The following is a 56,537-nucleotide window of genomic DNA, read 5'->3' on the forward strand; positions in this document are numbered from 1 at the left end:
AGCGCCTGGGTCGGATGCTCGCCCGTACCGTCGCCGGCATTGATCACCGGGCAATCCATCAGCCGGGCGATGTTCGCCGGGGCGCCGGTCAACGCGTGGCGGATGACGATGGCGTCGGGCCTCATCGCGTTGAGCGTCCGGGCGGTATCGTCGAGGGTCTCGCCCTTCTTGATCGAGCTCATTTCGACCTGCATCGTCACGACCTGCGCGCCGAGGCGGTTGGCGGCGATCTCGAACGACAGCAGGGTCCGCGTCGAATTTTCGAAGAAGGCGTTGATAACCGTCAGGCCGTCGAGACGATGATCGTTGCGTCGCCGCTGGCGGTTATAGTCGAACCAGCGCTCGCCCTCGTCGAGGATCGTCGCGATGGTCGCGTCATCCAGGTCGTCGATCGAAATCAGGTCCATCGACCGCATCGCCTAGCGGGCGTCCGGCAAATGCGCCAGCGCATCGATCGCGCCTTGCAGGATGTGGGCGGCGGCGTGGGCGTCGACCTTTTCGGCGCGCTTGGCGCGGCTCATGTCCGCTTCCAGCATCGCGCGTTCGACCGCGACCGTCGACCAGCGCTCGTCCCACAGCAGGATGGGGAGGGCGAGTGGCGCCAGGTTGCGGGCAAAGGCGCGTACCGATTGAGTCCGCGGGGAATCACTGCCGTCCATGTTGAGCGGCAGGCCGACCACCAGGCCCTTCAGGTCATGATCGGCGACAAAGCGGCGCAGCGCTTCGAGGTCGGCGGTGAACTTTGTGCGCTTCAGCACGCCAGATGGCGTGGCGAATGCCCAGCCCGCATCGCACGTCGCCAGCCCCACCGTCTTGGTCCCGATGTCGAGGCCACCCAGCCGCCCGCCATCCGGACCGAGGGCTTCGGCGAAGGTGATCGCCGAGGCGTGGATCACTTCGCGGCCTCGAAGGCGTTCGTGCGTCGGGCCACGTCGGCCCGCAGCGCGCCCCAATAGAGCGCGTAATCATAGGGATGGAGGTTGTTGCCGGGCAGGGCGAAATTGCCGAGCGACGGAATGTTGCCGTCGGCCGTCAGGAAGCCGTGATCGCACGCCGCGCCGACCTGGCCGCGCTCGAGCGTCGCGGTGGTGAAGGCGGCATCTGGGGCCAATGTCCCGGGATTGGCGCTGGCCGCGCTCCTCCCGTTGATCGAACCACTCACCGGGTCGACGCACAATATATCCGCGCGAGTGCGGGGCCTGCCGGCGAGCCCTTCAGTGCCGACCCAGCTGTTGAGCACGAGCGCCGGGTTGGCCGGCGCCTTGAAGGTCTGCCAGCTCAGCACGCATCCAGTGCTGTTGGCGAGTTGGCACGGGGCGAGGCCGGTGGCCGGCAGGTCGGCGGTGATTCCGACCGGCCAGCCGATCACGTAGGCAGCGATCAACCGCCCTTTCAGTATGTCTTTCTTGTCTTTCAGCAGGCGCAGGAGGTGGAGCGCACCTTGGCTGTGCCCGGCCAGAATGATGGGCCGTCCACCATTCGCGGCAAGGAAGGTCTCGAACGCCCTGGCCACGTCCCCGTAGGCGAGGTCGAGCGCCTTCTTCGCATCGGCGGTCCTGAGCAGGAACGCACCAAAGGCGGCCTGCCGATATCGCGGTGCCCAGACCTGGCTTTCCCCAGTGAATGCGCTCGCCTGGTGGCGGACAAATAGCTGGGTCCGCGCCTCGGTTTCGCCGTCGGGCAGGAGTGGCGCGTTCCAGCGGTCCGTTTCAAGGTATGTCGTCGGGTGGATGTAGAAGGTCGCGGCGGGTGCCGGACCGACACGCTTGTCGATGGGCGCGCCGTCGGGTTCCCAGCTTGCCGCCGAGTCCAGCCAGTTCGCGGTCTGTGCATAATCCGGGCCACTGCCGGGCGGCTGCGGTTCGAAGTGGCCGTGCGGGGTACTCATCCTGACAAGCGCCCGGCCGCCGAACTGATACACCGCAAACCCGCCGGCCACGGCCAGCAGGGCAAGGACGAAGACGCAACCAAGGAAGCGGCGAGCAAGCATCGGCGCCGCCTAGCGGGGCGCCTCGGCATCGGCAACCCGAGCGATCAGCGGCGATTTCACCGAATCCTCACCCCGGGCTCATGTTTCCCTGCCACCTCTGCCGCATTGCGAACCGAAATTTCGGACGGCACATTCCGCACGAACAGGGGGACAGGCATGACTGCACAGAACGGGACGGAACGGGAAGATTGGCCACAGCGCCCGTGGATCATGGCCGCGATAGGCGCGGCCTCAGCCTTCATCTTCTACCTTCTGGTCGACGACCTCAATTACGAACAGCCGATTTCGGCGACCGTCCTCCTGCGTCAGGCCGCCGCGGCGGGGTTCGGCGTGGCAGCCCTCTCGTTCCTGATCACCGCCGAAAAGACCCGCTGGACCTGGGCGGCGGCGTTCGCGCTTTGCTGGGGAATGGTCATCGCCCTCGTCGGCTATTCGACCGGGGCTTATTCCCGCGCGGGCGACGTCGTTGAATTCCCCTTCCTGTCGGGATTGCTCGCCGTCGGAATTGCCGCGCCGCTGTTCCAGACCATGCGTGACGAAGGCGGGCGTTCGCTTCCGTACGAAAAGGTCCATCGTTACGCCTGGACGGACGGCATCATCGGCGGGGCCAGCCTGGCGTTTACCGGCCTTACGTTCTCGGTCGCCTTCCTGCTGGGCTCGCTCTTCGACGCCATCGGCATTTCCCTATTGAAGGACCTGCTTGAAGAAGGCCTGTTCGCATTCTCGATGGCAGGGGCGGCGTTCGGCGCCGCCAGCGCGGTCCTTCGCGAACGCGACCCGCTGCTTGGCACTCTCCAACGGCTGGTGATGCTGGTCTTTTCGGTCCTGGCGCCGGTCCTGGCATGCGCCCTTGCCGTTTACCTAGTGGCCTTGCCCGTGACCGGGTTCGGTGGCCTGTGGAAATCGGGGCTTCCCGAGACGCCTCTGCTGCTATCGGCCGCCGGTTTCGCCTTTGTCTTCCTCAACGCGGTGATCGGCGATTCGCGCGACGACCGTGGCCAAGGAAAGTTATGGCGCTTCACCGAAGTCGTCTTGCTGGTCGCGGTATTGCCGCTTGGCACCCTGGCGCTGGTGTCGATGGGTATGCGTGTCGGCCAATATGGCTGGACGCCCGAGCGGCTGTGGGGGGTCACTGCTTGCCTGATTGCCATCGCCTTCGGCGTTTCCAACTGGTGGGCGCTGTGGCGCGGCCGTGGCCAATTCGATGGGGTGGTTCGGGCGAACCAGAAACGCCTAGCGGTGGGCCTCTGCGGCCTCGCGCTGTTTCTAGCCCTGCCGATTGTCGATTTCGGCGCGATCAGCACCAGGTCGCAGGTCGCGCGACTGCAAGGCGGAAAGGTGCCGCCGGCCGAGTTCGATTGGACCGCGTTGGCGTTCGATTTCGGACCTGCTGGCCGCGAAGCGTTGCAGCGGATCGCGACAAATCCCGCCACCGAACTGGGCCGGATGGCCAGTGCGGCATTGACAGCCACCAACCGGTACAAGCTTTATGAAACGACCGAGAAAGTCCGCCATCAGGCCACTATCGACCGCCGGGTACGGCTGCTTTCGCCTGACATCGAACTGACCCCGAACGTCCGGCAGCATCTGGCCGACTTCGGGGGGTGCATCGAGCAGTCGCCATGTTCGGTGATGCGTATCGACGCAACCAGGCTGTTGGTGGTGTGGCAGGGAGGCGGAAAGGTCGCGATGGCGAATGTCGTCGATCTTTCCCGCAATCCGGGCGACATCGAGACTGCCGCCGCCGACCGGAACCTGTTCCCGAAGGTCGACAATCTGGAAAAGGCGCGGATCGAGGTGCGGACGGTTAAACGGCGGCAGGCCTTTGTCGACGGGAAGCCCGTCGGCGATCCGTTCGAATAGGCGGTTGATGGGGTGGGGGCGTCCTGCTAGCCGCGCCCCATGTCTGTCACCGAAAAAGATGTGCTCCACGTCGCCAAGCTCGCCCGGCTCGCGCTGGGCGATGCGGAGATCGAACGAATGGTGCCGGAGCTGAACAACATCCTCGGCTGGGTCGAACAGCTGGGCGAGGTCAACACCGACGGCGTCGAGCCGCTGACCGCGGTCATCGACAACCAGCTTCGCCTTCGCGACGACGTCGTCAACGACGGCGATTGCCGCGACGCGGTGCTCAGCAACGCGCCGGACGCGCAACACGGCTTCTTCGCCGTGCCGAAGGTGATCGAATAGTGGGCGACCTCAACCTCAAGACGCTGACCGAGCTTCGCGACGGCTTCCGCGCCGGCGAATTCAGCGCGCGCGAAATCGCGACCAGCTTCAACGATGCCATCGTCGCGGCCCGCTCGCTCAACGCCTACACTATTGAGACGCCGGACGCGGCGCTGGTCGCGGCTGACGCTGCCGATGCGGCGCGCGCTTCGGGCGACCTCAAGCCGCTGTCGGGCATTCCGCTGGGCATCAAGGACCTGTTCGCGACCGAGGGCGTGGACAGCACGTCGGGGTCGAACATCTTGCGTGGCTTCAAGCCGCCCTATGAATCCACCGTGTCGGGCAAGCTCAAGGCCGCCGGCGCCGGCATGCTCGGCAAGCTCAACATGGACGAGTTCGCGATGGGCTCGTCGAACGAAACCAGCGCCTACGGCCCGGTGATCAGCCCGTGGAAGCGCAACGACGGCGGCAATGCCGCGCTGACCCCAGGCGGAAGCTCGGGCGGATCGGCGGCGGCGGTGTCGGCGGGCCTCGCGCCGGGCGTGACCGGCACCGACACCGGCGGCTCGATCCGCCAGCCGGCGGCTTTCACCGGGATTTCGGGTATCAAGCCGACCTACGGACGTTGCAGCCGTTGGGGCATCGTCGCCTTCGCCTCGTCGCTCGACCAGGCCGGGCCGATGGCACGGACGGTACGCGATTGCGCGATCTTGCTGGAAAATATGACCGGCTTCGATCCGAAGGACGCGACCTCGCTCGACCTGCCGGTGCCGCAGTGGGAAGCGGGATTGTCGAGCGACCTCAAGGGCAAGAAGGTCGGAATTCCCAAGGAATATCGCATCGACGGCGTTCCCGACGAGATCAACGCGATCTGGGACCGCGGCATCGAATGGCTGAAGGATGCCGGCGCGGAAGTCGTGCCGATCAGCCTGCCGCACACCAAATATGCGCTGCCGACCTATTACATCATCGCCCCCGCCGAGGCGTCGTCGAACCTCGCGCGGTACGACGGGGTTCGCTACGGTCTGCGGGAGACGCCGGAGGGCGGGAACCTCGACGCGATGTATTCCGCTACGCGCGAGGCCGGTTTCGGCGCAGAGGTGAAGCGCCGCATCATGATCGGCACTTACGTTCTGTCGGCCGGTTTCTACGACGCTTATTTCAACAAGGCGCAGAAGGTCCGCACCCTGATCAAGCGGGATTTCCGCGACGCCTTCCGCCAGTGCGACCTGATCCTGACCCCGACCGCGCCGTCGGCGGCATTCGGATTGAACGAGAAGATGAGCGATCCGCTGGCGATGTACCTCAATGATGTGTTCGCGGTCCCGGCGAGCCTTGCGGGTCTTCCGGCGATGAGCGTTCCGGGCGGGCTGGACGGGCAGGGGCTGCCGCTCGGCCTGCACCTCATCGGCAATGAACTGGACGAACAGGGCGTGCTCAATGCCGGCCTGGCGATCGAGGAACGCGCCGGCTTCACGGCGCGCGCGGAGAAGTGGTGGTGAGCGACTATCGGATCAAAGGCGAAACCGGCGAATGGGAGGTCGTGATCGGCCTCGAAGTCCACGCGCAGGTCGTCAGCAACGCCAAGTTGTTCAGCGGCGCGGCGACCGCCTTCGGTGCGGAGCCGAACACGCAGGTGTCGCTGGTGGACGCGGCGATGCCGGGGATGTTGCCGGTGCCGAACCGCGAGTGCATCCGGCAGGCGGTGCGCACCGGCATGGCGATCGACGCCAAGATCAACAAATGGTCGCGCTTCGACCGGAAGAACTATTTCTACGCCGACCTTCCGCAGGGCTACCAGATTTCGCAGCTCTACCATCCGCTGGTGGGCGAGGGCGAAGTGACCGTCCTCCTCGATGAGAAGGACGAGAGCAGCGCGCGGACGATCGGCGTCGAGCGGATCCACGTCGAGCAGGATGCGGGCAAGCTGATGCACGACCAGCATCCGACGATGAGCTACGTCGATCTCAACCGCTCGGGCGTCGCGCTGATGGAAATCGTGTCGAAGCCCGACATGCGCTCGCCGGCCGAGGCGGGGGCTTACCTGCGCAAGCTGCGCGCCATTCTGCGTTACGTCGGCTCGTGCGACGGGAACATGGAAGAAGGCTCGATGCGCGCCGACGTCAACGTCAGCGTGCGCAAGCCGGGTGACGAATTCGGTACCCGGACCGAGACCAAGAACGTCAACTCGGTCCGCTTCGTCATGGCGGTGATCGAGCATGAGGCGCGGCGTCAGGTCGACTTGATCGAAGAGGGCGGCACCGTCGCCCAGGAAACGCGACTCTACGATCCGGACAAGAACGTCACGCGCACGCTTCGGTCGAAGGAAGACGCGCATGACTATCGCTACTTCCCCGATCCTGACTTGTTGCCGCTCGAGCTGGACGACGCATTCCTCGATGAGTGCCGCAAGTCGCTGCCGGAGCTGCCGGACGCGAAGCGCAAGCGCTACGAGTTGATGGGCATTTCCGCCTACAATGCCTCGGTGCTGACCGCCGAGGTGGAGACCGCGGGCTGGTTCGACGCCTTGCTGTCCAACGACGTCGATCCGAAACAGGCGTCGAACTGGGTAGTCGCCGAGCTATTCGGCGCGCTCAACCGGCTTGGCGTATCGATCGCCGAGTGCCCGGTGTCGCCGGCGCACGCGGCGGACCTCCTCAAGCTGGTAGCCGACGGGACGATCAGCGGATCGATCGCCAAGACGGTCTTCGAAAAGATGCTGGAGAGCGGCGACCCCGCTGGCGCCATCGTCGAACGCGAGGGTCTGAAGCAGACGAGCGACACCGGCGCGATTGATGCCGAGATCGACAGAATCCTCGCCGCCAATGCCGACAAGGTGGAGCAATATAAGGCGGGCAAGGAGCAGTTGTTCGGCTTCTTCGTGGGCCAGACGATGAAGGCGATGGCGGGCAAGGCCAATCCCCAGATCGTCAACGAGCGATTGCGGGCCAAGCTAAGCTAGGGCCTTGTTTTACTTCAAAGGTTCGCGCAGTTTCGCGGCGTTCCGGGGCGGCTGTCGCTTCGGTCCATGCGGGGCGACTGTCTTGGCGCGCTCCAGAGGAGGCCCGTATGCGTAAGGTGGGCGTGGTCCTGATGTTGAGCGTTTCGCTTTCCGCGTGCGTGTCGACCCGGCAATTCGCTGACGTTCACTTCTCTCCGCCATCGGGTGACTACAAGTTGCTCGTCATGAGGCCCGACGTGTCGGTCGGATCCGTGACGACCGGAGGAATGGTTGAGCCGCGGGCCGACTGGACGGAACAGTCGCGCCGCAATCTCCTCGCCGCGTTGCGGGCGCAGCAGGCGACGCGCGGGGGAACGCCATGATTCTCGAAAAGCGCGATGCGATCGCCGGCGTCAGCGCAAGCGAAATCGCGGAGTTGGAGCGTCTCCACAACGCAGTCGGCAATTCGATCGCCCTTCACAAATACATGGGATACGGACTTCCGACCAAGCGGGGGCGGGGCCTCGACTGGACGCTGGGCGAGGACGCCGTGAAGCTCGGCCAGCGGTCCGGCTATGATTATGCGTTGTTCATGTACGCCGAGGACAACTTCGCCTCGACGGGTCGCGTTGCCCTCCAGGTGCTCGGGATCGCCGGTTGCTTCGTCGGCTTCTGCGCGCCCAACGTCGGTGGCGGCGGTCAATTCGCCTACGCGTCACTGGTCGACCTCAGGACCGGCAAGGTCGTCTGGTTCAACATCGTCCAGGCCGGCAGCCAGATCGCCGGGATCAAGATGGGCGACATCCGGACCGAAGCGGGCGCGGCGCAACTCGTCGATCGGCTGCTCGACCGCATGAAGCCGGGCAAGGCCGTTCGCGCAGCGCAGAAGAACAAGTCATGATCGAGATCAGCCGCCGTGCGGTGCTTGGCGCGGGCGGGGCGGCCGTGGCGGCCCTGGCCGCGGGTCAGGGGAACGCCCGTATCCCACCGTCGACGATGGTGCCTTTGATCGGTCCCGGCTACCGGCCGGTGGACGCCGATGAAAAAGGCATGTGGCAGCAGATGGAGCGCGTCGAGGAGGAAATCGCCGCCTCGAACATTCTCATCACCGATGAGCGGACAACGGGCTACCTGCGCGAACTGATCGCCCGGGTCGGCGGGCCGGCCGCGAAGGATTTCCGGATCTACCTGGCGCGCGTCCCTGATTTCAACGCGATGATGTTCCCGACCGGCTTCTCGGTCGTCTTTTCCGGTTTGCTGCTGCGCATGCGCAACGAGGCGCAACTTGCCGGGGTGATTGCGCACGAGGCGGCGCACTTCCTGCGCAAGCACCAGATCCGGCAGTGGCGCGACATGCGTACGAAGACCGACATCTTCGCTCTGCTATCGATGGCCGGGGGAATGGCGGGCGGCGCGGCTGGAATCTATACCGGTGACCTGCAGCAGTTGGCGCAGCTTGGCACGATCCTCTCGCTCCTCCGCTACAATCGCACGCTGGAGGCGGAAGCCGATGCGATGGGGATCAAGCTGATGTCGGAAGCGGGCTACAATCCGATGGCGATGCCGCAAACGTGGGAGCAGCTGATCGCCGAGGAGACCGAGGCCGCCCGCTACCGGCGCAAGCGGAGAGAGCGTCGCTTTTCGCTGTTCGAAACCCACCCGGTGCCGGAAACGCGGATGGCCGACCTGAAGCTGTCGGCACGCGAGGTGACCGTGCCTGGCAAGAACTACAGCGATTTCCGCGCCCGCTACCTGGCGAGCATCGGCAATATCCGCCAGACGTTGCTCGATGATCAGATCAAGCTGAACGATCCGGGGCCAGCCAGTACATCATCTACACCTTGGCGCAGGACGGCTGGAACGGGCAGCTTCGCTACTATGAGGGCGAGATCTGGCGCTTGCGGAACCGCGACGGGGACGATCTTCGCGCAGCGCAGGGCTATGCGGCGGCGGTGACCTATCCCGATGCACCCGCCGATGCATGGCGGTGGCACGGAATCATGCTCGACAAACGAGGTCGTAAACCCGAGTCCCGCGCTGCCCTGACGCGTTACCTGATGTTGGCGCCGAATGCGCCTGACGCCGCCTTCGTTCGCCAGATGCTGGTCAGTTGAGGAGACAATCCATGGTGCGCCGGTCTTCTCTTCTCGTATTTGGTCTTGCCGCCCTTTCGGTCAGCGCCTGCGCGCCCGGATTGTCGGGCATCGACAACGGGACGTACAGGCTGGTTCGAGCGCGGCCAATCGCGGTCGGAAACAACCGTCTGGAGGTGACCCCGCCGCGCGAATGGAATCGAGTGTCGTCGCGCCTGTTCTTCGACATTTCGGAGGTCGAGGACTGGACCCAGAATGGCCCGCTGCTTGACGGCATGACCTTCGTGACGGGCCTCAAGGGCGGATCCTTCGTCGTCCGCCAGGACAAGCGCGAATATCGCCAGATCCCCAAGTATCGGTCGAACATGACTGCCCCGGAAATCGCGTCGATGCTGGAAAGCATCTATAGAGTGAAGGGCGGCGCGGTCGACTTCAAAACGACCAACCTCTCGCCAAGGGCTTTCCTCGGCTACCCCGGCTTCCAGCTGGACTTCGAGCATCTGGACGGTGACGAAGTCTGGCGGAAAGGGCGGGCAGTCGGCGCGAACATCGACGGGCGCCTCTACCTGATCATGTTGGATGCGGCTCGGGCGCACTACTATGCTGCGTCGCTGCCCGATTTCGAGGCCATCGTCGCCTCGGCGCGCCGTCGCTAGCCGGCGACGGGATCAGGAGGAGGCGGCTCGACCGGCTCGCCCGGTAGCGGCGGGATTTCGCCGGGCGGGGAGGCGGGCGGCGCTTCGCCGGGGCGGGGTGGCCGGCTGGCCATGCTTAACGTTCCGGTGCCGGCGAGGCAGGCGAGGGGATATCGACGTCACCGGGCAATGATGGCGCTTCGGCCGGAGGCGTGGTCGGCTGCGGGCGGGGTTGGGGTCGGGTTCGGGCTGGGTGGCCATCGGTCATTCTCCTCGCCGCCTAGAACCCCCGTCGCGGCCAATCGGTTGCTCGTCCCGCCGCGCTGCCATCCGCACTTGCCCCACGCCTGATCCTTGCTATAGGCCGCGCACCTCAAAGGAGCGTCCGCGCGGGCGTGGCGGAATTGGTAGACGCAGCAGGTTTAGGTCCTGCCATCGCAAGATGTGGGGGTTCGAGTCCCTTCGCCCGCACCACCCGCTTCGGCGCAGCCGCTCCTGGCACTAATATTCACGGGTAGACGCAAGATCATGAAGACCGTCGAGACGGAGAACGCAGGCCTGAAGCGGGCCTACACCCTGACCATTCCGGCCAAGGACATCGACGCGCGGGTCGATCGCGAAGTGAAGCGCATCGCGCCGCAGGTCCGCATGCCGGGCTTCCGTCCGGGCAAGGTCCCGAGCAACCTCATCCGCAAGATGCACGGTGAGAGCCTGCACGCCGACGCGCTGAACGCGACCGTCCAGGACAGCGTGCAGCAGCTGATCGCCGAGCAGAAGCTTCGTCCGGCGCTGCAGCCGGAAGTCGAACTCAGCGAGGGCTACGCGGCCGGCAAGGATGCGGAGGTCAAGGTTCGCCTCGAAACGCTGCCGGAAATGCCGGCGCCGAAGATCGAAGGCCTGAAGCTAGAGCGCCTCACCGCCGAAGTCGATGACAGCGCACTCGACGAGCAGCTCAGCCTGCTGGCGCAGAGCCAGACCCGCTACGAAGACGCCAAGAAGGGCCATAAGGCGGCCAACGGCGACCAGGTCGTGATCGATTTCGTCGGCAAGGTCGATGGCGTTGCCTTTGACGGCGGCACCGGCCAGGACATGGCCGTCGTGCTCGGCTCGGGCAACCTGATCCCTGGTTTCGAAGAGCAGATGGTCGGCCTGAAGCAGGGTGACGAAAAGACGCTCAACCTGACCTTCCCGGCCGACTATCCGGCCGAGAACCTCAAGGGCAAGGACGCCACGTTCGACATCAAGGTGACCGCGGTGAAGACCGCCGCCGAGACCAAGATCGACGACGATTTCGCCAAGGCGATGGGTCTCAAGGACCTGGAGCAGCTCAAGGGCCTGCTGCGCGACCAGCACCAGCAGGAACTCAATGGCCTCACCCGCACGCACATGAAGCGCCGCCTGCTCGACCAGCTGGCCGACACCCATGATTTTCCGGTGCCGGAATCGATGGTCGAAGCGGAATTCGAGCAGATCATGGGCCAGCTTCGTCACGAAGCCAGCCACGAGGACGACAAGGACGCGGCACTCGCTGAAATCGAAAAGGACGCTGCCGAATATCGCGGCATCGCGGAACGTCGCGTCCGCCTCGGCCTCCTGCTCAGCGAAATCGGTGCCGCCAACGGTATCGACATTAGCCAGCAGGAAATGAACCGCCTGATCGGCCAGGCTGCTGCACAGTACCAGCCGTCGGACCGCGACCGGTTCATCCAGTACGTCCAGGAAAACCCGATGGCGGCCGCGCAGCTCCGCGCTCCGCTGTACGAGGACAAGGTCGTCGACTTCCTCTTCTCAAAAGCGGAAGTGACTGAGCGCGCATCGACCCGCGCTGAGATCGAAGCCGAATTGGAGAGCGAAGAAGGCCACGTTCACGGACCGGGATGTGGCCACGACCATGCGGACGCCAAGCCGTCGAAGGCCAAGAAGGCGCCGGCAAAGAAAGCCGAAGCCAAGGGCGAGGCACCCGCGAAGGGCATGGTCGACGCGAAGGCCGATGCCAAGCCCAAGCCCGCCAAGCCGGTCAAGGACGCGGCTCCGGCCAAGGCTGCCGACACCAAGCCTGCGGCGGCAAAGAAGGCCCCGGCCAAGAAGGCCAAGTAAGGTATGACGCCGGGGGCGAGGCGCCAAGGGTCGCGGTCCTGCTGCCCTGCTACAACGAGGAAGCGGCGATCGCGCAGACGGTCGCCGGTTTCCGCGCAGCGCTCCCCGACGCCACCATCTACGTCTACGACAACAACAGCCGGGACCGCACGGTTGAGGTCGCGCGTGGCGCCGGCGCGGTGGTCCGCTCCGAGCGCCAGCAGGGCAAAGGCAACGTCGTGCGGCGGATGTTCGCGGACATCGACGCCGACGTCTACGTCATGGCCGATGGAGACCTGACCTATGACCCGAAGTCCGCGCCGGAGATGGTCCGGATGCTGGTCCAGGACGAACTCGACATGGTCGTCGGCACTCGCCAGCACGTCGCCGCCGAGGCGTATCGGGGCGGGCACGTGCTCGGCAACAAGCTGTTCACCGGCCTGCTGTCGAAACTTTTCGGCCGCAGCTTCACCGATATCTTCTCGGGCTATCGGGTCTTTTCCCGGCGATTCGTGAAAAGCTTTCCGGTCCTTTCGGCCGGCTTCGAGATCGAGACCGAGATCAGCGTCCACGCACTCGAACTGCGAATGCCGGTCGGCGAGATCGTCACCGCCTACGGCGCACGCCTTGAAGGGTCGGAATCGAAACTGTCGACCTACGCAGATGGCTGGCGGATCCTGAAAACCATCGTGACGCTTTACCGGATCGAGCGGCCGGTGCTGTTTTACGGCAGCTGCGCCGCACTGCTCATCCTGCTGGCGCTCGCGCTCTCGGTGCCCCTCGTGGTTACCTACATCGACACCGGCCTGGTCCCCCGATTTCCGACGGCAATCCTCGTGACGGGCATGGTCATCGTTGCCGTGCTAAGCTTTTTCGCGGGCCTGATCCTCGATACCGTCACGCGGGGACGGCGCGAACTTCGGCGATTGTTTTATCTTCAGTATCCCTCGCCCTCCGCGAAACGATAATCATCGCCGCTACAAAAAAGCAGAGGCAGGCCACGGTTGGTAACGTCCCGGGCAGCAGGCTCGGTAGGCCAAGTTTTTGCAGAATGGTCGCCAGGTTTTCGGGCCGGAACAGCAGAAACGCACCGATCGTCACCAAGACGGTAGGGATGCGTCCCCCGAAAGCCGCCAGTGCGACCAGCGGCAACAGAATGCCCAGGTCGTAGGCATGCAATCGCACAAAAAGGGTCGTTGTCGCGAGGGAGGCGAATAGCGTCGCGATGGACAAGTGCAGATCATCCGGGGCCGGTCTCTTCCATCGTGCGATCAAAACTAGCACTGCGGAAGTAATGGCCGCAGCCACGATGAGGAAACTTCCGGGAATCGTGACGCCGCCGAATAGGTAAGCGAGGTGGGCGACCCCGGTCTGGCTTGGCGGGCTGTTGACGGCGTAACTCTCATAGAGACTCGCGGTCTCCGAAAGGCCCCGCAAAATGCCCATCGGACTGGTGGTCAGCAGGGCGGGAAGCGCAAGAACTCCGGAAATCAAGCCACTGACGACCGCCGTCACGAAGTGTGGTCTCAGCAGCGCGATCGCGCAGTAAATTGGCACACCAATATTGGGTTTGAGCGCCAGGAGCACGAGGGCCGCGCCGAGGGTTAGTCGATGGTTCGTCACCAAGCCGAGCGCGAGGAGGCAGGAGGCCGCTGTCATCAATAGCGCGACATTCCCCCACATCATGGATGTCGAGGCGACGGAGGAGAGGCCGGCATAAGCGAAGAGAATTAGGAGGTGATCCGGAGTTCCCCCAGCCCCAGCCGCTGACGCGACCGGCGAAGCATTTCGCAGCCTGCCAAGAGGCCCGCCCCGGACAGGACTGCCCAGAACTGCATGCCGACTTTCAACGGCAGAAAGCTCAGCAAGTTCGAGATCGTCCACCAATTCGGTGGATAGGCAAAGAAAACCGGGGATAATTCTCGATGCCTAGAGTGGCGCCGGCGGCCGCGAATGCGGGACCGTAGGGGTCGACCCCGTCGCGCCAAAGGTTCCCGGCCAGCCAGTAGTAAGCAAAGTCGGCGTGCGGCGAACTCGCACGTACGCTCACCCATACCAAGTATCCAACCGTCAAAAGAGCCGCTGCGACCAACGCGCTGGTGCGAAGCGGATAGTGGCGTTCGAATTCGAAGATCGAGGGCGGCGTCACCGCTCCGTTCTGTCGCAAATTAGGCACGATCAAGAATCCCCTTTGTCGGAGATGGTACAAAGCCTGACGACCATTGGAATGTAATTTGTGCCTACCGATGCATTCTGGGACGCAACCGCAAGCCATAGCGACACGTGGTTGCCGGACACCCCAATGCCCTAGCGCCGCAAACGTGCCCTTGAACCTTGTTGCGAACCGCCCGATGTAGGCGCCACCCAATTCGAAGGACTTCGCCATTCTCATGGATCATCAGGACATCGCCTCCGCCCTCGTTCCAATCGTTATCGAACAGTCGAATCGCGGCGAGCGGTCGTTCGACATCTATTCGCGCCTGCTGCGGGAGCGGATCATCTTCATCACCGGGCCGATCGAGGATCACATGGCCTCGCTGATCACCGCCCAGCTGCTTTTCCTCGAGTCCGAGAACCCGAAGAAGGACATCTTCATGTACATCAACTCGCCGGGCGGCGTGGTGACGGCCGGCCTCGCGATCCACGACACGATGCAGTACATTCGGCCGCGCGTCGGCACGGTCTGCATCGGCCAGGCCGCATCAATGGGCAGCTTCCTGCTAGCCGCGGGCGAACCGGGCATGCGCGTCGCGCTGACGAACAGCCGCATCATGGTCCACCAGCCGTCGGGCGGTGCCCAGGGCATGGCGGCGGATATCGAGATCCAGGCCCGTGAGATCCTGCGCATGCGCAGCCGCCTCAACGCGCTCTATGCCAAGTACACCGGCCAGCCGATCGAGGAGATCGAGAAGGCGATGGACCGCGACAAGTTCCTCGAGGCGGACGAGGCCAAGGCCTTCGGCCTGATCGACGAAGTGTTCGAGAAGCGCCCCGACCAGGGCGAGGATTCGGGCACGTCCGCCGGCGATGTGACCCCGGCGTAACAAAACTGTCATTTTTCTTGCCGCGGAAAGAGCGGAGGATTAGGCCCCGTCGCATCGTCGGCGGGGCCTTTTTCTTGCCGCGGCAGGGGAGTGTTCGTCATCCGCCAGATTGCTGCCTTGCCGTATCGGAGTACGGGCCCGGGTCTCGATGCGCCGGTGTCGGTGTTGCTCGTCACCAGCCGGGAATCGAAGCGGTGGGTCATCCCCAAGGGAAATCCGCAGGCCGGGACCCCGCCGCATATCGCCGCCGCCGTCGAAGCCGAGGACGAGGCCGGAGTGGTCGGCGTCGTTTGTCCGACCCCGCTTGGCAGCTATCGCTATCGCAAACGGCGCGGCAGCGGCGCCTCGCTGATGGCCGATGTCGATGTCTTCCCGCTCGCGGTCAGCGACGAACTCGCCGAATGGAAAGAGCAGTCTGAACGCGAGCGGCGCTGGTTCAGCCTCGCCGAGGCCGCCGAGTGCGTCGAAGAGCCTGACCTGCGCGACCTCATCCGGTCCTTCGGCGCGTCAGAATTCAACAAGGCGGCGCAGCGCGACATGCTGTCAATCGTCGCCGAAAAGTCGAAAGTAGGTCCGATGTTCGCCTGGTTCCAACGACTGCTGCCCAAGACCGGCGGCTTTTTCGAGTTGTTCGAAGCCCATGCGGTCGCGTTGGTCGCGGCCGCCGATGCGACCGGGCGCCTGTTCCAGGGCACTGGAAAGTCGGCGGACCATATCCGCGAGATTTACGAGCGCGAGCATGACGCCGACGAGATCATCCGACAGACGTTGAAAGAGGTCCGGCAAACCTTCCTGACGCCGTTCGATCGCGGGGCGATCACCTCGCTGATCGGGGCCATGGACAATGCCGTCGACGAGATGCAGGCATCGGCGTCGGCGGTCGACCTCTATCAGATCAGGACATTCTCGCCGGAAATGCGCGATATGGCGGCGATCATCGTCGACGCCGCGCGCCTGGTTGCCGAGGCCATGCCGCTACTGCGCGACGTCGCCCGCAATGGCGGCCGGTTGCACGAACTGACCGAGCGACTGGTACGCATGGAAGGCCATGCCGACGAAATTCATTCTGCCGGCCTGAAGTCGGCGTTCGAACGGCACCGCGACGGAAAGCCGATCGAATTCATCGTCGAGCGGGAAATCTTCAAGCATCTGGAACGGATCGCCGACGCCTTCGAGGATGTCGCCAACCAGATCGACTCCATCGTCATCGACCACGCCTGATCCGCCCGGATGCACGAACTCGCCTTTCCGCTGCTCGTCGGGCTGATTATCCTGGCGCTCGCGTTCGATTATCTGAACGGGCTTCATGACGCGGCCAATTCGATCGCGACCGTCGTCGCGACCAAATTGCTTGGCCCGGTGCAAGCGGTGGCCTTTGCTGCCTTCTTCAATTTCTCGGCCTACTTCCTGACGCTGGCCTATCCTGAGCTTCACAAGGTTGCGGATACGATCGGCAAGGGGCTTATCGACAAGGACCTGGTGACGCCTGCCGTAGTGTTCGGCGCGCTGGTGGGGGCCATGTTCTGGAACGTCGTCACCTGGCTCAAGGGCATCCCGTCCTCCTCCAGCCATGCGTTGGTCGGCGGCCTGATCGGGGCAGGGGTCGCCCACGCCGGGCTCACTGGCGTCCAATGGACCGGCCTCAACAAGACGCTCATCGCGATCGTCCTGTCGCCGCTGCTGGGCATGATGCTGGCGATGCTGATCATGCTCGTCACCAGCTGGCTGGCCGCCGGGGCACGGTCGCGAGGGGCTGAGCGAAGCTTTAAACTGCTCCACCTGATTTCGTCCGCCGGCTATTCGCTCGGCCACGGTCTTAACGACGCGCAGAAGACGATGGGGATCATCACCGTCCTGCTCTATTCGACCGGCTATCTCCATGGCGACTTCGAAGTGCCGCACTGGGTCGCGATCAGCTGTTACATCGCCATCGGCCTCGGCACGTTGACCGGCGGCTGGCGAATCATCGAGACGATGGGGAGCCGCATCACCAAACTGTCGCAGCACCAGGGATTCAGCGCTTCTGCCGCCGGTTCGGTCATGCTGTTCACCGCCAGCGCGCTCGGCATCCCGGTGTCGACCACACACACCATTACCGGCTCGATCATCGGCGCGGGCGTGGCGCGCCGCGAGTCTGCCGTGCGGTGGGGCGTGGCGCAGAATGTCGTGACCGCCTGGGTCATCACCATCCCCGCATCGGCGGCCGTCGGCGCTTTGTTCTATTGGTTGACGACCCTGTTCTAGGTCGCGAGCGGCGGGCCTTGTGCCGCGTTAACACCTTGCCCATATTCGGGACGCACCGAATTCCTCGGGAGCGCGTTAACGTTCCTAACAGTTTGAATGTGCGAAAAACCGAGCTAGCATGGCTCGACGACGAGGGCGCTTGCCGCCCTCAAGGACAAGGACCAATATGACCAAGCTTTCCGGCGGCGATAGCAAGAGCACGCTATACTGCAGCTTCTGCGGCAAGTCGCAGCACGAGGTGAGGAAGCTCATCGCCGGCCCGACCGTCTTCATCTGCGATGAATGCGTCGAACTGTGCAACGACATCATCCGCGAAGAGACCAAGTCGGCGCTGGTGAAGACCCGCGACGGCGTCCCGACGCCGGCGGAAATCTGCAAGGTGCTGGACGATTATGTGATCGGCCAGGCCCGCGCCAAGCGCGTCCTGTCGGTCGCGGTCCATAATCATTACAAGCGCTTGAACCACGGAACGAAGAACGGGTCCGAGGTCGAGCTCGCCAAGTCGAACATCCTGCTGATCGGCCCGACTGGCTGCGGCAAGACGCTGCTCGCCCAGACGCTGGCGCGCATCCTCGACGTGCCGTTCACGATGGCCGATGCGACGACGCTGACCGAGGCCGGCTACGTCGGTGAGGATGTCGAGAACATCATTCTCAAGCTGCTTCAGGCGTCCGATTACAACGTCGAGAAGGCGCAGCGCGGCATCGTCTACATCGACGAAATCGACAAGATCAGCCGCAAGTCGGACAATCCGTCGATCACTCGCGACGTATCGGGCGAGGGCGTCCAGCAGGCGCTGCTCAAGCTGATGGAAGGCACCACCGCCTCCGTTCCGCCGCAGGGTGGCCGCAAGCATCCGCAGCAGGAATTCCTGCAGGTCGACACCACCAACATCCTGTTCATCTGCGGCGGCGCGTTTGCGGGTCTCGAAAAGATCATCGGCGACCGCTTGCAGGGCAAGTCGATTGGCTTCGGCGCTTATGTCGCCGCGCCGGAAGAACGCCGCACGGGCGAGACGCTGAAGTCGACCGAGCCCGAAGACTTGCTGAAGTTCGGCCTTATCCCGAATTCATCGGGCGGCTGCCGGTCATCGCGACGCTCGAGGATCTCGATGAGGACGCGCTGGTCAAGATCTTGGTCGAGCCGAAGAACGCGCTGGTGAAACAGTATCAGAAGTTGTTCGACATGGAGGACGTGGAACTCGCCTTCTCCGACGAGGCTCTTCACACCGTCGCCAAGAAAGCGATCGAGCGGAAGACCGGCGCCCGCGGCCTCCGGTCGATCCTCGAATCGATCCTGCTCGACACCATGTTCGACCTCCCGTCGATGGAGGGCGTCGACGAGGTCCATGTCGACAAGGATGTGGTCGATCTTCGCAAGGAACCGGTGCGCGTCTATTCCAAGAAGGAAAAGGCTGCCGCTGGAACGACGGGCGACGCCGCATAATTCGAGCTGACGTCGGATGGCGTCGTCAAATTCCCTTACCGAGGAATGGCGGTCGCGGCCGCCTTTCTCCTGGCTTCCGCAATCCGTTCGCGAACCTCAAGAGCCGCTCAGGGCCATCCTGACCGGCTATTTATTGACGTTCGTCGGCAGCATCCTGCTGTCTGCCACAGTCCAAGGCATTCTGGCGCTTGTGGGCAGTTCCGCGCCGCGCGAGGTCCCCGACTTCGGATCCGGCTGGATGATGCTGTTCGGTGTCGTCGTCTTCGCGCCGGTCGTCGAGACGCTGATCATGGCGTCGGTCTTATCAGCGCTCTTGACGCTTGTGTCGCCATCCGTGGCGATCGTGGTGAGCGCGGTCGGGTGGGGCATCGCCCACTCCCTGTTGGTGCCGACCTGGGGTCTGGTCATCTGGTGGCCATTCCTGATCTTCTCGACATTATTCGTCGTTTGGCGAGAGCGAGGGTGGGGCGCGGCTTTGGCTGTCCCGGCTGGCGCGCACGCCCTGCATAACCTCGTCCCAGCTCTCACCCTGCAACTCTGGTAGACATTTCTTCACGCACATTAACCATCCCGATTATTTTCTGGTTGAAAATTCGGGTGATAACGAAGAAATTGTTGCGGATTGCCGGGGGTATGAGTCGTGGCAGAGTTTCAACCGCGTCTGGAACTGCAGACCGTGCGGGGCGTGGCTTGCGTCCTTCTCGTCGCCTACCACGTTATCGGCGCTGATCCGACAGTTGGCCTCCGTTTGCCGGAAGATTCATTCTGGCATCAAGGCATGGCTACCTTCGAATTCCTTCGAATGCCACTGTTCACCATCTTGTCAGGTTACCTGTACGCCGTGTGGCGGCCTGGGCGCGGCGACCTAGCGTTGTTCTGGCAAAAGAAGTTCCGTCGCATCGTACTCCCGCTGCTCTTCGCGACGTTGGTGACCCTCGTCCTGCGTGAGCTCGTGTACGGAGATCGAACGGCGGTGCTGACCGCTATCTTCTTTCATTACCAGCACTTCTGGTTCCTTCAGTCGTTGCTGGTGATATTTGCGGTCATTTCGTTGTGGGACGCGTTTAGGCCTGCAAGATGGGAGGCGCTGTGCATCGCCGCCTTCATTTGCCTGATGTTCTCGAGGTCCTTTTCGCTGCCCTCGTTCCTAAGCCTCAATGGCGCGGCCTATCTAGCGCCATTCTTCCTATTCGGCATGATTCTGCGACTGGAAGAGGGGCTGCTCCGCAATCACTCGGTCATAGTGATCGCGTCGTGGCTGTTGATTGTCGTCACCACGTTGCAGCAGGTAGGGTTGGCCGAGATGGGGCAGCCCATCGAGCGCACATCCTTGTCGGCGGCACTATGCGGTGCGTCTGCAGGCGTGGTGCTCTTGGCCAAGCTTCCGTATAGCTTGATTTTGGCCAAGATCGGCGAAGCGAGCTATGCAATATATCTATGGCACTCGATCGCGGGAGCAGCCGTCCGGGAGTCGCTGGAAGGCTTGGGCGTACCGGTCGCGGTATTGTTCGTCGTGCTCCTGTTGGCGGGCATCGCAATCCCGATGGGAATGCGAATTCTACTGAGATCGCATGCGCCGGCATCCATTCTTCTGTTCGGGGAAATGCCTCGGGAACGTCTGCCAAACACGGCGACGGCGATGACGGGCCCCAAATGACAAGCGCGTGATTGTGAAATCCCAGCGCCGTTGCGCTTGCAGGGGCCCCTGCCCATATAGGACGCATGAGTAATCTGACCCTCCCGATCCTTCCGCTTCGCGACATCGTCGTCTTCCCGCATCGAATCGTTCCGCTTTTTGTGGGCCGCGAGAAGTCCGTCGCTGCGCTGGAGGCGGCGATGGGCGCCGACAAGCAGCTATTCCTCGTCGCGCAGCTCGATCCGGGTGAGGATGACCCTGATCGCGACGCCATGTACGACCTTGGCGTCGTCGCAACGGCGATGCAGTTGCTCAAGCTGCCCGACGGTACCGTCCGCGTGCTGGTCGAGGGCGTCCAGCGCGCGCGCCTCGTCAACCTCAAGGAGGCCGACGGCTACACGACGGCCGAGGTCGAACTTGTCGACGAAGACGAGACAGAAGGGCCCGAGGCTGGCGCCCTGATGCGCTCGGTGATTGACCAGTTCGAGAATTACGCCAAGCTCAACAAGCGGCTTCCAGCCGAAACGTCGGTGCAGCTGAGCGAGATTGAAGACGCCTCGATCCTCGCCGACGCGGTGGCGTCGAACCTGTCGATCAAGGTGTCCGACAAGCAGGCGTTGCTGGCGGAGCTTCACCCCGCCCGGCGGCTGGAGATGGTGTTCGCCTTCATGGAGGGGGAACTCGGTGTCCTCCAGGTCGAGAAGAAAATCCGCAGCCGCGTGAAGCGGCAGATGGAGAAGACCCAGCGGGAATATTACCTCAACGAGCAGCTGAAGGCGATCCAGCGCGAGCTCGGCAACGAGAGCGAAGACGGCGGCGACGAGCTCAACGAACTCGCCGCCAAGATCCGGAAAACGCGGCTCAGCAAGGAAGCGCGCAATCGCGCGAATGCCGAGCTCAAGAAGCTGCGCGCGATGGCGCCGATGTCGGCCGAGGCCACCGTCGCTCGAAATTATCTCGACGTGTTGCTTGGCCTGCCGTGGGGCAAGAAGAGCCGCCTGAAGCGCGACATCGCCGAAGCCCAGGCGGTGCTCGACGAGGACCATTATGGCCTGGAAAAGGTCAAGGACCGGATTGTCGAATATCTCGCGGTCCAGGCGCGAACCAACCGCCTAAAGGGGCCGATTCTCTGCCTCGTGGGCCCTCCGGGCGTCGGCAAGACTTCCCTGGGTCGCTCGATCGCCCGTGCCACCGGGCGCGAGTTCGTACGCCAGTCGCTGGGCGGCGTCCGAGACGAGGCCGAAATCCGCGGTCACCGCCGGACCTACATCGGTTCGCTTCCCGGCAAGATCATCTCCAACCTGAAAAAGGCCGGCACCAGCAACCCGCTGTTCCTGCTCGACGAGATCGACAAGCTGGGCCAGGATTTCCGTGGCGATCCGGCATCGGCGCTGCTGGAAGTTCTCGACCCCGAGCAGAATTCGAAATTCCAGGATCACTACCTGGAGCTCGACTACGACCTTAGCGACGTGATGTTTGTCACCACGGCGAACTCGCTCGACATGCCTCAGCCGTTGCTCGACCGGATGGAGATCATCCGGCTCGAAGGCTACACCGAGGATGAAAAGGTCGAAATCGCGCGCCGTCACCTCATCCCCAAACAGATGGAAGCGCACGGACTGAAGGCTGAGGAAATGACCTTCACGGACGAAGGCCTCCGCTCGGTCATTCGCCACTACACCCGCGAAGCCGGCGTCCGGACCCTTGAGCGCGAATTGGCCAAGGTGGCGCGCAAGTCTCTGCGCCAGATCCTCGAGAACAAGGTCGAGAAGGTCGAACTGACCCCCAGCAATGTCGCCGAGTTCCTCGGCGTCAGCCGTTTCCGCCATGGTGTGGGGGAGGAAGAAGACCAGATCGGTGCCGTCACCGGCCTTGCCTGGACGGAAGTCGGCGGCGAATTGCTCACCATTGAGGCGGTCACCGTGCCCGGCAAGGGCCAGATCAAGACGACCGGCAAGCTTGGCGACGTCATGCAGGAATCGATTGCGACGGCGATGAGCTTCGTGAAGGCGCGCTCGCCGAGCTATGGAGTGAAGCCGTCGATATTCGCCCGCAAGGACATCCACGTCCATTTGCCCGAAGGCGCCGTTCCCAAGGATGGTCCCTCGGCCGGTATCGGCATGGTCACGGCGATGATTTCGACCCTGACCGGGATTCCAGTCCGCCGCGACGTCGCCATGACCGGGGAGGTCACGCTTCGCGGGCGGGTGCTCCCGATCGGTGGGCTGAAGGAAAAGCTGCTTGCGGCGCTCCGCGGCGGGATCAAGACAGTGTTGATCCCCGCCGAGAACGAAAAGGACCTCGCGGAAATTCCGGAGTCAGTGAAATCCGCTCTGGAGATCGTCCCGGTCGCCCATGTCGACGAGGTGCTGTCGCGGGCAATGACCCAGGCGATCGAGGCGATCGAATGGTCTGACCCGGACGAACACGCCACCGAGCCCCTGTCACATCCGACTGGCGGTGCCGAAGGGGCGGCGGTTCGCCACTGAAGCCTTTGACTCACGACCTAAGTCTTGCCTTAAATCAACCTGATCGCCGCGCGAGTCTCGCGGTCCCGATGGGAGCCAATTGAATGAATAAGCAGGAACTCATCGGCCATGTTGCCGATCGCGCCGGCCTTTCCCGCAACGACGCCAGCCGGGCGATCGAGACGATGCTCGAGATTGTCACGGCAACCTTGAAGCGTGGCGATGAGGTCCGGCTCGTCGGCTTTGGCAATTTTTCCGTCACGCGCCGCAAGGCATCGACGGGCCGCAATCCGCGCACTGGCGAGCCGATGCAGATCAAGGCCAGCTCGCAGCCGAAGTTTCGTCCGGGCAAGATCCTCAAGGACGCCGTTCAATAGTCTGGACAGGGGCGGGCGGCTCGCCTAACAGCCGCGCCGTCCGTTGTTCGCAACAGACAATCCCTGGCATGGGCGCGTAGCTCAGCGGTAGAGCACACCCTTCACACGGGTGGGGTCACAGGTTCAATCCCTGTCGCGCCCACCATGCCCCGGGCACAAAAAAAGGCCGCAATCCCATCGGGAATGCGGCCCTTTCTTTATGCAGGAAGCAGCGCGCCGACTATTGAAGGTAGCCCGGCTGAAAGCTGCCGACCCGACGCAGCTCGTTCCAGTCTTCGAAGAAAATATGCTTTCCTTCGCGGCGGATCAGGCCTTGACGCTCCAGGTCCGCGAACACGCGATTGACGTTGACCGACGTCTGGCCCGTGATGTCGGCAATCTGCTGCTGGGTAAACGGATTGGCGAGCCCGTCTGCGAGCACGTCGGCGCCGGAGCGCTCGGCGGTTTCACACAGGAGGTGAGCGACACGCGCGACCGAATCGCGGCGTCCGCAATTGACCAGCCATTCGTAGCCGATGGAATTATGGCGCTGCGTCAGCTTCCAGAAAAACTTGGCCATTTCCGGATTCTGCTCGACGATTGGGTCGAAGTCCTCGGCGCGGCCGACCAGCACTTCGCTGCGAACGATCGCCTGGATGCCATAATCCGCCTCGCCCTCGCGCGGGAGGATGCCATCACCCGGGAAGCGGAGTGCGACAATCTGCCGCCGGCCAGCGCCGTCTGTCTTGAACTTGCTGAGGAGCCCGGACCGGACGAACATCACTTCGTCACGGGCGACGCCAGGTTCGCGGAACGCACGGCGCGGTTCAACCGTCACCAGACGGTGGGGCATGTCTACCAGGACTTTCGCGAGCTTGGGATCGAGGCCAGCCTTGATCAGCGTATCCCGAGCGTCACGCCCTCACCCGATCCCTGCCGAGCGGTCCGACTCATCATTCAATCACCTCAATCCGCGACCTGAGAATGCTCGCAGAGCTTCCGTTTCGCAAGTATAATAACATGGATAAAGTTTTGGGATTTCCAACGTTTCGACTTGGCCGTCTCAACGTCAGCCAGGCGACGCGTTGCAATATTTTCGCAGCGGTCGCAACCACTTCGGCGGGTCGAAATTTGCGTCCCGATATGGGCCTGACGAGGGGGAGGACGCGCACCATCGCAGGAGCCTGACAGACCGTTCGGACAATGCGCAATTGCTGCGCGGGAAAGCGTTGCGATTGTGCGATGAATGTCGAGAGGCGGGGCATTGCTTGCCAAGCGGGGCCGGTCGACATAATAGGCCCGCGCGCCTTTCCACGGCGCTCAATGGCGATCGTAGCTCAGCTGGTTAGAGCATCGGTTTGTGGTACCGAGGGTCGCGGGTTCAAGTCCCGTCGATCGCCCCATTTCCTTCCGCGGACGCGAGCTTGGCCATCCAATGAATATTCCCTGGGGTTACCCCGACTTCGACGCGCATGAAGCGCTCTACTTCGTTACCGACGAAAAGAGCGGCCTGCGTGCCATCATCGCCATGCATTCGACCCATCTCGGGCCGGCGGCGGGCGGCACGCGTTTCTGGCACTATGCTGACGACGCCGACGCCCTGACCGACGCGCTGCGCCTGTCGCGCGGCATGAGCTACAAGAACGCAATGGCGGGCCTGCCGCTGGGCGGGGGCAAGGCGGTAATCCTGGCTGACGCCAATCGCTCCAAGACCCCCGAGATGATCGCCGCGTTCGGGCGCGCCGTGAACGATCTCGGCGGCAAGTATGTCACCGCCGAAGATGTCGGCATGAGCGTCGCCGACATGATCGGGATCAGCAAGCAGACCCGATTTGTCGCCGGCTTGCCGGTCGACGGCGGCGCGGTCGGGGGCGATCCCGGTCCGCACACGTCGCTCGGCGTGTTCCTTGGAATCAAGGCTGCGGTGAAGCGTGCGCTGGGCAAGGACAGCCTGCAAGGCCTCCACATCGCGCTGCAGGGCGCCGGAAGCGTTGCCGGTGGCGTCGCGCGTCACGCGGCCGCCGAAGGGGCGCGACTGACCATTGCCGACGTTGACGCCGGGCGCGTCGAGCGACTGGCGGCGGAGACGGGCGCCGCGATCGCAGCGCCCGATGAGCTCCTGTCCATCGAGGCCGATGTCATCAGCCCCTGCGCGCTTGGAGCGATCCTCACCGAGGAGAGCATCGCGGCTCTTAAGGCACCGATCGTCGCCGGTGGGGCCAACAACCAACTCGCCACTCCACAAGACGGGGAGCGCATCCACGCGCGCGGGATCCTGTATGCGCCGGACTATGTCATCAACGGTGGCGGCATCATCAACGTGTCGACCGAGTATCTGGGCGACGGCGATTATTCGTTAGTGCGCGAACGGATCGAGGCAATTCCGGTCAAGCTCGAAACGATTTGGGCGGAAAGCGCAAAGTCCGGCCGCAATCCGGCCGCGGTCGCTGACGCGATGGCCCAGCGGCTGATCGGCCGAGACTAAGTGCGGGCGAGCCGGGCGTCGATTTGGTCGCGGACGCTACTCCCGGCCTCGAATTTTCTCGCGAAGTAGGCGCCCGAAGCGAACATCGCGTCGAGGTCGGCTTCGGTCAGAGATTGCGGATGGGCGCCGCCACCGTTCCATTCGGCGAAGCGGCGGTTGTCGAGGCTGAGCGTCATGTCCTCGCGAGCGGCTAGGACCGTGCAGTAATAGCTCTCGTCAGGTTGGGTGCGCATCCGCAAATGGCGCCGCAATCGTGCCGCGAATCCGCCTGGGTCGAGCACGGCTTCGACTGCCCGGCGATTTCCGGCCCACCAATGATCGCCATAGAAAGCGGGGCGCTCTTCTGTAAACGGGTGGCGTCCCGCGAAGGGCGGGCGATAGGTTAGCCGGCCGACCCGCCAGCGCGGTTTCCTCCGGACAATCGGGAACCATAGTTGCGGCGACATCGTGAAGCGCGTCTTCAACGCGTGATTGCCCGGCGTATCCATGAACGACATGACCGGATTCGTTTTGCCGATGGTCTGTGCACGCGGTCGCTTGCCCGGAAGGCAAGGCCGCATGTCGATGAGCGCGTCGCACCGCTCCCTCGCCAACTCGTCGCGGACATCCGATCCCCTGCGTATCGGATAATCGGCGGCGCTGAGAAGGAAGACCCACTCAGCGTTCGAGCGGGCAAGTATCGACCGGTATGCTCGCAACGCGCCGTCAACCACCGACCAGTTCGCCCAACTCGTTCGAGTCCAATCCTCAACGAAGCGACAATTGGAGGGAAAGGGCGTGCGGTCGACCGGCGCCTGGGAAAAGTCGTGGTGGACGACAACTGGCGGCGAATCATATTCGCGGTTCAGGGACGCAACCAGCCGCAACAACCTGTCGTCATCCTGGTGCGACAGAATAACGAAACCGACGACTGGCCTATCGCTCATCGTGCGACCTGACGCCGGAAATAGCAGTCGAGTTCCAACACCTCCGGCTCGTCGGGGTTCACCGCGTAGAGCCCCGCCAAGGCGAAGCCTGCGTCCTGATACGTCCTGATCTGGTCCGTCCAAGGACCGACGCCCTCGTAAAGCCGCTTAATCCCGATCTCGCTTTGCATTCCGGCCAATTCCCGTGAACGCCGCTCGCGCCTGCAAACACCTCGCTGTCGAAGCCCTGCGTATCCATCTTGAGAAAGACGTTGCGAAACGAGTGCTCGCTGCGGAGGCGAGGCAGGGCGTCGGAGAGCCTTTCGACGTCAACCTCGACCGTCTCCTTGATCTCGTTGGCGCCCGCGAAGCGATCGGTCTCGCTGGTGCTCGGCGCGCGGAAACTATTGAACAGCGATACTTCCATAATGTTGAATTTGGCCCGGCCCGCCTCCCTTCCAAGCGCCACGTTCAACGCTTCCCATTTGCGATCGTCGGCGGCGCGCTCCCGAAGGCGCTGGAACGCCGTGGGGTCGGGTTCGAATGAGATGACGAGGCCGCGATAGCCGATGCGCCGAAGCTCGGAACCGTATTGCCCGCCGTTGGCACCGACATCCAGGACGCAATCGATTTCAAGTTCGCTCAGAAAACGCTTCAGAAAGGCCCGCTGAGGCCAATTCGCACGAAGCGTGGACGGGACCACTGCCAGCCTTTCGCCATAGACGAGGCGCGCGGCCTGCTTTTTCACCCAGTCAACCATCATGGACGCGTCGATTCCTTGAAAAGCTCGCTTGGCGACTGGCTATGCTAACGCTCCCACGAAGTCGAATGGGCGTTGATGACGGGTTCCTTTGCGGGACAGAGGTGAGTAGAGGGGCGTACGTTCCGATGCACGCGCTTGCCAATCCTGCCAGATTCCTGAAATTCGCCCGGCCCGTGACCGTGTGGGCGCTGTGGCCTGGCCTGATTCTGGTCGTCGCTGGAATTGGCGGCGGACTTTTCGTGACGCCGCCCGATTACCTGCAGGGCGAGAGCGCGCGAATCCTTTATATTCACGTGCCCACGGCCTGGTTGGGCATGGCAGGTTGGGGCGCCATCGCGACCGCTTCGCTTTCGCAATTGGTCTGGCGCCATCCGCTGGCCGCGGTCGCCGGACGAGCGGTGGCAGTGCCCGGCGCGGTTTATGCGGCGCTGTGCCTGGCGACGGGCTCGATCTGGGGCCGGCCGACGTGGGGCACCTGGTGGGAATGGGATGGACGTCTGACGTCGATGCTGATCCTGTTCTTCCTGTATCTCGGCTACATCGCGCTTGCTGGCGCTGAGCGCGAGCGGGGCGGCGAGGGACGCATGGCGGCGCTGTTCGGGCTGGTCGGGGCCGTCAACCTGCCGGTCATTCACTACTCGGTGCTGTGGTGGCAGACCCTGCACCAGGGCCAATCCCTGTCGATCCTGGGCGGCTCTAAGATTGCGCCCGAATTGTTGTGGCCGCTGTTCCTGACCTTGCTTGGTTTTACCCTCTTGTTCGCGGCGGTAACGCTGATGCGCATGCGGACCGAGCTTGCGCGAACCCGGCTCGAGGCGCGCCTGCGCCGTGCGGCGAGCGAATGAACGCCTGGCCGTTCGTCATCGCCGCCTATGCCGTCGTGGTCGTCGCGACGGCGGCGATGCTAGTCGCGTCCTGGACCTCGATGCGCCGTGCGGAGGCCGATGCCGACGCGGTCAAGCGGCGCTGATATGCTTCGGCCCAAGCATCAGCGGCTGATCCTGATCAGCCTGGCCCTGGCCGCGCTGATCGGCGCGGTCCTGCTTGCGATGTGGGGATTGAAGGATCGCGCGGCCTATTTCGCGACCCCTTCCGATATTGCGGCGGGCCGGTTCGCGCCGGGCAAGGCCATGAGACTGGGCGGGATGGTCGAGAAGGGGTCGTTGCAGCGTCTCCCCGACGGGGTCACCATTCGCTTCCTCGTCAGCGACATGAAGCAGCAGACGCCGGTCGAATTCCGCGGGATCGCGCCGTCGTTGTTTCGTGAAGGCAGCGGCGTCGTGGCGGAGGGCCAACTGGCCGACAACGGCACGTTCGTCGCCGACAACATCCTGGCCAAGCATGACGAACGCTACATGCCGCCGCAGATCGACAATGGAATGACGGGGCGATGATTGCGGAGGTCGGCCACGCCGCGCTGTGGCTTGCGGCGCTCCTGGCCGCGCTTCAGCTGGGACTGTCGCTAGGGATTGGCAGCGACCAAGGGCGCGAGATCCGCGCCATCCGTGCGGTCGCGATCGGGCAGGCCGCACTGACGATCACCGCGTTCGTCTTACTCGTCATCCTGTTCCTTCGCTCCGACATGAGCGTCCGGCTGGTGGTCGAGAACAGTCATACCGCGAAGCCGTGGCTGTACCGGTTCGCCGGGACGTGGGGAAACCACGAAGGGTCGATGCTGCTGTGGGTCAGCGTTCTTTCGCTCTCCGGCGTCGCGGTGGCCGTGCTGGAACGTCGCCTGGACCAGCGGACCCTGAGCGCCACGCTCGGCGCGCAGGCGGCGCTGTCGCTGGGCTTCTTCGCCTTCCTGCTGTTCTCGTCCAATCCGTTCGAGCGGCTGCTTCCGGCACCGGTCGATGGACGCGGGCTTAACCCGCTGCTCCAGGACCCGGGTTTGGCATTCCATCCGCCCACCCTTTACCTGGGCTACGTTGGCCTGTCGGTCGCCTTCAGCCTGGCTGTCGGCGCGTTGATCACCGGGCAAGTCGGTCCGGCGCTGGCGCGGGCCATGCGGCCGTGGGTGGTGGCGGCGTGGGTGTTCCTGACCCTGGGAATTACCGCGGGAAGCTATTGGGCCTACTACGAGCTTGGCTGGGGTGGCTGGTGGTTCTGGGATCCTGTCGAGAATGCTTCGCTAATGCCGTGGCTGGCGGCGACCGCGCTGCTCCATTCGGTCAGCGTCCTGGCGGCGAGGGGAGGACTTCGGGCCTGGACCGTCATGCTGGGTCTCGTTGCCTTCTCCATGTCGATGGTCGGCACATTCCTCGTCCGCTCGGGCATCCTGACGTCGGTCCATGCCTTCGCGGTCGATCCGCAGCGCGGCACCTTCATCCTCGCGTTGCTCGCGCTTTACGTCGGTGGCGCGCTGGCGCTCTTCGCCTGGCGCATCGGCTCGGTGCGCGAAGGAGCGCCGTTCGACCCGGTCAGCCGCGAGGGCGCGCTCGTCGCCAACAATCTCCTGCTTTCGGTGATCCTCGGCATCGTGCTGATCGGCACCCTCTATCCGTTGCTGGCAGAGGCCATGACGGGCGAGAAGCTTTCGGTCGGGCCTCCCTATTTCAATGCCGTGGCCGGCCCGCTCGCGCTGGTCATCGCGGCGCTCCTGTTTTTCGCGCCGAGCCTTCGCTGGCGCCGCGATCGGGAGCCGGTCTGGCCCCGGATCGCGCCCGGCGCACTGGTGACGGCGGTCACGCTGGCCGCGACGGTGGTCCTGGCCCCGCACATGACCTTGCTGGAGCGGGCCGGGCTGGCACTGGGCGTTGGCCTGATCCCCGCCAGCCTGCAGCCGCTGGTCGGCCGGTCGCTGCGCAGGACGCCCCTCGCGACCTGGGGTATGGCCGTCGCGCATCTTGGCATCGGGGTCGCCTTGATCGGAATGGCGTCGGACAGCGCGTTCACGCAGCAGAAGCTCGTCGCTGCCCGGCCTGGTGAGACGGTGGGGGTCGGTCCCTGGCTGATCGAGTTCAAGCAGCTGATACCCGCCGCCGGCTCGAACTGGACCGCGCTCGAGGCCGAGCTCCGGGCGTCGCGCGGATCCGGCGTCGAGGTTCTTCACCCGCAGTCGCGAACATTCAACACGCCACCTACGACGACCGCCGAAAGCGCCATCGCGACCGTATGGAACGGCCAGCTCTACACCGTGCTGGGTGAGCCAACCGAGGATGGCCGCTGGCAGCTGCGCCTATGGTGGAAGCCGTTCGTGACCCTGATCTGGTTCGGGGAATCCTGATCGCGGTGGGCGGCATACTTTCGCTCGCCGGTCGCCTCGCGAACGCGGTTCGCCGCCGCCGCGCGCGCGCAGAAGCCGAAGAGGCGTTTGCATGAAGCGTTGGACCCGCTACCTCCCGCTTGCGGCGCTGATCCTGTTCGTGATCGCCGTCGACTGGCGACTCTCCAACCCGCCGAGCACGGTCATAGAATCGCGGCTGGTCGGGCAGCCCTTTCCGGCCCTCGGCCTTCCCGCGGTCGATGCAAGCCATCCGACATTGGCCGAAGGTCCGGGCGCGCCGAAAGGGGCGAGGGTCGTCAACCTGTTCGCGAGCTGGTGCCTGCCGTGCATCGGCGAAGCGCCGGTCCTGATGGAGCTGAAAAGGCGCGGCGTGACGATTGACGGCATCGCCGTCCGCGACAAGCCCGAGCGGGTAGCGGCCTTCCTCAAGAATCACGGCGATCCGTTTCGCTTCATCGGTGCGGACCTCAATAGCGGCGGGCAGCTCCAGCTGGGATCGTCAGGCGTGCCGGAGACGTTCGTCGTCGATGGCCAGGGCATCATCCGGCGGCATTATGTCGGGCCGATCGAGCGCCGCGACCTTGATGACATCATTGCCGCCATGGGACCCTCGCGATGAGGAAGACAATGATCCTGCTGGCGCTGCTGGCGGCGCCGGTGATGGCCGATAGCGATCTGCCCCAAGGACGACTCGCGAATGAACAACTGGCCGATCCGCGCAAGGAGGAAGCGGCGCAGGCGCTGATGGAGGAAGTCCGCTGCCTGGTTTGTCAGGGGCAGTCGATCGCCGACAGCGACGCCGATCTGGCGGGGGAAATGCGCGCGATGATTCGCCAGCGGGTCGAGAAGGGCGAATCGCCTGCATCGATCCGGCGATGGCTGGTCGATCGCTACGGGGCCTGGATCACCTATCGGCCCCGGTCGAACCGCTGACCTGGCCGTTGTGGGTCGCACCGATCCTGCTGCTCGGGATCGGCGGTTGGCTGCTTCGTCACCGGATCAGAAGGCGGACGTAATGGCTTGGATCGCGATCATCCTCTGCGCGATTGTAACGCTCGCCGTCATGTGGGTGGCCGGGCTCCGCGGTCCGCTGCTGACCCTTGGCGCTGCGGCGATTGCGTTCGGGGGAGCCGGCTACGCCTTGTCCGGCCGGCCGGGCATGCCGGGTGTTTCGCGGGAAGCAACCGATCGCGGTGCTCCGCTGCCGCTTGCCGACGCAAGGCACCGGTTGATGGGCGAATTCAACGCGGCCGACCGCTGGCTGATCATTGCCGACAGTTTCGAACGTCGCGGAAAGACGGAAGAGGCGGTCGGCCTGCTGCGCAACGCGGTTGGCAACAGCCCGAACGACTATCAATTGTGGGTCGGCCTGGGGAACGCACTGGCCGATCATGCGCGCAGCTACTCCCCGGCTGCCGCGTACGCGTTCGACCAGGCGGAACGACTGGCACCCGATCACCCCGCGCCACGCTTTTTCAAGGGGCTGGCGCTCGTGCGGTCGGGCCGGATCGAAGAAGGCGTTTCGCTCTGGCAGGCAGTCCTGGCCAGCGCACCGGCAGACGCCAGCTGGCGCCCGATGATCGAGGACGCCGTGATGGTATTCCGCAGGCCGGCCGCCGCGCCCGACGACCGGCCTTAAAAGTCACACCGGCTCGAATGCCAGGTCGAGCGCTTCGGCCACCGCATCGTGCCGGATCTTGCCGCCCGATACGTTGAGACCGTTAGCTAGGTGCGGGTCTTCCGCCATGGCTGCCTCGGCGCCGAGGTTGGCGAGCTTCAGCGCAAACGGCAGGGTCGCGTTATTGAGCGCGAAGGCGGAGGTGCGTGCGACCGCGCCGGGCATGTTCGCCACGCAATAATGAATGACGCCGTCGATAGTGTAGACCGGATCGGCGTGGGTCGTCGGCTTCGACGTTTCGAAGCAGCCGCCCTGGTCGATGGCAATATCGACGAGAACGCTGCCGCGCTTCATGGTCTTCAGCATGTCGCGGGTGACCAGCTTTGGTGCAGCGGCGCCGGGCACGAGCACCGCGCCGATGACCAGTTCGGCTTCTTGGACGGCCTGCGCGATCGCCGCCTTGCTGGCGAAAGCCGTCTTGATCTGGCTACCGAAATGCATGTCGAGCTCGGCCAGCCGGTCGTTGTTGATGTCGTAGATGGTGACATCGGCGCGCTGCCCGGTCGCCATTTGCGCGGCATTGATGCCGGCGACGCCGCCGCCGAGGATCGCGACCTTGGCCGGAGCGACGCCCGGAACACCGCCGAGCAGGACGCCGCGGCCACCCTGTTCCTTCTCCAGATAATGCGCGCCGACCTGGATCGACATGCGTCCGGCGACTTCGCTCATCGGCTTCAGCAGGGGCAGGGCACCCGAACGGCTGGTGACCGTTTCATAGGCGATGCAGGTGGCGCCCGATTTCATCAGACCTTCGGCCTGCGGCTTGTCGGCGGCAAGATGAAGATAGGTGAACAGCAAATGCCGCGGCTCCAGCATCGCGATCTCTTGCGGCTGCGGCTCCTTTACCTTCACGATCATGTCACTTTGAGCGAACACGTCGGCGGCGGTCGGAAGGATCTTCGCGCCGACCTTTTCATAGGCGGCGTCGGAGAAATCGATTCCGGTACCGGCCTTTGTCTCCACGAACACTTCGTGACCGGCGGCGATCAGCTCGGCGACCGAGGCCGGGGTCAGGCCGACCCGATATTCGTGGTTCTTGATTTCCTTGGGCACACCAACGCGCATCTGAACTTGCTCCATGTCGGGAATGGCGGGCCTATAGACCCCGTCAGCGCCGATTGCAGCCGCTTTTTGCCGGTGGTAGGGCGGCCCGCCGCGCTGGAGCGTGGGTGAAGGGTATGACTGGGTTATGAGCATTTCGCCCACCGGCGCCGCCGAATTGGCATCCGAGGAACATTCGCACGGACATGCGCCGCAGGGGTCCCTCGCCAAGCTGGCGATCGGCGCGATCGGCATCGTGTTCGGAGATATCGGCACCTCGCCGATCTATGCGTTCCGCGAGACGTTTGCGGGGCACCACACGCTCGCCCCCGATGCGCTCCACATCTACGGCGTCCTCAGCCTGATCTTCTGGTCGATGATGATCATCGTGACGATCAAATACGTCACCATCATCATGCGCGCCGACAACAAGGGCGAAGGCGGGAGCCTCGCCCTGCTGGCGCTCATCAACCGATCAGCGACCGACGGCGGGAAGAAGAAGTGGACGGCCGGAATCGTCATGCTCGGCGTCTTCGCGACCGCGCTCTTCTACGGCGACAGCATGATCACCCCTGCCATTTCCGTCTTGTCGGCGGTCGAGGGACTGACCACGGTCGAAGCCGGGTTCGAACCGTTCGTCATTCCACTGGCGATCGGAATCCTGGTCGGCCTGTTCGCCATCCAGTCGCGCGGCACGGCCAAGGTCGGTCAGCTGTTCGGGCCGATCATGCTGGTCTATTTCTGCACGCTGGCCGTGCTGGGCGTCATCCATATCGTCGATCATCCCGCCGTCCTGTTGCAGATGTTCAATCCGCTGAACGCCGTGCATTTCTATCTTGCCGAGCCGTTGCCGGCGTTCATCGCCATGGGCAGCGTCGTGCTGGCCGTCACGGGCGCCGAGGCGCTCTACGCCGACATGGGGCACTTCGGCCGCAATCCGATCCGCGTATCCTGGATCTGGTTCGTCATGCCGGCCTTGCTATTGAACTACATGGGGCAGGGCGCGATGCTGCTCTCGCAGACCCCGGCGGAAGCCCTGGAAACCGTCAAGAACCCGTTCTTCTTCCTCGCCCCGGACATGATGCGCTTGCCGCTCGTGATCCTGGCGACCATGGCGACGATCATTGCCAGCCAGGCCGTCATCTCCGGCGCCTTTTCGGTTACCCAGCAGGCGATCCAGCTCGGCTTCATCCCGCGACTGCGGATCACCCACACCAGCGAACATGCTGCCGGCCAGATCTACATTCCCGCAATCAACTGGGCCCTGATGATCATGGTCATCTTGCTGGTCGTGACGTTCGGCTCTTCGTCGAACCTGGCGGCCGCCTACGGGATCGCGGTCACCGGCGCCATGCTCATCGACGGGATGCTGATCTCCGTCGTCTTCTTCTCGCTGTGGAAATGGCCGGCGTGGAAAGCGGTGCCCCTGCTGGTCGTCTTCTTCACCATCGACCTGCTGTATTTCGGCGCCAATCTCTTGAAGGTTCCGGACGGCGGATGGTTTCCTCTAATGATCGGAGCCATCGCCTTCACCTTGCTCACCACCTGGGCCAAGGGCCGCAAGCTGATGATCGACCGGATGGCCGAGGCCAGCCTGCCGATCGAGGTGTTCATCAAATCGGCCGCGACATCGGCCGCGCGCGTGCCGGGAACGGCGGTCTTCATGACCACGTCGATGACCGGCGTGCCGCATGCGCTGCTTCACAATCTGAAGCACAACAAGGTGCTTCACGAGCGGATCATGTTGCTGACCGTCCGGATCGAGGACGTACCGTACGTTCCGGAGGCAAAGCGGATCGATACGAAGGATTACGGCCAGGGCTTCTTCCGGATCGTCCTGCGGTACGGTTTCATGGAGGACGTGAACGTGCCCGCCGAGTTGTCGAAGGTCGAAAAGTGCGGGCCGGCGTGCAAGATGATGGACACCAGCTTCTTCCTGGCACGCCAGACTTTGATTGCGTCGGCCCGCCCGGGCATGGCGCTGTGGCGCGAAAGGCTGTTCAGCTGGATGCTTCGTAACGCGGAGAGCGCGATGGAATTCTTCAAACTGCCCACCAATCGCGTCGTCGAACTCGGTAGCCAGGTCGAGATTTAGCAACCGATCCGCGCGCCGCCGGTTGGGCGGGCATGGAATCCATTGCTACCTGGGTCGCGCCGGCCGCGACCACCATTGCCGCGCTGATGACCGCGTCCAATCTGGGAAGCCGGGTCACCGGCTACGGCTTCGTCGTCTTCACCGTTGGATCGATCGCCTGGACCGCGCTGGGCGTCGCGACCGGCCAGTCCAACCTTGTCTGGCAAAATATCATCCTGACGGCGCTGAACCTGTTCGGAATCTGGCGTTGGCTCGGTCGACAGTCGGATGTGGAAGAGGGAGGCAAAGCCGCCCGGGAGGCGAGCGAAGCGGCCGCGACCCCCACCCTCTTCCCGGCATCGCTGTTCACCTCGGCGCCCGTCATTCACGGGGGCGATACGGTTGCGCATTGTGTCGATGCGATGCTCGATTGTGCCGCCGGGCGGCCAGCCTATCTCGTCATGTCCACCGGCGGCGTTGCGGGGGTGGGCGAGACGATGTTGCGGGTTCCGTGGAGCGATGTTGAGGTCGAAGGAGAATCGATCACCGTGCATGTGGGCCGTGACGACCTCACCAGCCGATACAAACAGGTGCCGCGTGACCAATGGCCCGGTCGATGAGTGGGCCCCTGATCGTCGCCGCCATCCTTGCCGACCCGGGCTTCGCATTCCTCGAGCGGCTGAGGAGGGATCATTTCCCCGCGGAGCGAAACTGGCTCCCGGCCCATCTCACCCTGTTCCATGCTCTGCCGCCAAGCGTGGAGGAGGAAGCCCGGGGCGTGCTGGCGCGGTTGGCTCACAATCCCCGGCCTGGCGCGTCAATCGACCGTCCCTATAGCTTGGGGCGCGGAGTCGCGTTCCGGGTACGATCGCCCGAACTGGAAATGATGAGGGGCGAGATTGCCGAGAATTTCCATGGCAGTCTGACGTCGCAGGATTCGGCCGGCTGGGTTCCCCACGTCACCGTCCAGAACAAGGTGGACCCCGTGGTCGCCAAGGAATTGCTCCTCGATTTACAGGCCGGCTTCCAGCCTCAGCCGCTCAGGATCGACGGGCTTGCGCTGCATCGCTACGCCGGCGGACCGTGGGAGCCGTTGGCCCGCTACAAGTTTCGCGGCACCTAGCTGAGGTCGCCGACCCCGTCGCAGCTGAGGTCGAAGGCGGCCATGCCAGCCTCCAGCACCGACGGCAGCATCGGCATGTTCACCAACTCGTCGATCGCGTTCGTTTCTTCACCCGCCTCTTCCAGCGCTTCGTCCCAGTCGCTGGCATCGTAGGTCCCCTGGCCGATCCAGCAGAACGCGAGCACCTCGGCCAACTGGTCCTCGGCGAGATCCTCAAGCACCGCCACCAGCTCTTCTTCGACGCTATCGTTGATCGAATCGTCGAGGACGGAGAGCGCTTCGCCATCTTCGCCGTCGACATTCTCCGGGGCTTCTCCACCGTCATAGTCGGTGGGGACCTGCGCTTCATATTCACGTGCGCGAAGAACGATGCGGCACAAGGTCTCGATCGGGGTGGCGGGTTCCATCGGGTGCAGGTCTCCTGTTTCGTCATTGAACGAGGGCGAGGGGAGCCGGTTCCCGACGGCTCGTCGCACTCGATTGACGCTTCGGAATCGGCTGCCTATAGGCTCGCCCGCGCGCTTGCCGCGCAGCCCGTTTGGGGCGGAGTAGCTCAGCTGGTTAGAGCAGCGGAATCATAATCCGCGTGTCGGGGGTTCAAGTCCCTCCTCCGCTACCAACACTTTCAGATCATGATCTGGTTGATGATGAAGTTGGCGGCCTCCGCGGGCGACATCTTGCTCGTGTCGATGCGAATTTCGGGGTTTTCCGGCGGCTCGTAGGGGCTGTCGATGCCGGTGAAGTTTTTGAGCTCTCCGGCGCGAGCTTTCTTGTAGAGCCCTTTCACGTCCCGCTGCTCGGCAACGCTTAGCGGCGTGTCGACGAAAATCTCGATGAACTCGCCCTCCGGCAGAAGCTTGCGAACCATGTCGCGCTCGGCGCGGAAGGGCGAGATGAAGGCGGTGAGGACGATCAGGCCCGCATCGGTCATCAGCCGCGCGACTTCTCCGACCCGGCGGATATTCTCGATCCGGTCGGCCTCGGTGAAGCCGAGGTCCTTGTTGAGGCCGTGGCGGACATTGTCACCGTCCAGCAGGAAGGTGTGCCGGTTCATCAGGTTAAGCTGCTTTTCGACCTCGTTGGCGATGGTCGACTTGCCGGCGCCGGACAGGCCAGTGAACCAGAGCACGCGGGGCTTCTGGTTCTTGATCCGGGCATGCTCCTCGCGCGTGATGTCGACCGGCTGCCAATGAACGTTCTGCGCCCGGCGCAGGCTGAAATGGATCATCCCGGCGGCGACGGTGGCGTTCGTGATCTTGTCGATGAGGATGAAGCCGCCAAGCGTCCGGTTGTCGGCGTAGGCCTCGAATACGATCGGCCTGTCGGTCGTGATCTCGGCGACGCCAATCGCGTTCAGCTCCAGCGTCTTGGCCGCCAGATGCTCCAGCGTGTTGACGTTGATCTCATACTTGGGCTGGTGAACGGTGACCGACACGGTCTGGGTGGCCAGCTTCAGCCAGTAAGCGCGCCCGACGTGCAGCGCCTCGTCGGCCATCCAGACAAGTGTAGCCTCGAACTGGTCCGACGATTGCGGCGCGTCATCGGCAGCCGCGATGACGTCGCCACGCGAACAATCGATCTCGTCGGCGAGGCAGATGGTCGTCGATTCGCCGGCGGCTGCCTCGTCCTGGTCACCGTCCATCTTGACGAGGCTGGTCACCGAACTGGTCTTGCCGGAAGGAAGGATGCGAACCTGGTCTCCCGGTTTCACGGATCCGGCCGCGATCAGGCCGGCAAACCCGCGGAAGTCGAGATTGGGGCGGTTGACCCACTGGACCGGCATCCGAAAGGGACGAACGACGTCGTGCGATGACGATACGTCGACCGTCTCCAGGTGGTCGATGAGGCTCGGACCGCCGTACCAGGGCGTGCTTACGCTCGGAGCGCTCGTGATGTTGTCGCCCTTGAAGCCGGAGATCGGGATGGCGGTTACATCCTCGATGCCGATGCTGGCCGCGAAAGCCGAGAACTCGGCGGCGATCGCCTTGAAGGCCGCTTCGTCGTAGTCGACGAGGTCCATCTTGTTCACCGCGAGCACGACGTTGCGAATGCCGATGAGGTGAGAAAGGTAGGCGTGCCGCCTTGTTTGCACGAGCACGCCCTTGCGCGCGTCGACGAGGATGATGGCCAGGTCGGCGGTCGAAGCGCCCGTGACCATGTTGCGGGTATATTGTTCGTGACCCGGACAATCGGCGACGATGAACTTGCGCCTCTCGGTGTTGAAGAAGCGATAGGCGACGTCGATCGTGATGCCCTGCTCGCGTTCCGCGGCGAGGCCGTCGACGAGCAGCGCGAAATCGATATCCTGCCCCTGCGTGCCGACCTTGCGGCTATCACTCTCCAAGGCGGCCAGCTGGTCCTCGAAAATCATCTTGCTGTCATAGAGCAGTCGCCCGATCAGCGTGGACTTGCCGTCGTCGACGCTGCCGCAGGTGATGAAGCGCAGCATCGTCTTGTTCTGGTGCTGAGCCAGGTAAGCGTCGATGTCCTCGGCGATGAGCGCGTCGGTACGGTAGACTTCGCTATCGCTCATCAGAAATAGCCTTGCTGTTTCTTGACTTCCATGCCGGCGCCGCCCGCATCCTTGTCGATGGCGCGGCCCTGGCGCTCGCTGGTCGTCGTCAGCAGCGTTTCCTGAATGATCGCCGACAGGGTCGCGGCCTCACTTTCGACCGCGCCGGTCAGGGGGTAGCAGCCCAGGGTGCGGAAACGGATCGAGCGTTCGACCGGGACTTCACCGGGGCGAAGGGGGAAGCGTTCGTCGTCGACCATCAACAGCAAGCCGTCGCGTTCGACGGTCGGCCGCCGCGCCGCGAAGTAAAGGGGCACAATGGGGACGTCGTTCAGCTGGATATATTGCCAGACGTCCAGCTCGGTCCAGTTGGAGATCGGGAAGACGCGGATGCTCTCGCCCTTGTTTTTTCGGGCGTTGTAGAGGTTCCACAGTTCAGGCCGCTGGTTCTTCGGGTCCCAGCCGTGGCTCGCCGTCCGGAAGCTGAAGATACGCTCCTTGGCGCGACTCTTTTCTTCGTCGCGACGGGCGCCGCCGAACGCGGCGTCGAAGCGCCACTTGTCGAGCGCCTGCTTGAGGCCTTCGGTCTTCCACATGTCGGTGTGAAGCGCGCCGTGGTCGAATGGGTTGATCCCGCGCTCCGCGGCTTCCGGGTTCTGATAGACCAGCAAGTCCATCCCGCTTTCGCGCGCCATGCGGTCCCGCAGTTCGTACATGGCGCGAAACTTCCACGTCGTATCGACATGGAGCAGAGGGAAGGGCGGCGGGGCGGGATAAAATGCCTTGCGGGCAAGGTGCAGCATTACCGCGGAATCCTTGCCCACGGAATACAGCATCACCGGCCGCTCCGCCTCCGCCACGACCTCGCGCATGATGTGGATTGCTTCGGCCTCGAGCCGCTGCAGGTGGGTTTGCTGTCCAGTCATTCGCCGTCGTCCTTACGGCGCGAACGGCGGCGATGCAGCAATTTTACGCAGAGGTGTCCTAACGTGACCAGGCGAGGACGAAATTGCCGGATGACGACAGTGACGACGGGTCGCCATCGAACAGCGCGCACTCCCCCGGTTTCAGCGTGATGTCGTCAATCGCCATCGGCGCGTCGATCGGTAAAATTTGAAGGTCACGGACAGCCGTCAATGCCGGGGCTGACCCGTGACACCAGGCCACCCCGAAATGCCCTTGGTCGACGAGGACTTTGGATCTGGACCGGTCGATCGGCCCGTCGAGGCGGTGATGGTGGGGCCGGGCGTCGACGACCGATCGGGATTGCTCGAGGTGAAGGGGCCGGTCGCGGCCATAGTCATACAGGCGTAGCGTCACGTCCGCCGACTGCTGGATTTCGAGCAGTGTTAGTCCCGGTCCGAGCGCATGAATCGTTCGCGCCGGGTTGAAGACAAAGTCGCCTTCCTTCGGCCGGCGCCAGTCGATCATGTCCACGATCGAGCCGTCCTTTGCTGCCTCGACGATCCTGTCGGGCGAAACGGGTTCGTGCGTGCCGATTCCCAGTTCGGCATCTTGGCCGGCTTCAAGCACAATCCAGCATTCGTCCTTGCCGCTCGGCATCCCCATGGTCGTCGCGAGTGCATCGTCCGGATGGACCTGGATCGACAGGCGCTCGCTGGTGAAAAGATACTTCGCCATAACGTCGAGCGGGCGGTTGGACGGCGCCTCGAACCAGATTTCGCCGACCTGGCGCCCGGGATCGGCAGCGAAGTGGGGATCGATCCCGCGTACGCCCCACGGCTTGTCGACAATCTTGGTGGTCAGCTTGGTCAGTTCGGTCATCGGTTCCTGCATTGCTTGGTTCAGTCCGACCAACGCAGTCCCGCCTCTCCCGTTGCGGGCGTCAGCGCATCTTCGACAATAGTTCGCTGATGGGGATGAAGGCGAATGCGACCGAGGAATCGGCAAGACCGTAGGGAACGAACAGCTTGTCGCCGACCCGCATGGCGCCGCACGTATAGACGACATTGGGCACGTAGCCGTTCCTGTCGCGGTCGAAGGCGCTGAGGATCGGTTCTGGCGAGCGTTTCAGAATCTTGCTGGGGTCGTCGCGGTCGAGGAGGATCGCGCCGATCGAGTATTTCCGCATCGGCCCGACCCCGTGAGTCAGCACGAGCCATCCTTCGTCGATTTCGACCGGGCATCCGCAATTGCCGATCTGGACATATTCCCAAGGGTATTTCGGCTCCATCAAAAGCTGGCCATCGCCCCAATCGTCGAGACGATCGGATTCGATCAGGAAGAGGTTCTGTCCGTCCTGACGGCCGATCGCCAGATATTTGCCGCCTATCTTGCGAGGGAAGGGCGCCAATCCCTTGTTGACCGATGCGGCGCCGGTCATCGGCACCAGGTCGATCTCGCGAAAATCGCAAGTCCGCATCAGTTCGGACTGAATGCCCTTCCGGAAAAGGCGGTATATGTCCCGAGATATTCCTGGGTGCCGTCATCGTGGCTGAACAGGGTCAGGCGTAGGTCTTCGAGGCCATTGGCCTGCGCCGGGGTCACCGGGAAGATGACGGTTCCTGACAGCGTGCTGTCAGGATTGCGATAGACGCGGACGGGCCCATCCTGGTGAATTCCGTCGGCGTCGCCGGCTTCCGCTGAAATGGCGAAAGGTGGTTCAGGCGCGAGGCGGAGCGTCCCCTTGTCTGAAATCAGGCCTTCGCGAAAGGCGATCGAACTGATGTGGCCTTCGCCCACCGCGCGAAGCGACATCGCGATCCGAACGGTGTGCTTGTCCAGCCCGCTCTGGTCGGGATGCGGCACCACGCTGGGGTTCATCAGCGCCGCCGCAGCGTAACTATATTCGTGGCAGAAGTAGGCGCCGATCAGCTGCTTCTCGTCATCGCCGATCGACTGGTCCTTCAATCCCAGAAGGGTGGCGATCTGCGAATAGCGTTTCTCGAAGATTTTTCGGGTTTGCCAATGGCGGGCCTCGAAATCCTTGAAGACCGAGCGAAGCTGCTTGCGTTTCTGCTTGTCGTCCATGGCGAGGATGGAATCGACCAGCCGCTGGGCGCGGCCCGGATCGCGACCATTGGCCTGCCAGGCCAGGTGAAAGGGGCGGACGACCACCCGGGACGGGTCGGCCGAAAGGCGAAGCGGATGCGTGAATCCGTTGAGCATTTTCGTGGAGGTAGACAAAACGGAGCCGCGGCACCTGAGATCAGTTCGAAAGGGGCGCCCTTTTACTGACTTTTCGAACCGATGAAAGCGCGCGCATCGCAACGGCGGAGAGCTGATAGGCGAGGATCGATTCCGCCCCTTGGTTGCGATTGACGCCGTGACGCATCAGCCCATCGTAACAGGATCCATCGTCGACGATGGCAATGGGGACGCCCGCGTCATTGTCGCCTACAAACCAGCGGAAGGCACTTTCAGCGCGTTCGATCCACACTGGATCCTTGGTCGCATCGAAAGCCACCGCGGCGGCGTCGACCATCGCCTGCGCTTCTACCGGCTGCTGGTCGTAGACGCCGGGCCGCTGGTACTCGCGGAAGAAGGATTCATGGCCGATGGGGCGGAACTGGCCATGAGCTCCTCGCTGGAGAGCACTCAGCCATCCCAGCGTCTCGATGCCCCGCTCGATCCATTCCGGGCGGCCCTCCGCCTGGCCGGCGCGGATATGTGCCTGGCAGAGGCGTGCATTGTCGTAGGCAAGGACCGGCTCATACCAGCGCCAGTCCGATCGGCCGAAATTCGAAAGCAAGTCGTCCAGCGTCTGGCCGGCGCGGCGAAGCGCTTCGATCGACGCAGCGTGGTCGGGCTGGTGCTTCAGCCGTTCGAACGCGCCCAGGGCTGCGAAGGCCTGCGAGCGCGGCGCGGACAAGGGCGCCATCGCCTGTGTCGCGCGCTCATAGAGTTCGCGCGCCCAAGACTTGATCGCCGGATCTTTCGCCACCCGCCCGGTGACGCCAAGCACCCAAAGGGCGCGACCGTTGCTGTCCTCACTTCCGCTTTCCTCGAGCCATTGGCGGTCGAAGCTCATGAAGTTTCGGAAACGGCCAACTTCGGAGTTCCAGGCTCCCTGGACAAACGCCGCGTAACGATGGGCGAGCACACGCATGTCCTCGTCCAGACTGTCTTCGCGCAGGACGGAGAGCAGGAGCGCGCGGGCATTGTCGTCGATGCAATAGCCGTGGTCCCAGTCAGGCACGCCGAACAGGCTGTGCTGGAACATCCCCGTGCCGTCGGTCATGCGGTGCAGCGCGGTGGTCGGAAGCGGGCGGCTCAGCCGGTCGCTGATCGCGGTCTTGGGGTGTGCGGTTCGCGACCGCCCGGCCGCCACGGCGTCGACGGCGCGTTCGACGACCTGCGGCCAGACCATCGAACGGCACGCCCGATAGACCTTCGTCGCGAGGGCCAGCCGCCGCTCGGGATGGTCAAGAAGTTCGAGAACAGCCCCGGCAAGCGACTCGCTGCTGCCCGGGTCGACCAGCACGCCCTTGCCGCCGGCCAACAACTCGCTGGCATGGACATAAGGGGTCGACACGATCGGTTTGCCGACGGCCGCAGCATAGGAGAGCGTGCCCGATGTGACCTGCGCCATGTTAAGGTAAGGCGTGATGTAGACGTCGCTCGCCTGAAGCATGTCGAGAAGTTCGTTCTGCTCGACGAACGCATTGTGAAAACGGACATGATCCGCGATGCCCAGTTCGGCGACGCGAGCTTCAAGGCTTTCGCGATACCGTTCCCCTTCATGCCGCTTCAGGTTGGGGTGTGTGGCACCGACGACCAGGTACAGGGTCTCGGGATGGCGGGCGACCACCGCCGGCATCGCCTCGATCATACGGTCGATGCCCTTGTCCGGCGCGAGTAGGCCGAAGGTCATCAGGACCGTGCGTCCTTCCAAGCCGAAGCGCGGCTTCATGCGGTCGGGCACGATCATCTGCCGGTCCGGCACGCCATGCGGAATGACCATGATCCGAGACCGGTCGATGCCGTAGGCCCGGTGAAGGGTGTCGGCGCCGCGTTCTGCCATCACCACCAGCTCGTCTGCGCGAGCGAGGAGCCGTTCGAACACTCGCGCTTCGGCCTCGGACGGCTTTTCGAGGACGGTGTGAAGCGTGACGACCAGCGGAAGTTCGGTCGCTTCGATCAGCTGAAGGATATGTTCGCCCGCGCTCCCGCCGAAAATTCCGAATTCGTGCTGGAGCCAGATGGCATCGGCGCCTGCCGCTTCGATCTTCCTCGCCGCCATCCGGTAGGCTAGCGGATCGTCTGCGCTGATCGTCGCAATCGAGGCAGGGTATTCGACACCGCTGCCATCATCCATCGCGAAATGATCGACAGTGAGTGACGGATAACGCTGCGCCAGCGCGTCGGCGAGGTGCGAGGTGAAGGTGGCGAGGCCGCATTTGCGCGGCAGGGCGTTTCCAATCAGCGCGAGCCGCTCGATCGGCGCGCGCTGCGGCGGCGACGTTGAATGGGATTCGTCCTGACGGACGAACATGACGTCATGATCGAGCATCGATAGCCTTCACGCTGTACTGGGCCAGAACTGGGCCAGTACCTTCGGAACGAACGTCACTTGTTCCGGTTGCTCTCGTTTCGCACATGCAGCAAAAAAATTCTAGGGCTAGCGACTTGGGAACGAGGTGAATTGTTCGATAGTTGCGGCAGACCCTTCAAGGTCAAGGCCCCCGCTTTGTGCGATGCAGCAATCGTCCGACGCAAAGCGCCCGGGCCTTTCGACCCGGGCGCCCTTGCGTGACGATTGCTCGTCAGCCCCCTTGGAACTTGGTCGAGGACCGAAGCCTCGTTGACGAGGGGCTTGAACCCGCAGGACCGGAACGGCAAGCGCTAACCTGTGTTTGGGTCACAGTTTGGGCGAGGCTGTGTCTGTCCGGCCACAATGTGGTCCCGATTGCGTTGGGCACGGCGCGCCTCTAGAGCTTCGCCCCGTCCACCCACCGACCTTCCAGAGGCTTTCACCCCTTGCGTGTTTCCCGATCCTTTCTTCCCGTGCTCAAGGAAAGCCCGTCCGACGCGCAGATCGTCAGCCACAAGCTGATGCTCCAGGCGGGGCTCGTCCGCCAGACCGCCGCCGGCATCTATGCCTGGCTTCCGATTGGTTATCGCGTGCTCCGCAAGATCGAGCAGATTGTGCGCGAGGAGCAGGACCGGGCGGGTGCCGGCGAGCTCCTGATGCCGACGCTGCAATCGGCCGACCTTTGGCGGCAGTCGGGCCGGTATGACGCCTACGGCCCGGAGATGCTTCGTATTACCGACCGCCACAAGCGCGAGATGCTGTACGGTCCGACCAACGAGGAAATGATCACCGCGATCTTCCGTGACGACGTGAAGAGCTATCGCGACCTGCCGCGCACCCTTTACCACATCCAGTGGAAGTTTCGGGACGAAGTCCGCCCGCGCTTCGGGGTCATGCGCGGCCGCGAATTCCTGATGAAGGATGCCTATTCCTTCGATCTCGACGAGGCGGGCGCACGGCTGAGCTACTACACGCAAATGCTGGCCTATCTTCGGACCTTTAAGCGGCTCGGTATCCAGGCCGTGCCGATGAAGGCGGCGTCGGGCCCGATCGGCGGCGACCTGAGCCACGAGTTCATCGTGCTTGCCCCCACCGGAGAAAGCGAAGTCTTCTACGACGCCGCCTTCGAGGAGTTCGACTGGGCGCGCGACAGCCTCGATTATAGCGACGAGGCCGGTCTCCATGGGCTTTTCGAACAGGTGAGCACGACATACGCCGCCACCGATGAGACGCACGACGAGGCGCGCTGGGCCGACGTGCCGCAAGACCGCCGCCGCACCGGTCGCGGGATCGAAGTCGGCCACATCTTCTATTTCGGAGAAAAGTACTCATCGTCGATGGGCCTCAAGGTGTCGGGCGCCGATGGCGGGATGGTCGTTCCGCATATGGGCAGCTACGGAATCGGCGTCTCGCGCTTGGTCGGAGCGATCATCGAGGCCAGCCATGACGATAACGGAATCGTCTGGCCCGAGGCGGTCGCGCCGTGGAAGGTCGGACTTGTCACGATGCGCGGTGACGACGCTGCAAGTATCGCGGCTGCCGACGATCTTTACGCTCGACTCAATGCAGCGGGAGTGGAGACGCTCTACGACGACCGCGACGAGCGGGGTGGCGTCAAGCTGGGCTCGATGGACCTGATCGGTCTGCCCTGGCAGGTGATCATCGGCCCGCGTGGGCTTGCGGCCGGAAATGTCGAACTCAAGAATCGGCGGACCGGCGAAAAGCTCGAGCTGCCGATCGACGCCGTGGTGGGGCACCTGACCGCATGATCCTCAACCGTTACGAGCGCATGATCGCCAAGCGCTACCTGCTGCCCACCAAGGGCGAGGGGTTCATCTTCGTCGTCGCCGGCTTTTCGATCGGGGCCGTCGCGCTTGGCGTCGCCGCGCTGATCATCGTCATGAGCGTGATGAATGGCTTCCGCGCCGAACTGTTCGACAAGATCACCGGCCTCAACGGGCACGCCATTATTCAGGGGTACGAAGGCCGTCTCGACGACTGGGAGCAGATCGCCGAGACCGCGCGCAAGACGCCTGGCGTCATCAACGCCACCCCGTTGATCGAACAGCCGCTGATGGCCTCTGCGAACGGCCGGGTCGAAGGCGTTCTGGTCCGGGGCAACACGCCGGAGGATATCCGTACCAACCCGACGCTCAACGCCAATGTGAAAGCGGGGGACCTTCGCGCCATTACGCCCGGCAGCGGACAAGTGGCGATCGGCGCGCGGCTGGCCGAGGCCTTGGGAGCCTATCCGGGCTCGGAAATCCAGCTGATCAGTCCGGAGGGCCGGTCGACACCGGTCGGCACGCTGCCGCGCATCGTCACCTACACGGTGGGCGCCGTGTTCGAGATCGGCGTCTACGAATACGACAACGCTTTCGTCATCATGCCGATGCGCGACGCGCAGGACCTGCTGTTGCTGGGCGACCAGGTCGGGATGGTCGAGGTGCAGACTAGCGATCCGGACAAGGTCGATGCGATCATCGCACCGCTGCAATCGATCGTTCGGGGCAAGGGCATCATCATCGATTGGCGGCAGATGAATTCGGCGCTGTTCGAAGCGCTGGAGGTCGAGCGCGTCGCGATGTTCGTGATTCTGTGCATCATCATCCTCGTCGCCGCCTTTAACATCGCATCGTCGCTGATCATGCTGGTGCGCGCCAAGACGCGGGACATCGCGATACTTCGGACGATGGGCGCGACGCGGCGGGCGATGATGCGGATCTTCATGACGGTCGGGGTCACCATCGGCGTCGTCGGCATTATGGTAGGCGCCTTGCTCGGCGCGATCTTCCTGTTCTTCCGCCAGGGCGTTGTGAACTTCGTCCAGCTGGTCACCGGCCAGAACCTGTGGGACCCGTCGGTGCGCTTCCTGAGCGAGCTGCCGTCGAAGACCGATCCCCTGGAAGTGACGGTGATCGTATTGGTGGCGCTGCTCCTGTCATCGATCGCGACTTTCTTCCCGGCGCGCCGCGCCGCGGCGACCGACCCCGTGCAGGTGCTGCGTTATGAGTGAGCCGGTTCTCGAGACGCGCGGGCTTCGCCGCAGCTTCACCCAAGGCGATGTCACGATCGAGGTGCTTCGCGGCATCGACCTTGCCATCCAGCCCGGGGAGATTGTCGCGCTGCTGGGCCCCTCGGGGTCCGGTAAGTCGACGCTGCTCCAGGCGGTGGGATTGCTCGAAGGCGGGTTCGAAGGGTCGATCCGGATCGCAGGCCACGAAGCATCGGCGATGAACAACGACCAGCGCACGGATCTTCGCCGCGATGCGCTGGGCTTCGTCTACCAGTTCCATCATCTGCTGCCGGATTTTGACGCACGTGAGAATGTCGTTCTTCCCCAGCTGATCCACGGCGCGACGCCTGAGGAGGCCCGGGCCCGGGCGGACGAGTTGCTGAGCAAGCTCGGACTGTCCCAACGGCTCGACCATCGTCCCTCGAAATTGTCGGGCGGCGAACAGCAGCGTGTCGCGGTCGCGCGAGCGCTTGCCAATCGACCGCCGTTGGTCCTGGCCGACGAGCCGACCGGCAACCTCGATGAAGCGACGGCCGATCGCGTGCTTGCAGAGTTTCTGACGCTGGTTCGCGGCGAGGGGAGCGCCGCGCTGGTCGCAACTCACAACGAGCGGCTGGCGGCGAAGATGGACCGTGTCGTGCGGCTGCATGAAGGGCACCTCGAATGAAGCAATCCCTGGTCTTCTGCGCCCTTTCGTTGGCGCTCGCCGCTTGCGGCGACAGCGATCAGGACAAGCTTTCCGACGACCTCGCCTCCGCCGAGCGCGGCGTTTCGCCGGGCGAGGAAGCCTCCGAGAACTTCGCCGAGGACGTCAACCAGGTCGCCGCCGCAGCCACGCCGAAGCCGGCGCCGGTTGCGAACGAAGTCGATGAGGAGGAACCTGAGGAGGCCTCCGACCCACTGGCGCCCATCGACCGGCCTAGGCCCGCCGCGAATGTCCAGCCCAGCTTCGATTGTGGGTTCGCGACCACAGACGCGGAGCAGTGGATCTGCGACGATCCGGACCTCGCCGCTCTTGACCGGACGATGAGCGCGAATTACCGGCGCGCACTCGCCCGGACGGACAGCGCGAGAGCCTCGATCCTGCGCCGGAGCGGCCAGCAATTCCTTCGCGATCGCAATCGCTGCCCCGATCCGGACTGCGTTGCGCAGGCCTATCGCTGGCGTCTTCGAGAAATCGCCGAAATCGAAGGGCGCTGAGCGATGGGCAGAATCCACGAGATACCGGTGCAGAAGGCTGACGGATTGACCGGAAACCTGGCCAGCGAAGACGGCAAGGTGATGCTGATCGTCAACGTGGCGTCGAAGTGCGGATTCACGCCGCAATATGAAGGTCTCGAGACCTTGCACAAGGACCTGTCGGCGCGCGGGTTCACCGTACTTGGTTTTCCCTGTAACCAGTTTGGCGCGCAGGAACCCGGCGACGCGGAGGAAATCGCCACTTTCTGCAAGCTGATCTACGACGTGGACTTTCCGCTGTTCGCCAAGATCGACGTTAACGGAGACGAGGCCGCACCAATCTACCGCTACCTGAAGGACGAGGCGCCCGGCCTCCTCGGCTCCAAGGCGATCAAGTGGAACTTCACCAAGTTCCTCGTCGACCGCACTGGGAAGGTCGTCAGGCGCTACGCACCGCAAACCAAGCCGGAAGAACTGCGCGGCGACATCGAGGCGCTGCTCTAGCGATTGCCAAGCCTGCCCGCGCAGCGCATGGTCTTGCTCGACGCGGGTTGGGGGCGACCATGACGACGGCAGGACCGGTTTCCGAGGGCAATCGCATCGTCGAGCTCGACGTGCTGCGCGGCGTGGCGCTGTTCGGCGTCCTGTTGATGAATTTCGTCGGCTTCGTCAGCGCGGGCGTCGTCACGACCGATGCGCAGCTTGCCGCACTACCGACGGCTCAGGTTGACCGATGGGTCAACTTCGCCGTGCTGTGGCTGGTCGGCGACAAGGCCAATACGATGTTCGCGACCCTGTTCGGCCTCGGCTTCTATTTGCAGATGAAGCGGGGCGAAGGACGCCCGGGCTTCGAGAGACGCTACACCCGCCGGCTAGTCTGGCTCCTGGTGTTCGGATTGCTCAATGTGACCCTGCTCTGGGTGTGGGACATTCTCCACGTCTACGCGATTGCCGGCTTCGCCTTGCTGCTGATGCGGAACTGGACGACGCGAACACTGGTCATCTTTGGGGCGATCGCGGCCCTCTACACCAGCCATGTACAGGATTGGTGGCTGGGCAGGCTTGGCATCCATCTGATCCCGGACTCCATGTACCAGGCGCCAGCAGTCCTTGCGCGACAGGCCGTCGTGACCGGCGGTAGCTATGCCGAAGTCACCGCGATGATGTGGCGCTGGACGGCCATCGAATGGCTGGCCGGCGGCATGCTCGTCGGTTGGATCGTCTATGCGCTGGGTCGTTTTGCGCTGGGCGCCGCAATCGGCCGAAGCGGGATTCTCGACGACATCAAGGGCCACCTTCCGCTCCTGCGGCGGGTAACGGGGATCGCGCTGCCGGTCGGCCTGATCCTAGCGCTGGTAGCGCGTCTGTGGGACGAGGACATCTGGCGGCCCTTCGACGGTGCCGGTTACGTCGGTGAATTCCTTCGTTCGCCCGCGGCGCTGGTGCTGGCTGCCGGTTATTCCGCCGGCATCGTTATCTCGCTCCGCCAACGCTGGGGCGCGCGCTGGTTCGGAATGCTGGCGCCGGTCGGGCAGATGGCGCTGACCAATTATGTGATGCAGGGCCTCATCTACGCCATCGTCCTGTTCGGCGTCGGGCCGGGGTTCGGCATGGCCGGTCGCATAGGCGCCAGTGCCGTCACCGTGATCGCGGTCGCATTCTTCGCGTTCCAGATCGTCTTCAGCTACTGGTGGCTGGCGCGATTCCGCTTCGGACCGATGGAATGGGTGTGGCGCACGCTGACCTATGGCAAGGCGCCGGAGATGCGTCGAACCGCCGAGAATTTCGCCATATAACTGGGGATAAATCGCGGGTCCGGCTGGAGAATCGCGGCGGCGATGGCCATAGTCGGGCGATGCCCGGCCCCTATGTTCCGCTTCGAATCTTCTCCTGCTTCACCATGCTCGAAGGGGCGATCGAGCCGAAGGCGATCGCGGAGCACGCCGCCAAGCTGGGCTTTCCCGCCGCCGCCCTGACCGACCGCAATGGCCTGTACGCGGCGATGCCGTTCGGCGACGCCTGCTTCAAAGCCGGGGTTCAGCCGATCGTCGGGGCGATGCTGGGCGTTTCGCGGCCCGGGACGATCGGGCCGGCAGGTGCGCTCGATTGGCTGGCGTTGCTGGCGCAGGACCAGCAGGGGTACGACAATCTGTGCCGGCTGGTGTCCGCTGCGCACCTCGACCGGCCGATCCACGAACCCCCGCACGTGACGTTCGAAGCGGTCGCAGAATCCTCCGCCGGCTTGATCGCGCTGACGGCGGGCGGGGAGGGCGCGCTGGCCCGGTTGTTGTCCGATGGGCAGGATTCGAAAGCGGAAGCCTACGCCGAGCTGCTCCAATCGACGTTCGGCGACCGGCTGTACGTCGAGTTGTCGCGGCGCGGCGATGCGGTCGAAGAAGCGGCCGAGGCGCGGCTGATCGCGATGGCGATGCGGCGCGGGCTGCCGCTCGTTGCGACCAACCCGGCCTGCTACGCCGAACCCGGTTTCCATGCCGCGCACGACGCCATGCTGTGCATCGCGGCGTCGACCCAGATCGACCATCCCGATCGCCAGCGCTCGTCGCCCGACGCCTGGCTCAAATCCTCGTCCATGATGGCGGAGCTGTTCGCCGACCTGCCCGAGGCGATCACCAACACGTCCGTGGTGGCGCAGCGGTGCGCGGTCGCAGCGCCGTCGCGCCGGCCGATCCTTCCGCGCCTCAGTGATGACGAGGACGAGACCCTGCGCCGGGAAGCGCACGCGGGCCTGGAAAGACGTCTCGAAGGGCGCGACGAGGCCGACAAGGCGCGGTACCGGGAGCGGCTCGACTTCGAGATCGACGTCATCACCCGAATGGGTTTCGCCGGCTACTTCCTGATCGTCGCCGACTTCATCCAGTGGGCGAAAGCCAACGATATTCCTGTGGGCCCAGGGCGTGGGTCGGGCGCGGGAAGCGCGGTGGCGTGGTCGTTGCTTATCACCGACCTCGACCCGATCGCGCTCGACCTGCTGTTCGAACGGTTCCTCAATCCCGAACGCGTGTCGATGCCCGACTTCGACATCGACTTCTGCGAAACCCATCGCGACAAGGTGATCGCGTACGTCCAGCGCAAATATGGCCGTGACAAGGTGGCGCAGATCATCACCTTCGGGCGCCTCAAGGCGCGCGCCGTGCTAAAGGACACCGGCCGGGTGCTGCAGATGCCGTACGGCCAAGTCGACCGGCTGGCGAAGCTGGTGCCCAACCATCCGACCGATCCGTGGACCCTGGAACGCGCGCTGGAGGGCGTCGGCGACCTTCGGCGCGAGTATCAAGGCGACGAGGACGTCAAGCGGCTGATGGACTTGGCGATGAAGCTGGAAGGCCTGCCACGCCACAGCTCGACCCATGCCGCAGGCGTCGTGATCGGCGACCGACCGCTTAGCGAGTTGGTGCCGCTATACCGCGACCCGCGCTCCGACATGCCGGTGACCCAGTTCGACATGAAATATGTCGAGGGCGCCGGTTTGGTGAAGTTCGACTTCCTTGGCCTGAAAACGCTATCGGTTCTCAAGGAGGGGCAGCGGCTGCTCGCACAACGCGGTATCGAGATCGACTATTCCGCGCTCCCCTGGGACGACCCTGCGATCTACGAGCTGCTCCAGCGCGGCGACACGGTCGGTGTCTTCCAGCTGGAATCCGAAGGCATGCGCAGAACGCTGTCTGCCGTGCGTCCGACCAGTTTTGGCGACGTCATCGCGCTGGTCTCGCTCTACCGCCCGGGCCCAATGGACAATATCCCGATGTTCGGCGACCGCAAGAACGGCCGTCAGGAGCTCGCCTATCCGCACCCGATGCTTGAGGGAGTGCTCAAGGAAACCTACGGCATCTTCGTCTACCAGGAACAGGTGATGCAGGCGGCGCAGGTGCTGGCCGGCTACAGCCTGGGCGAGGCCGACCTTCTCCGCCGCGCAATGGGCAAGAAGATCAAGAGCGAGATGGACGCGCAACGTGCGCGATTTATCGAGGGCGCGGCCCGCAACGCCATTTCCGAGGCCAAAGCCAACGAATTGTTCGACTTGATCGACAAGTTCGCCGGCTATGGCTTCAACAAGAGCCATGCCGCGGCTTATGCGCTGGTTGCCTATCACACCGCTTGGCTGAAGGCGCATCACCCGGCCGAGTTCTTCGCCGCGTCAATGAGCTTCGACATCCACCAGACCGACAAGCTGGCGCTGTTCGTCGAGGACATCGCACGGTCGGGGCTCGAATGCCTGCCGCCCTGCATCAACGCGTCCGAAGCGGCCTTCTCGGTTGAGGACGGGAAAGTGCGTTACGCGCTGGGGGCGCTCAAGGGCGTCGGCGAGCGGGCGATGGAATCGCTCGTCGAGGAGCGGAAGGCCAACGGTTCCTTCAAGAGCCTCGACGACTTCGCGGCGCGGATCGATCCCAAGCTGCTCAATCGGCGGCAGCTGGAGAGCCTAGCCGGGGCGGGGGCGTTCGACTCGCTCAATCCGGACCGGGCGCAGGTGTTCGCGGCGGCCGAAATGCTGCTCGCCCATGCGGCGTCGGCGCATGACCAGCGGACCAGCGGGCAGCACGGCCTGTTCGGCGGGGCGGACGAGGCGGACGTTTCGGCGATCCGCCTGCCGCGCGGACCGCAATGGACGCTGGCTGAGCGGATGGCGGCGGAGCGGGATTCTTTCGGCTTCTATTTTTCCGCCCACCCGGTTGACGCGCAGAAGCACCTGCTGGTGGCGCACAAGGTGAAAAGCTTCGCCGATCTCGCCGAGATGAGTGTGCCTAGCGACGGCAACCGCGCACAGACGACGATGGCGGGGCTGGTTGAGTCTACCCGCTGGGCGACGTCGGCCAAGGGCCGCCGCTACATGGTGGCGACGATCAGCGACGCGTCCGGCCAGTATATGGCGACGGTGTTCGACGAGGAGGCGACCGCGGCACTGGAGGCAGCGGCCAAGGGCGGCCAGTGTGGGCTGCTGGGCGTAGAACTCGACCGACGGCCGGGCGACGAGACTCCGCGCGTGACCGTCAAGAAATTCCAGTCGCTCGACACGCTGGCACGAAAGACGCGGCTGCAACTGGCGCTGCGGATAGCGGATCCGGCGCAGGTAGCGGCGGTGACCCGGGAACTCGAGGCGGCAGAGGGCGGCAACGGGTTCGTTCGTGCGACGGTCCGGCTGGCCGATGGGCGCGAGGCGACACTACTGCTGGGACGGCAATACACGCTGGATGCGGACCTTGCGGTCCGACTGGGGCGCATTCTCGGTGAAAATGCCGTCGAGCTCTCTGCGCAGGAGCCGCCGCGGCTGGCGCTGGTCGGCTAGGCACAAGAAAGCCGCCCGGCCAGAGGCCCGCCGGGCGGCTTTCGTCCCTGACGGGGTTCACGTCAGGCCATCATGAAACCGGCCATGTTGAGTTCCCTGGTCAGCTTCCGGTTCATTTCGTCGCCAACCCCTGCGCGGAGGCGCGGAAAGATCTCGTCTTCCTCGAGCCGAGCGTGCGCTTCGACCGAATCGCGGAATTCGCGAACGGTCGCAGCCCATTCCGGCGCGTCGGTCTTCATGTTGTTGAGGCGATGAAGGAACGTCTTCACCTCGCCATGCTCGCCCTCAAGCTGCTTCGCTTCCGCTACATCGTTGGACTCGCGAAGCGCCGGGTAAATGACATGCTCCTCGGCGTAGGCATGCTTGTCGAGCGCATGGCCAAGTTTCATCAGCAGCATTTTGCGCTTGGTCGTCTGGGTCTCGTCGGTTTCCAGCATCTTGTCGAACAGCGCCAGGACCATGTCATGTTCGGCGGCGAGGCTCGCGTCCCATTCGCCTTTGCTGGCGCTGAGGCCCTGCACCGCGAGCTTGCGGCCGATGTTGGCGGCGATCGCGAGGGCAGCGCCGCCGAGCGCGACACCAGCGATGGCGCCGGTCGAGCCCCAGCTAAAGGCGCTCCGCTCGGAACGGGTGTTGGATCGAGTGCCGTTACGCGTAGCCATGTCGTCCTCCTGCAAAGAAAGGTCGACTTCCTAACTGCTTGCGAAACCAACCCGTTCCGCGACTTGTCGCATAGAACGGCCGTTCGCCGCTATTGCGCCGGCGGCGGGCCTTCCGGAGTTGGCGCAGCAGGCGGCGGCGGGGGCTCTTCCGGCAGGGTCTGCGGCGCCAGCGGATCGGCCGCGACCGGCTCGGTCGGTTCGGGGCGACCGCCGCGGGCGGTTCGTCGACCGTCGGTTCGACAGGCGGGGGAGGCGGATTGGCCGTTTCGTACTCGGCGCCCGGATCGACCCTGGGCTTGCTGACCTTCGGCGGCGCCTTGTCTGCCGGGGCCGCGCCGGACTTGTAGACGCAGGCATCGAGCCCGTCGCGGCGGACCTGGCCGACTCGGGCGGTGATCGTGTTGCCGTAGCGGCGGGTGAACCCCTTGGGCGCGACCGCGCCGCGCTTCTTTGGCAGCGGCAGTATGGCGGCGATGCGCGCGGCCTCGTTGGGGCTCATCGCGCTGGCGTCATGGCCGAAATAACGCATCGACCCGGCGTTGGCGCCATAGGTGCCGATGCCGGTTTCGGCGAGGTTGAGGTACACCTCCATGATCCGGCGCTTGCCCCACAAATGCTCGATCAGGAAGGTGAAGTAGGCTTCCGCGGCCTTTCGCGGGTAGCCGCCACCTTGCCACAGGAAGGCGTTCTTCGCGGTCTGCTGGCTGATGGTCGATCCGCCGCGGATCCGTCCACCTGACGCATTGCGCTTCATCGCATCCTCGATCGCTTCGATGTCGAAGCCGTTGTGGCTGCAGAACTTGCTGTCTTCGGCGCCGATGGCGGCGCGGACCATGTCGCGATCCATCTCGTCGAGGCTCATCCAGTCGCGGGTCGCACCGCGCCCGGCGGCGATGTCGGCGAGCATCGTGGCGGTGATCGGTGGCGGTACGAAGCGGTAGATGACCACCCACAGCACGGTAAACAGGATGACGCCAAGGATGATGCGGCCAATCCAGCCGAGGACGCTTCTTCCACCTCCGCTCCTCGGTCGGCTTCGCTTGTAAGCGGGGATGCTGCTGGAACGTCTGGCCATGCCCGCTGACTAGCGAGCGGCTACCTTGCCGTCGAGCCTCTGGAGCAGCGCCGTCGCGCCGGGATCCTTGGGTCGCAGCTTCAGCGTCGCTTCGGCTTCCTTCCGAGCGCCGGCATTGTCGCCGGCGGCAGCGAGCGCGTTGGCCAGTTCGCGGCGCACCGGGAACCACCACAGCGGCGGATCCGAAGCGCGGCCGTAGGCGGGCTGTTCTTCCAGTTCGGCGCCCCGGCGGAAGGCGATCGCGGCTTCGGCGGGCTTGCCGTCGAGCATGGCGGCGCGGCCGTCGAGAACGGCCTTGGCGATGCGCAGGGATTCACCGGCCTGCCAGGACCAGCCTTCCTTCTTCTCGTCGGCGCGGGGAACACTGATCGCGGCTGATTCGGCACGGATTGCAGCGACGTCCTTGCGCCTCGCCGCCGCTTCGCCACGTGCGTAGTGCCAGAGGCCGCGGAGATAGGGGTAGGTCGGCGCCTTTGTCGCCATGATTTCAACGTCGGGCGCGAACAGTGCAAGGGCGACATATCCACTGCCGGCGAGCGCCTGCGCGAACGGCGACTTGAGGCCTTTGACGGCGGGATTGGTGGCGGCCTCGACCAGCGGACGGCCAAGATACAGTGCGGTGTCGGCATCGCCGGCCATCAGTGCGCCGCCAAGGCCGAAGGTGACGTTATGTGCGTGGTAGGGCAGGCCGAACACGCCTTCGGGCGGCGGACTATCCATTGCCTTGGCCTGGGCAATGCCGATGTCGACTGCCTGGCGGTTGACCCGCGCGGCGTCGTCATAGCGGCCAACCCAATAGTAGGTATGGCTCGGCATATGGACGAGGTGCTGGGACTTCGGCGCGTCCTTGCCGATCGTGTCGGCATAAACCTCCGCCTTGTAGCCGAAACCGGCTTCCTCG

At 64.1% G+C, this 56,537-nt stretch carries 50 protein-coding genes, 4 tRNA genes and 4 pseudogenes (2 of these 58 cut by a window edge); 41 read left to right on the plus strand and 17 right to left on the minus strand.

Annotated elements, in window-relative coordinates; genetic code table 11:
* The 3 genes in view from H9L12_RS04125 to H9L12_RS04135 are tightly spaced (at most 12 nt apart) and all read right to left on the minus strand, a layout consistent with a single transcriptional unit that may run on beyond the window.
* Positions 1 to 407, minus strand: partial view of an aspartate carbamoyltransferase catalytic subunit gene (locus H9L12_RS04125; protein ID WP_246450593.1) — the beginning only. 490 nt of this gene lie to the left of the window's left edge; 407 of the gene's 897 nt are visible here — the first part of the coding sequence; its start codon is at positions 405 to 407; its stop codon lies off the left edge, out of view.
* Between the two features lie 12 nt (positions 408 to 419).
* A complete protein-coding gene (ruvX, locus tag H9L12_RS04130; RefSeq protein WP_187542737.1) occupies positions 420 to 896 on the minus strand; it encodes a Holliday junction resolvase RuvX in 477 nt (158 codons plus the stop codon).
* The gene (locus H9L12_RS04135) at positions 893 to 1,990 is read right to left on the minus strand and encodes a DUF3089 domain-containing protein (RefSeq protein WP_187542738.1); all 1,098 of its coding nucleotides are present in this window, start codon (positions 1,988 to 1,990) and stop codon (positions 893 to 895) included. Before H9L12_RS04135 ends, ruvX begins: the two co-directional genes overlap by 4 nt.
* A gap of 156 nt (positions 1,991 to 2,146) precedes the next feature.
* Here H9L12_RS04135 and H9L12_RS04140 point away from each other — a divergent pair, with 156 nt between their 5' ends.
* The 12 genes from H9L12_RS04140 to H9L12_RS04195 all read left to right on the plus strand — a co-directional run bounded on the left by H9L12_RS04140 (position 2,147) and on the right by H9L12_RS04195 (position 12,872).
* Positions 2,147 to 3,853 carry a DUF4153 domain-containing protein gene (locus tag H9L12_RS04140; protein WP_187542739.1) on the plus strand — a complete coding sequence of 569 codons (1,707 nt, stop codon included), beginning with the start codon at positions 2,147 to 2,149 and terminating at the stop codon, positions 3,851 to 3,853.
* Between the two features lie 39 nt (positions 3,854 to 3,892).
* Positions 3,893 to 4,180, plus strand: coding sequence for an Asp-tRNA(Asn)/Glu-tRNA(Gln) amidotransferase subunit GatC (gene gatC, locus H9L12_RS04145; RefSeq protein ID WP_187542740.1), 288 nt, complete (start codon positions 3,893 to 3,895; stop codon positions 4,178 to 4,180).
* Positions 4,180 to 5,661, plus strand: coding sequence for an Asp-tRNA(Asn)/Glu-tRNA(Gln) amidotransferase subunit GatA (gene gatA, locus H9L12_RS04150; protein ID WP_187542741.1), 1,482 nt, complete (start codon positions 4,180 to 4,182; stop codon positions 5,659 to 5,661). Before gatC ends, gatA begins: the two co-directional genes overlap by 1 nt.
* Positions 5,652 to 7,121, plus strand: a complete 1,470-nt coding sequence (gene gatB / locus H9L12_RS04155) for an Asp-tRNA(Asn)/Glu-tRNA(Gln) amidotransferase subunit GatB (RefSeq protein ID WP_187542742.1) — start codon at positions 5,652 to 5,654, stop codon at positions 7,119 to 7,121. The genes gatA and gatB overlap by 10 nt, the downstream gene beginning before the upstream one ends.
* A gap of 107 nt (positions 7,122 to 7,228) precedes the next feature.
* Positions 7,229 to 7,483: a hypothetical protein gene (locus H9L12_RS04160; RefSeq protein ID WP_187542743.1), complete on the plus strand. Its 255-nt coding sequence runs from the start codon at positions 7,229 to 7,231 to the stop codon at positions 7,481 to 7,483.
* Positions 7,480 to 8,001: a hypothetical protein gene (locus tag H9L12_RS04165; protein WP_187542744.1), complete on the plus strand. Its 522-nt coding sequence runs from the start codon at positions 7,480 to 7,482 to the stop codon at positions 7,999 to 8,001. The genes H9L12_RS04160 and H9L12_RS04165 overlap by 4 nt, the downstream gene beginning before the upstream one ends.
* Positions 7,998 to 9,056 carry a M48 family metallopeptidase gene (locus tag H9L12_RS04170; RefSeq protein ID WP_187542745.1) on the plus strand — a complete coding sequence of 353 codons (1,059 nt, stop codon included), beginning with the start codon at positions 7,998 to 8,000 and terminating at the stop codon, positions 9,054 to 9,056. The genes H9L12_RS04165 and H9L12_RS04170 overlap by 4 nt, the downstream gene beginning before the upstream one ends.
* Positions 9,053 to 9,214, plus strand: coding sequence for a tetratricopeptide repeat protein (locus tag H9L12_RS04175; RefSeq protein WP_187542746.1), 162 nt, complete (start codon positions 9,053 to 9,055; stop codon positions 9,212 to 9,214). The genes H9L12_RS04170 and H9L12_RS04175 overlap by 4 nt, the downstream gene beginning before the upstream one ends.
* An 11-nt stretch (positions 9,215 to 9,225) precedes the next feature.
* Positions 9,226 to 9,849, plus strand: coding sequence for a hypothetical protein (locus H9L12_RS04180; protein WP_187542747.1), 624 nt, complete (start codon positions 9,226 to 9,228; stop codon positions 9,847 to 9,849).
* A 368-nt stretch (positions 9,850 to 10,217) separates the two neighbouring features.
* Positions 10,218 to 10,302, plus strand: a tRNA-Leu gene (locus H9L12_RS04185).
* 54 nt (positions 10,303 to 10,356) lie between these two features.
* On the plus strand, positions 10,357 to 11,925 hold the full coding sequence (gene tig / locus H9L12_RS04190) for a trigger factor (RefSeq protein ID WP_187542748.1): 1,569 nt from the start codon (positions 10,357 to 10,359) through the stop codon (positions 11,923 to 11,925).
* 38 nt (positions 11,926 to 11,963) lie between these two features.
* Positions 11,964 to 12,872, plus strand: coding sequence for a glycosyltransferase family 2 protein (locus H9L12_RS04195; RefSeq protein WP_187543155.1), 909 nt, complete (start codon positions 11,964 to 11,966; stop codon positions 12,870 to 12,872).
* Here H9L12_RS04195 and H9L12_RS04200 read toward each other — a convergent pair.
* On the minus strand, positions 12,802 to 13,788 hold the full coding sequence (locus H9L12_RS04200; RefSeq protein WP_187542749.1) for a hypothetical protein: 987 nt from the start codon (positions 13,786 to 13,788) through the stop codon (positions 12,802 to 12,804). The genes H9L12_RS04195 and H9L12_RS04200 overlap by 71 nt on opposite strands.
* A gap of 506 nt (positions 13,789 to 14,294) precedes the next feature.
* On the opposite strand from H9L12_RS04200, the gene clpP reads away from it, so the two are divergent.
* From clpP to H9L12_RS04245, 9 genes and pseudogenes are all read left to right on the plus strand, one after another.
* Positions 14,295 to 14,948, plus strand: a complete 654-nt coding sequence (gene clpP, locus H9L12_RS04205) for an ATP-dependent Clp endopeptidase proteolytic subunit ClpP (protein WP_425506801.1) — start codon at positions 14,295 to 14,297, stop codon at positions 14,946 to 14,948.
* Positions 14,949 to 15,047: 99 nt separating this feature from the next.
* Entirely contained in the window at positions 15,048 to 16,169 is a 1,122-nt protein-coding gene (locus H9L12_RS04210) for a DUF47 family protein (RefSeq protein ID WP_246450696.1), read from the plus strand.
* A gap of 9 nt (positions 16,170 to 16,178) precedes the next feature.
* Positions 16,179 to 17,192: an inorganic phosphate transporter gene (locus tag H9L12_RS04215; protein WP_187542750.1), complete on the plus strand. Its 1,014-nt coding sequence runs from the start codon at positions 16,179 to 16,181 to the stop codon at positions 17,190 to 17,192.
* A gap of 166 nt (positions 17,193 to 17,358) precedes the next feature.
* Positions 17,359 to 18,638 (plus strand): annotated as a pseudogene (gene clpX, locus H9L12_RS04220) (ATP-dependent Clp protease ATP-binding subunit ClpX).
* 16 nt (positions 18,639 to 18,654) lie between these two features.
* A complete protein-coding gene (locus H9L12_RS04225; RefSeq protein ID WP_187542751.1) occupies positions 18,655 to 19,182 on the plus strand; it encodes a CPBP family intramembrane glutamic endopeptidase in 528 nt (175 codons plus the stop codon).
* A gap of 96 nt (positions 19,183 to 19,278) precedes the next feature.
* Positions 19,279 to 20,295, plus strand: a complete 1,017-nt coding sequence (locus tag H9L12_RS04230) for an acyltransferase family protein (protein WP_187542752.1) — start codon at positions 19,279 to 19,281, stop codon at positions 20,293 to 20,295.
* Between the two features lie 65 nt (positions 20,296 to 20,360).
* Complete coding sequence (gene lon / locus H9L12_RS04235) at positions 20,361 to 22,763, plus strand: endopeptidase La (RefSeq protein WP_187542753.1); 2,403 nt, start codon at positions 20,361 to 20,363, stop codon at positions 22,761 to 22,763.
* 83 nt (positions 22,764 to 22,846) lie between these two features.
* Entirely contained in the window at positions 22,847 to 23,119 is a 273-nt protein-coding gene (locus H9L12_RS04240) for an HU family DNA-binding protein (protein ID WP_187542754.1), read from the plus strand.
* A 70-nt stretch (positions 23,120 to 23,189) separates the two neighbouring features.
* Positions 23,190 to 23,264 (plus strand) — tRNA-Val (locus H9L12_RS04245).
* Positions 23,265 to 23,339: 75 nt separating this feature from the next.
* On the opposite strand, the gene H9L12_RS04250 is transcribed toward H9L12_RS04245, so the two are convergent.
* Positions 23,340 to 23,951 carry a Crp/Fnr family transcriptional regulator gene (locus H9L12_RS04250; RefSeq protein WP_187542755.1) on the minus strand — a complete coding sequence of 204 codons (612 nt, stop codon included), beginning with the start codon at positions 23,949 to 23,951 and terminating at the stop codon, positions 23,340 to 23,342.
* A gap of 473 nt (positions 23,952 to 24,424) precedes the next feature.
* Here H9L12_RS04250 and H9L12_RS04255 point away from each other — a divergent pair.
* A tRNA-His gene (locus H9L12_RS04255) sits at positions 24,425 to 24,501 on the plus strand.
* Between the two features lie 32 nt (positions 24,502 to 24,533).
* A complete protein-coding gene (locus H9L12_RS04260; RefSeq protein ID WP_187542756.1) occupies positions 24,534 to 25,583 on the plus strand; it encodes a Leu/Phe/Val dehydrogenase in 1,050 nt (349 codons plus the stop codon).
* Here H9L12_RS04260 and H9L12_RS04265 read toward each other — a convergent pair.
* Together H9L12_RS04265 and H9L12_RS04270 are read right to left on the minus strand one after the other, a co-directional pair.
* Positions 25,580 to 26,509, minus strand: a complete 930-nt coding sequence (locus H9L12_RS04265; protein ID WP_187542757.1) for a core-2/I-branching beta-1,6-N-acetylglucosaminyltransferase family protein — start codon at positions 26,507 to 26,509, stop codon at positions 25,580 to 25,582. The two genes, H9L12_RS04260 and H9L12_RS04265, sit on opposite strands and share 4 nt — an antisense overlap.
* A 58-nt stretch (positions 26,510 to 26,567) precedes the next feature.
* Positions 26,568 to 27,251: an FkbM family methyltransferase gene (locus tag H9L12_RS04270; RefSeq protein ID WP_187542758.1), complete on the minus strand. Its 684-nt coding sequence runs from the start codon at positions 27,249 to 27,251 to the stop codon at positions 26,568 to 26,570.
* Positions 27,252 to 27,376: 125 nt separating this feature from the next.
* On the opposite strand from H9L12_RS04270, the gene ccmC reads away from it, so the two are divergent.
* From ccmC to H9L12_RS04300, 7 genes and pseudogenes are all read left to right on the plus strand, one after another.
* Positions 27,377 to 28,096 (plus strand): heme ABC transporter permease CcmC, encoded by a 720-nt coding sequence (gene ccmC, locus H9L12_RS04275; protein WP_187542759.1) that lies wholly within the window; start codon positions 27,377 to 27,379, stop codon positions 28,094 to 28,096.
* The gene (locus tag H9L12_RS13905; protein WP_281399806.1) at positions 28,093 to 28,221 is read left to right on the plus strand and encodes a hypothetical protein; all 129 of its coding nucleotides are present in this window, start codon (positions 28,093 to 28,095) and stop codon (positions 28,219 to 28,221) included. Before ccmC ends, H9L12_RS13905 begins: the two co-directional genes overlap by 4 nt.
* A gap of 1 nt (position 28,222) precedes the next feature.
* The gene (gene ccmE, locus H9L12_RS04280) at positions 28,223 to 28,645 is read left to right on the plus strand and encodes a cytochrome c maturation protein CcmE (protein WP_246450597.1); all 423 of its coding nucleotides are present in this window, start codon (positions 28,223 to 28,225) and stop codon (positions 28,643 to 28,645) included.
* A pseudogene (locus H9L12_RS04285) lies at positions 28,642 to 30,572 on the plus strand (heme lyase CcmF/NrfE family subunit). The gene ccmE and the pseudogene H9L12_RS04285 overlap by 4 nt, the downstream one beginning before the upstream one ends.
* Positions 30,569 to 31,096 (plus strand): redoxin family protein, encoded by a 528-nt coding sequence (locus tag H9L12_RS04290; protein ID WP_187542761.1) that lies wholly within the window; start codon positions 30,569 to 30,571, stop codon positions 31,094 to 31,096. Before H9L12_RS04285 ends, H9L12_RS04290 begins: the two are co-directional and overlap by 4 nt.
* A complete protein-coding gene (locus tag H9L12_RS04295) occupies positions 31,093 to 31,410 on the plus strand; it encodes a cytochrome c-type biogenesis protein (RefSeq protein ID WP_343060484.1) in 318 nt (105 codons plus the stop codon). Before H9L12_RS04290 ends, H9L12_RS04295 begins: the two co-directional genes overlap by 4 nt.
* Positions 31,411 to 31,492: 82 nt before the next feature.
* Positions 31,493 to 32,116, plus strand: a complete 624-nt coding sequence (locus tag H9L12_RS04300) for a tetratricopeptide repeat protein (RefSeq protein ID WP_187542762.1) — start codon at positions 31,493 to 31,495, stop codon at positions 32,114 to 32,116.
* A 3-nt stretch (positions 32,117 to 32,119) separates the two neighbouring features.
* Here H9L12_RS04300 and ald read toward each other — a convergent pair whose 3' ends face one another.
* The gene (ald, locus tag H9L12_RS04305) at positions 32,120 to 33,220 is read right to left on the minus strand and encodes an alanine dehydrogenase (RefSeq protein WP_187542763.1); all 1,101 of its coding nucleotides are present in this window, start codon (positions 33,218 to 33,220) and stop codon (positions 32,120 to 32,122) included.
* 124 nt (positions 33,221 to 33,344) lie between these two features.
* On the opposite strand from ald, the gene H9L12_RS04310 reads away from it, so the two are divergent.
* The 3 genes from H9L12_RS04310 to H9L12_RS04320 are packed head-to-tail and all read left to right on the plus strand — an operon-like array spanning position 33,345 to position 36,393.
* The gene (locus tag H9L12_RS04310) at positions 33,345 to 35,291 is read left to right on the plus strand and encodes a potassium transporter Kup (RefSeq protein WP_187542764.1); all 1,947 of its coding nucleotides are present in this window, start codon (positions 33,345 to 33,347) and stop codon (positions 35,289 to 35,291) included.
* 32 nt (positions 35,292 to 35,323) lie between these two features.
* Complete coding sequence (locus H9L12_RS04315) at positions 35,324 to 35,890, plus strand: PRC-barrel domain-containing protein (protein WP_187542765.1); 567 nt, start codon at positions 35,324 to 35,326, stop codon at positions 35,888 to 35,890.
* On the plus strand, positions 35,887 to 36,393 hold the full coding sequence (locus H9L12_RS04320; RefSeq protein WP_187542766.1) for a 2'-5' RNA ligase family protein: 507 nt from the start codon (positions 35,887 to 35,889) through the stop codon (positions 36,391 to 36,393). Before H9L12_RS04315 ends, H9L12_RS04320 begins: the two co-directional genes overlap by 4 nt.
* On the opposite strand, the gene H9L12_RS04325 is transcribed toward H9L12_RS04320, so the two are convergent.
* Positions 36,390 to 36,800: a DUF3775 domain-containing protein gene (locus H9L12_RS04325; RefSeq protein WP_187542767.1), complete on the minus strand. Its 411-nt coding sequence runs from the start codon at positions 36,798 to 36,800 to the stop codon at positions 36,390 to 36,392. The genes H9L12_RS04320 and H9L12_RS04325 overlap by 4 nt on opposite strands.
* Positions 36,801 to 36,935: 135 nt before the next feature.
* On the opposite strand from H9L12_RS04325, the gene H9L12_RS04330 reads away from it, so the two are divergent.
* A tRNA-Met gene (locus H9L12_RS04330) sits at positions 36,936 to 37,012 on the plus strand.
* A gap of 6 nt (positions 37,013 to 37,018) precedes the next feature.
* Here H9L12_RS04330 and cysN read toward each other — a convergent pair.
* From cysN to H9L12_RS04355, 5 genes and pseudogenes are all read right to left on the minus strand, one after another.
* On the minus strand, positions 37,019 to 38,926 hold the full coding sequence (cysN, locus tag H9L12_RS04335) for a sulfate adenylyltransferase subunit CysN (RefSeq protein WP_187542768.1): 1,908 nt from the start codon (positions 38,924 to 38,926) through the stop codon (positions 37,019 to 37,021).
* Positions 38,926 to 39,831 (minus strand): sulfate adenylyltransferase subunit CysD, encoded by a 906-nt coding sequence (gene cysD / locus H9L12_RS04340; RefSeq protein ID WP_187542769.1) that lies wholly within the window; start codon positions 39,829 to 39,831, stop codon positions 38,926 to 38,928. The genes cysN and cysD overlap by 1 nt, the downstream gene beginning before the upstream one ends.
* A 58-nt stretch (positions 39,832 to 39,889) precedes the next feature.
* Positions 39,890 to 40,690 (minus strand): class I mannose-6-phosphate isomerase, encoded by an 801-nt coding sequence (locus H9L12_RS04345; RefSeq protein ID WP_187542770.1) that lies wholly within the window; start codon positions 40,688 to 40,690, stop codon positions 39,890 to 39,892.
* Positions 40,691 to 40,751: 61 nt separating this feature from the next.
* Positions 40,752 to 42,034 (minus strand): annotated as a pseudogene (locus H9L12_RS04350) (glycoside hydrolase family 130 protein).
* Positions 42,035 to 42,074: 40 nt separating this feature from the next.
* Positions 42,075 to 44,378 (minus strand): glycosyltransferase family 4 protein, encoded by a 2,304-nt coding sequence (locus H9L12_RS04355; RefSeq protein WP_246450600.1) that lies wholly within the window; start codon positions 44,376 to 44,378, stop codon positions 42,075 to 42,077.
* Positions 44,379 to 44,845: 467 nt separating this feature from the next.
* Between H9L12_RS04355 and proS the strand changes: the two genes are divergently transcribed.
* The 7 genes from proS to dnaE are packed head-to-tail and all read left to right on the plus strand — an operon-like array spanning position 44,846 to position 53,899.
* Positions 44,846 to 46,168: a proline--tRNA ligase gene (proS, locus tag H9L12_RS04360; RefSeq protein WP_187542771.1), complete on the plus strand. Its 1,323-nt coding sequence runs from the start codon at positions 44,846 to 44,848 to the stop codon at positions 46,166 to 46,168.
* Entirely contained in the window at positions 46,165 to 47,415 is a 1,251-nt protein-coding gene (locus H9L12_RS04365) for a lipoprotein-releasing ABC transporter permease subunit (protein ID WP_187542772.1), read from the plus strand. Before proS ends, H9L12_RS04365 begins: the two co-directional genes overlap by 4 nt.
* A complete protein-coding gene (locus H9L12_RS04370; protein WP_187542773.1) occupies positions 47,408 to 48,082 on the plus strand; it encodes an ABC transporter ATP-binding protein in 675 nt (224 codons plus the stop codon). Before H9L12_RS04365 ends, H9L12_RS04370 begins: the two co-directional genes overlap by 8 nt.
* Complete coding sequence (locus tag H9L12_RS04375) at positions 48,079 to 48,615, plus strand: lysozyme inhibitor LprI family protein (RefSeq protein ID WP_187542774.1); 537 nt, start codon at positions 48,079 to 48,081, stop codon at positions 48,613 to 48,615. Before H9L12_RS04370 ends, H9L12_RS04375 begins: the two co-directional genes overlap by 4 nt.
* Positions 48,616 to 48,618: 3 nt before the next feature.
* Positions 48,619 to 49,098 (plus strand): glutathione peroxidase, encoded by a 480-nt coding sequence (locus tag H9L12_RS04380; protein WP_187542775.1) that lies wholly within the window; start codon positions 48,619 to 48,621, stop codon positions 49,096 to 49,098.
* 59 nt (positions 49,099 to 49,157) lie between these two features.
* Complete coding sequence (locus H9L12_RS04385; RefSeq protein WP_187542776.1) at positions 49,158 to 50,390, plus strand: DUF418 domain-containing protein; 1,233 nt, start codon at positions 49,158 to 49,160, stop codon at positions 50,388 to 50,390.
* A gap of 59 nt (positions 50,391 to 50,449) precedes the next feature.
* Positions 50,450 to 53,899, plus strand: coding sequence for a DNA polymerase III subunit alpha (dnaE, locus tag H9L12_RS04390; protein WP_187542777.1), 3,450 nt, complete (start codon positions 50,450 to 50,452; stop codon positions 53,897 to 53,899).
* Positions 53,900 to 53,961: 62 nt separating this feature from the next.
* Here the strand turns inward: dnaE and H9L12_RS04395 are convergent, their stop codons facing one another.
* The 3 genes and pseudogenes from H9L12_RS04395 to H9L12_RS04405 all read right to left on the minus strand — a co-directional run.
* Positions 53,962 to 54,561: a hemerythrin domain-containing protein gene (locus H9L12_RS04395; RefSeq protein WP_187542778.1), complete on the minus strand. Its 600-nt coding sequence runs from the start codon at positions 54,559 to 54,561 to the stop codon at positions 53,962 to 53,964.
* A gap of 346 nt (positions 54,562 to 54,907) precedes the next feature.
* Positions 54,908 to 55,636: pseudogene (mtgA, locus tag H9L12_RS13420) on the minus strand (monofunctional biosynthetic peptidoglycan transglycosylase); the annotation flags it as partial.
* A 9-nt stretch (positions 55,637 to 55,645) separates the two neighbouring features.
* Positions 55,646 to 56,537 carry the 3' portion of a tetratricopeptide repeat protein gene (locus H9L12_RS04405; protein WP_187542779.1) on the minus strand. It continues 683 nt past the right edge of the window, so 892 of the gene's 1,575 nt are visible here — the last part of the coding sequence; the start codon falls outside the window, past its right edge; the stop codon is at positions 55,646 to 55,648.

Source organism: Sphingomonas rhizophila (genome assembly GCF_014396585.1).
GTDB classification, from domain to species: domain Bacteria; phylum Pseudomonadota; class Alphaproteobacteria; order Sphingomonadales; family Sphingomonadaceae; genus Sphingomicrobium; species Sphingomicrobium rhizophilum.

Excerpts from the sequence above, each read along its gene's own strand:
- H9L12_RS04135 (WP_187542738.1), bottom strand. The coding sequence starts at position 1,990 with ATGCTTGCTCGCCGCTTCCTTGGTTGCGTCTTCGTCCTTGCCCTGCTG.
- H9L12_RS04140 (WP_187542739.1), top strand. The coding sequence starts at position 2,147 with ATGACTGCACAGAACGGGACGGAACGGGAAGATTGGCCACAGCGCCCG.
- gatC (WP_187542740.1), top strand. The coding sequence starts at position 3,893 with ATGTCTGTCACCGAAAAAGATGTGCTCCACGTCGCCAAGCTCGCCCGG.
- H9L12_RS04160 (WP_187542743.1), top strand. The coding sequence starts at position 7,229 with ATGCGTAAGGTGGGCGTGGTCCTGATGTTGAGCGTTTCGCTTTCCGCG.
- H9L12_RS04165 (WP_187542744.1), top strand. The coding sequence starts at position 7,480 with ATGATTCTCGAAAAGCGCGATGCGATCGCCGGCGTCAGCGCAAGCGAA.
- H9L12_RS04170 (WP_187542745.1), top strand. The coding sequence starts at position 7,998 with ATGATCGAGATCAGCCGCCGTGCGGTGCTTGGCGCGGGCGGGGCGGCC.
- H9L12_RS04180 (WP_187542747.1), top strand. The coding sequence starts at position 9,226 with ATGGTGCGCCGGTCTTCTCTTCTCGTATTTGGTCTTGCCGCCCTTTCG.
- tig (WP_187542748.1), top strand. The coding sequence starts at position 10,357 with ATGAAGACCGTCGAGACGGAGAACGCAGGCCTGAAGCGGGCCTACACC.
- clpP (WP_425506801.1), top strand. The coding sequence starts at position 14,295 with ATGGATCATCAGGACATCGCCTCCGCCCTCGTTCCAATCGTTATCGAA.
- H9L12_RS04215 (WP_187542750.1), top strand. The coding sequence starts at position 16,179 with ATGCACGAACTCGCCTTTCCGCTGCTCGTCGGGCTGATTATCCTGGCG.
- H9L12_RS04225 (WP_187542751.1), top strand. The coding sequence starts at position 18,655 with ATGGCGTCGTCAAATTCCCTTACCGAGGAATGGCGGTCGCGGCCGCCT.
- lon (WP_187542753.1), top strand. The coding sequence starts at position 20,361 with ATGAGTAATCTGACCCTCCCGATCCTTCCGCTTCGCGACATCGTCGTC.
- H9L12_RS04240 (WP_187542754.1), top strand. The coding sequence starts at position 22,847 with ATGAATAAGCAGGAACTCATCGGCCATGTTGCCGATCGCGCCGGCCTT.
- H9L12_RS04250 (WP_187542755.1), bottom strand. The coding sequence starts at position 23,951 with ATGCCCCACCGTCTGGTGACGGTTGAACCGCGCCGTGCGTTCCGCGAA.
- H9L12_RS04260 (WP_187542756.1), top strand. The coding sequence starts at position 24,534 with ATGAATATTCCCTGGGGTTACCCCGACTTCGACGCGCATGAAGCGCTC.
- H9L12_RS04265 (WP_187542757.1), bottom strand. The coding sequence starts at position 26,509 with ATGAGCGATAGGCCAGTCGTCGGTTTCGTTATTCTGTCGCACCAGGAT.
- H9L12_RS04270 (WP_187542758.1), bottom strand. The coding sequence starts at position 27,251 with ATGATGGTTGACTGGGTGAAAAAGCAGGCCGCGCGCCTCGTCTATGGC.
- ccmC (WP_187542759.1), top strand. The coding sequence starts at position 27,377 with ATGCACGCGCTTGCCAATCCTGCCAGATTCCTGAAATTCGCCCGGCCC.
- H9L12_RS13905 (WP_281399806.1), top strand. The coding sequence starts at position 28,093 with ATGAACGCCTGGCCGTTCGTCATCGCCGCCTATGCCGTCGTGGTCGTC.
- ccmE (WP_246450597.1), top strand. The coding sequence starts at position 28,223 with ATGCTTCGGCCCAAGCATCAGCGGCTGATCCTGATCAGCCTGGCCCTG.
- H9L12_RS04290 (WP_187542761.1), top strand. The coding sequence starts at position 30,569 with ATGAAGCGTTGGACCCGCTACCTCCCGCTTGCGGCGCTGATCCTGTTC.
- H9L12_RS04295 (WP_343060484.1), top strand. The coding sequence starts at position 31,093 with ATGAGGAAGACAATGATCCTGCTGGCGCTGCTGGCGGCGCCGGTGATG.
- H9L12_RS04300 (WP_187542762.1), top strand. The coding sequence starts at position 31,493 with ATGGCTTGGATCGCGATCATCCTCTGCGCGATTGTAACGCTCGCCGTC.
- ald (WP_187542763.1), bottom strand. The coding sequence starts at position 33,220 with ATGCGCGTTGGTGTGCCCAAGGAAATCAAGAACCACGAATATCGGGTC.
- H9L12_RS04310 (WP_187542764.1), top strand. The coding sequence starts at position 33,345 with ATGAGCATTTCGCCCACCGGCGCCGCCGAATTGGCATCCGAGGAACAT.
- H9L12_RS04315 (WP_187542765.1), top strand. The coding sequence starts at position 35,324 with ATGGAATCCATTGCTACCTGGGTCGCGCCGGCCGCGACCACCATTGCC.
- H9L12_RS04320 (WP_187542766.1), top strand. The coding sequence starts at position 35,887 with ATGAGTGGGCCCCTGATCGTCGCCGCCATCCTTGCCGACCCGGGCTTC.
- H9L12_RS04325 (WP_187542767.1), bottom strand. The coding sequence starts at position 36,800 with ATGGAACCCGCCACCCCGATCGAGACCTTGTGCCGCATCGTTCTTCGC.
- cysN (WP_187542768.1), bottom strand. The coding sequence starts at position 38,926 with ATGAGCGATAGCGAAGTCTACCGTACCGACGCGCTCATCGCCGAGGAC.
- cysD (WP_187542769.1), bottom strand. The coding sequence starts at position 39,831 with ATGACTGGACAGCAAACCCACCTGCAGCGGCTCGAGGCCGAAGCAATC.
- H9L12_RS04345 (WP_187542770.1), bottom strand. The coding sequence starts at position 40,690 with ATGACCGAACTGACCAAGCTGACCACCAAGATTGTCGACAAGCCGTGG.
- H9L12_RS04355 (WP_246450600.1), bottom strand. The coding sequence starts at position 44,378 with ATGCTCGATCATGACGTCATGTTCGTCCGTCAGGACGAATCCCATTCA.
- H9L12_RS04365 (WP_187542772.1), top strand. The coding sequence starts at position 46,165 with ATGATCCTCAACCGTTACGAGCGCATGATCGCCAAGCGCTACCTGCTG.
- H9L12_RS04370 (WP_187542773.1), top strand. The coding sequence starts at position 47,408 with ATGAGTGAGCCGGTTCTCGAGACGCGCGGGCTTCGCCGCAGCTTCACC.
- H9L12_RS04375 (WP_187542774.1), top strand. The coding sequence starts at position 48,079 with ATGAAGCAATCCCTGGTCTTCTGCGCCCTTTCGTTGGCGCTCGCCGCT.
- H9L12_RS04380 (WP_187542775.1), top strand. The coding sequence starts at position 48,619 with ATGGGCAGAATCCACGAGATACCGGTGCAGAAGGCTGACGGATTGACC.
- H9L12_RS04385 (WP_187542776.1), top strand. The coding sequence starts at position 49,158 with ATGACGACGGCAGGACCGGTTTCCGAGGGCAATCGCATCGTCGAGCTC.
- dnaE (WP_187542777.1), top strand. The coding sequence starts at position 50,450 with ATGCCCGGCCCCTATGTTCCGCTTCGAATCTTCTCCTGCTTCACCATG.
- H9L12_RS04395 (WP_187542778.1), bottom strand. The coding sequence starts at position 54,561 with ATGGCTACGCGTAACGGCACTCGATCCAACACCCGTTCCGAGCGGAGC.